This window comes from Azospirillum brasilense, from assembly GCF_003349955.1.
Lineage (GTDB): Bacteria > Pseudomonadota > Alphaproteobacteria > Azospirillales > Azospirillaceae > Azospirillum > Azospirillum brasilense_B.
Genome location: NZ_QLKQ01000025.1, coordinates 13,482 through 71,152 on the forward strand (window position 1 = coordinate 13,482; position 57,671 = coordinate 71,152).

At 71.5% G+C, this 57,671-nt stretch carries 28 protein-coding genes (1 of these 28 only partly in view); 12 read left to right on the forward strand and 16 right to left on the reverse strand.

Annotated features, from left to right (window positions below; translation table 11 throughout):
* The 3 genes from DXK32_RS13250 to DXK32_RS13260 all read right to left on the reverse strand — a co-directional run.
* Positions 1-773: FG-GAP repeat domain-containing protein (locus DXK32_RS13250; RefSeq protein WP_205215710.1), on the reverse strand; the 773-nt coding region annotated here is incomplete at its 3' end.
* A 677-nt stretch (positions 774-1,450) separates the two neighbouring features.
* Entirely contained in the window at positions 1,451-3,403 is a 1,953-nt protein-coding gene (locus DXK32_RS13255; protein ID WP_114858938.1) for a tetratricopeptide repeat protein, read from the reverse strand.
* 316 nt (positions 3,404-3,719) lie between these two features.
* Complete coding sequence (locus DXK32_RS13260) at positions 3,720-4,292, reverse strand: recombinase family protein (RefSeq protein WP_114858966.1); 573 nt, start codon at positions 4,290-4,292, stop codon at positions 3,720-3,722.
* A gap of 275 nt (positions 4,293-4,567) precedes the next feature.
* Here DXK32_RS13260 and DXK32_RS33475 point away from each other — a divergent pair, with 275 nt between their 5' ends.
* The 3 genes from DXK32_RS33475 to DXK32_RS13270 all read left to right on the forward strand — a co-directional run bounded on the left by DXK32_RS33475 (position 4,568) and on the right by DXK32_RS13270 (position 8,071).
* Positions 4,568-4,696, forward strand: coding sequence for a hypothetical protein (locus DXK32_RS33475; protein ID WP_282184584.1), 129 nt, complete (start codon positions 4,568-4,570; stop codon positions 4,694-4,696).
* A gap of 584 nt (positions 4,697-5,280) precedes the next feature.
* The gene (locus tag DXK32_RS13265; protein ID WP_162801165.1) at positions 5,281-5,847 is read left to right on the forward strand and encodes a lytic transglycosylase domain-containing protein; all 567 of its coding nucleotides are present in this window, start codon (positions 5,281-5,283) and stop codon (positions 5,845-5,847) included.
* Between the two features lie 13 nt (positions 5,848-5,860).
* Positions 5,861-8,071: a DNA topoisomerase gene (locus tag DXK32_RS13270; RefSeq protein WP_162801166.1), complete on the forward strand. Its 2,211-nt coding sequence runs from the start codon at positions 5,861-5,863 to the stop codon at positions 8,069-8,071.
* Between the two features lie 5 nt (positions 8,072-8,076).
* Here DXK32_RS13270 and DXK32_RS13275 read toward each other — a convergent pair whose 3' ends face one another.
* Positions 8,077-8,511: a hypothetical protein gene (locus tag DXK32_RS13275; RefSeq protein ID WP_114858941.1), complete on the reverse strand. Its 435-nt coding sequence runs from the start codon at positions 8,509-8,511 to the stop codon at positions 8,077-8,079.
* Positions 8,512-8,591: 80 nt separating this feature from the next.
* Between DXK32_RS13275 and DXK32_RS13280 the strand changes: the two genes are divergently transcribed.
* Genes DXK32_RS13280 through DXK32_RS13300 form a run of 5 tightly spaced genes read left to right on the forward strand, consistent with a single transcriptional unit; the run spans position 8,592 to position 44,756 of the window.
* Positions 8,592-8,855, forward strand: a complete 264-nt coding sequence (locus DXK32_RS13280; RefSeq protein WP_247877126.1) for a hypothetical protein — start codon at positions 8,592-8,594, stop codon at positions 8,853-8,855.
* The gene (locus DXK32_RS13285) at positions 8,852-35,971 is read left to right on the forward strand and encodes an AAA family ATPase (RefSeq protein ID WP_114858942.1); all 27,120 of its coding nucleotides are present in this window, start codon (positions 8,852-8,854) and stop codon (positions 35,969-35,971) included. Before DXK32_RS13280 ends, DXK32_RS13285 begins: the two co-directional genes overlap by 4 nt.
* Position 35,972: 1 nt before the next feature.
* The gene (locus DXK32_RS33080; protein ID WP_247877127.1) at positions 35,973-41,711 is read left to right on the forward strand and encodes a hypothetical protein; all 5,739 of its coding nucleotides are present in this window, start codon (positions 35,973-35,975) and stop codon (positions 41,709-41,711) included.
* Positions 41,712-41,717: 6 nt separating this feature from the next.
* Positions 41,718-42,200 carry a hypothetical protein gene (locus tag DXK32_RS13295; protein ID WP_114858943.1) on the forward strand — a complete coding sequence of 161 codons (483 nt, stop codon included), beginning with the start codon at positions 41,718-41,720 and terminating at the stop codon, positions 42,198-42,200.
* Between the two features lie 48 nt (positions 42,201-42,248).
* On the forward strand, positions 42,249-44,756 hold the full coding sequence (locus tag DXK32_RS13300) for a type IV secretory system conjugative DNA transfer family protein (protein ID WP_114858944.1): 2,508 nt from the start codon (positions 42,249-42,251) through the stop codon (positions 44,754-44,756).
* Between the two features lie 330 nt (positions 44,757-45,086).
* Here DXK32_RS13300 and DXK32_RS13305 read toward each other — a convergent pair whose 3' ends face one another.
* From DXK32_RS13305 to DXK32_RS13335, 7 genes are all read right to left on the reverse strand, one after another.
* Complete coding sequence (locus DXK32_RS13305) at positions 45,087-45,338, reverse strand: toxin-antitoxin system HicB family antitoxin (RefSeq protein ID WP_114858945.1); 252 nt, start codon at positions 45,336-45,338, stop codon at positions 45,087-45,089.
* Entirely contained in the window at positions 45,335-45,757 is a 423-nt protein-coding gene (locus tag DXK32_RS13310) for a putative toxin-antitoxin system toxin component, PIN family (protein ID WP_114858946.1), read from the reverse strand. Before DXK32_RS13310 ends, DXK32_RS13305 begins: the two co-directional genes overlap by 4 nt.
* A 381-nt stretch (positions 45,758-46,138) precedes the next feature.
* The gene (locus DXK32_RS13315) at positions 46,139-46,513 is read right to left on the reverse strand and encodes a hypothetical protein (RefSeq protein WP_162801167.1); all 375 of its coding nucleotides are present in this window, start codon (positions 46,511-46,513) and stop codon (positions 46,139-46,141) included.
* Between the two features lie 129 nt (positions 46,514-46,642).
* On the reverse strand, positions 46,643-47,842 hold the full coding sequence (locus DXK32_RS13320; RefSeq protein WP_114858948.1) for an IS256 family transposase: 1,200 nt from the start codon (positions 47,840-47,842) through the stop codon (positions 46,643-46,645).
* A 453-nt stretch (positions 47,843-48,295) separates the two neighbouring features.
* Positions 48,296-49,459: a hypothetical protein gene (locus DXK32_RS13325; RefSeq protein ID WP_114858949.1), complete on the reverse strand. Its 1,164-nt coding sequence runs from the start codon at positions 49,457-49,459 to the stop codon at positions 48,296-48,298.
* A gap of 28 nt (positions 49,460-49,487) precedes the next feature.
* On the reverse strand, positions 49,488-51,845 hold the full coding sequence (locus DXK32_RS13330; protein ID WP_114858950.1) for a DEAD/DEAH box helicase: 2,358 nt from the start codon (positions 51,843-51,845) through the stop codon (positions 49,488-49,490).
* Between the two features lie 149 nt (positions 51,846-51,994).
* Positions 51,995-52,360 (reverse strand): hypothetical protein, encoded by a 366-nt coding sequence (locus DXK32_RS13335; protein ID WP_162801168.1) that lies wholly within the window; start codon positions 52,358-52,360, stop codon positions 51,995-51,997.
* Between the two features lie 149 nt (positions 52,361-52,509).
* Between DXK32_RS13335 and DXK32_RS13340 the strand changes: the two genes are divergently transcribed.
* Positions 52,510-52,671, forward strand: coding sequence for an Arc family DNA-binding protein (locus DXK32_RS13340; RefSeq protein WP_114858952.1), 162 nt, complete (start codon positions 52,510-52,512; stop codon positions 52,669-52,671).
* 307 nt (positions 52,672-52,978) lie between these two features.
* Here the strand turns inward: DXK32_RS13340 and DXK32_RS13345 are convergent, their stop codons facing one another.
* From DXK32_RS13345 to DXK32_RS13355, 3 genes are all read right to left on the reverse strand, one after another.
* A complete protein-coding gene (locus DXK32_RS13345) occupies positions 52,979-53,674 on the reverse strand; it encodes a DUF3800 domain-containing protein (protein ID WP_162801169.1) in 696 nt (231 codons plus the stop codon).
* Positions 53,675-53,814: 140 nt separating this feature from the next.
* Complete coding sequence (locus DXK32_RS13350; RefSeq protein WP_114858954.1) at positions 53,815-54,207, reverse strand: helix-turn-helix domain-containing protein; 393 nt, start codon at positions 54,205-54,207, stop codon at positions 53,815-53,817.
* 63 nt (positions 54,208-54,270) lie between these two features.
* On the reverse strand, positions 54,271-54,867 hold the full coding sequence (locus DXK32_RS13355) for a GNAT family N-acetyltransferase (RefSeq protein ID WP_114858955.1): 597 nt from the start codon (positions 54,865-54,867) through the stop codon (positions 54,271-54,273).
* Between the two features lie 92 nt (positions 54,868-54,959).
* On the opposite strand from DXK32_RS13355, the gene DXK32_RS13360 reads away from it, so the two are divergent.
* Complete coding sequence (locus DXK32_RS13360; RefSeq protein ID WP_114858956.1) at positions 54,960-55,916, forward strand: LysR family transcriptional regulator; 957 nt, start codon at positions 54,960-54,962, stop codon at positions 55,914-55,916.
* A 3-nt stretch (positions 55,917-55,919) separates the two neighbouring features.
* Here DXK32_RS13360 and DXK32_RS13365 read toward each other — a convergent pair whose 3' ends face one another.
* Positions 55,920-56,303 carry a helix-turn-helix domain-containing protein gene (locus DXK32_RS13365; RefSeq protein ID WP_162801170.1) on the reverse strand — a complete coding sequence of 128 codons (384 nt, stop codon included), beginning with the start codon at positions 56,301-56,303 and terminating at the stop codon, positions 55,920-55,922.
* 85 nt (positions 56,304-56,388) lie between these two features.
* Between DXK32_RS13365 and DXK32_RS13370 the strand changes: the two genes are divergently transcribed.
* Both DXK32_RS13370 and DXK32_RS13375 read left to right on the forward strand, forming a co-directional pair.
* Positions 56,389-56,703 (forward strand): ribbon-helix-helix domain-containing protein, encoded by a 315-nt coding sequence (locus tag DXK32_RS13370; RefSeq protein WP_114858958.1) that lies wholly within the window; start codon positions 56,389-56,391, stop codon positions 56,701-56,703.
* Positions 56,703-57,182: a thermonuclease family protein gene (locus DXK32_RS13375; RefSeq protein ID WP_114858959.1), complete on the forward strand. Its 480-nt coding sequence runs from the start codon at positions 56,703-56,705 to the stop codon at positions 57,180-57,182. The genes DXK32_RS13370 and DXK32_RS13375 overlap by 1 nt, the downstream gene beginning before the upstream one ends.
* A gap of 191 nt (positions 57,183-57,373) precedes the next feature.
* Here DXK32_RS13375 and DXK32_RS13380 read toward each other — a convergent pair whose 3' ends face one another.
* Positions 57,374-57,671, reverse strand: the end of a protein-coding gene (locus DXK32_RS13380) for a RepB family DNA primase (protein ID WP_247877128.1). 677 nt of this gene lie beyond the right edge of the window; the window shows 298 of its 975 coding nt (coding positions 678-975); its start codon lies beyond the right edge, outside the window — the gene reads right to left on this strand; the stop codon is at positions 57,374-57,376.

Below are 57,671 nucleotides of genomic sequence, written 5' to 3' on the forward strand. Positions count from 1 at the left end.
TCGAAGCCAACGAGGTCGGCACGCCCGTCGCCGTTGACGTCGGCGATTTCGCGGGTTGCGTAGTTCTGGGATTTCCAGTTGCTGTCGTAATCGAAAAAGGTGCTGGCCATCGTCGGGGCCGAAGCAAAGGTTCCGTCTGCCTGAGCGAGAGAGACATAGACACCGTAGTAGCCGAAACCAATGATGTCGGCTCGCCCATCGCCATTCACATCAGCGAGCTTTCGCGGATACGTGTCGTTGTTGGTCCATTGCTGGTTGATGCCGTACTGGCCACGCAGCGCCCAGTAGTAGCTGCCGAATGTGCCATCGGCTTGCCCCAGCGCAACCAACACCCCTTGCGCTTCGAAGCCAACGAGGTCGGCACGCCCGTCGCCGTTGACGTCGGCGATTTCGCGGGGACCGATGTTCTGGGACCCCCAGTTGCTGTTGTAGTCGAAGAAGGTGCTGGCCACCTTCGGGATGGCAAAGCTCCCGTCGGCCTGGGCGAGGGCGACGTATACGCCCTCGCGACCGAAGCCGATGATGTCGGCGCGTCCGTCGCCGTTCACATCCGCGAGCTTCCGCGGATACATGTCGTTGTTGGTCCATCCCTGGTTGGGCCCGTAATGGCCAAGCAGACCCCAGTAGTAGCTACCGAATACACCATCAGATAAGCTTGTACTATTTGAATTATTCCCAATTAATGTATCGTTTCCTGATTCTCCTTGCAAAAGATCTGCTTCAAGTGTGCTCGACAATATATCATTTCCGGCAGTTCCAATGAGTTTCGCCATTTATATAACTCCGCATGTGGAATAGATGCCTCTTTATAATTATAACGCATAAATTTCTATAAATAATTGATTATATTGTACGCCCGCGTTCAGAAACGTGCGTCAAAGGAGCGCATAGGCAGGAGTGGATTTCTTCAAGAAATGCCGAGATCATGGCATACTGACTCATAGCCCATTTCGAACGATGGACCAGAGCATTGGGTCCAAGCCTCCATCCCGGTTCGGCGGCAGCTGAGACTGACGCAGGTTGGGAAACTGCACTATCGTCTCCGACAGGAAGTTGTAGTGGTGCGCCACGGCCTGAATGGGGGCATTGCACGAAAGCGCAAACTGGCCGAGATGCGAGAACGAGGGATGAACGTGAGCTCCGCCGCGCTCTTTTATGCGCCTTTTCGCGACAGTAAGTCGCGCCGGCCCGATTGCCCTGCCGGGACAGCCACAACGCGGTGGTGCCGATCCGCTTGATAAACTACAGTTCTCACACTCCGCTACCAGACAAACGGGCGCCGCTCTGTTGGCTGGCGCAGACACTTCAGCAAAGGCCATAGACAGCAGTGGCGGCGAACGGATCAAGTTGTCGCTCGTGCGTATGGCTGGGTCCGCCGAATCTTGACCGAGCAACCTCAATGGCTGGACTAAGCGATGCTCGCACCCGCGCCATCACCATTCTTAACCAATTAATTGTCCAAAAAGAGGAATGAGAATTCCTGCCGCAGCTTTGCCGTGAGATGGTGATCGGGGAACTGTCCTATGGCGGTGCGCCATACCTTTGCCGCCCCCGCTATATCACCGCTGTTCCAATACACGCCGCCGAGGTTGAACATAGCGAGATCATAATTTGGATCAAGCGTCAGCGCCTTGCTGTAAGCGTCGATTGCTGCCGCCGTCCTACCCAATGTCTCGTACGCGACGGCAACCTGAAACCAACTTAACGCATCAGCTTGGATGATCTCGGCTTGTTCCAGCAGGATGGGCAGACTTTCTTCGCATCGGTCTAGGAAGTTCAAGGCGGTGCCCAGACAATAGCCATAATGACCTCCATTGAGTTCGAATGCCTTTCGGAAGCACCGTTCTGCCTCCACCCAATCGCTATCGTTCTGAGCCCAGTGCCCCAGGCGATCCCATAAAAAGGCAGCATCATCGCTATCGAAATGGTCAATGTGCTGTTCAAACTCTGCCCGGAATTCACCGTAGGCCTTCTCGATATCCAGTCCATGTTGGCGAGCATAGAACGCCACCAGCATCAGCTCCCGCCTTGCCACCACGGCATCAGGATGCGCATTGACGAAACGCCTCCAGAAAAAAAGCGCTTGGCGCGCGTTATCTGGTGTCGTCCGACCGAAGATCCCGACTTGTCGGGCGCACCAAGGCCAGATCCATACTTCACTGTCGGCACGATTTAACAGCGCATTTACTTCGCGAAATGCCGCGCGCCCTTCATTCAGGTTAAACAGGACGTTCACCTTCCATCCGGCCACAGCGGAGCTCCGCCCAAGCTGGCTCTCGGCGAAGATAGCGCGGTCGAAATGTTCCAACGCATCTTCATAGCGACCCACGCGGACAAAGTAGTTTCCAAGCGCGTTGTGAGCTTCCGGCAAGTCGGGATTCAGACGGAGCGCTTCGCGGTATTTTACGACGGCCGCTTCCGAGTCACCAAGCCGCTCGATGCTACTACCCAAATTCTTCAACGCTTGCGCAGCTATTCCCGGCTCCGCCATCAAAGCCTCATCGACCAGCGCCTCCTCGTAGGCCGCTTTCGCAGCCTTCTCGTCACCAAGCGCGGAGAGCGCGTTGCCGATCGTGTAATGCAGACTTCCAGGTTGATAGAGACCTCCCTGGAGCTTCGATCGAAAGTAGGTAATTGCTTGCTCGATACGCGCCAGCGACTGGCTACGCCCGTCCATGCCGAGGTTGATCTCCGCCATGTAGCATGGCCCCATCGTGTCATCATCTGTGCCTAGGACTGCCGTGAACCTATCGAAGGCGGCACTGATGACATCATCCATTCCACTCTCGTAGAGGTGCCGTAACAGGTCAACCGCTGCCTTCCGATCCGACGGAACGTGGACTTCCAGGACCGACCGCCTGAGCATCCTCGGCACTTCAGATGCATCCGTCATAATCTGCTTCGCGCGACGATCACGCGCGAATGTCGCTCCGGATCGGACGAGTGCTGCCAGAGACCTGAGTCTCTCGACAGTTAGCTCCTCGCGGAATGATACTGTCAGCGTCTGCTGCGCCGTCCAATTTCTATCGCCGTGATCATATTGGCGCAAAACTTCGTCGACCGAACAAGCGCGTAAGGAATGCGTTGGCAAATGGTAGCAAACGTAGAAGCTGTAAGGCTGCATGAGCAAGTAGTTCAGGTTTGTTCGGCTCACCTCGACACTCACCGAACCGTCCGCATTCAATGCACGCTCGGTGCCTTTGAGCTGGACATGAACCCTAGTGTTCGTTACACGCTCCTCATTGACCACTTCGATCTGACAATCCGTTCCATAATCCTTTCGGTCGATGCTCTGAAGAATGAAAGCTTTGCTTTCGAGCAAGCGCTTCTGAAATGCTGCCGAGGCCTCCTCCTCAACGACATGGTTACGGTTGCGCTTAGGCAGGTCGTCAAAGTAGGTCATATCATTACTCCCTGCGCTGTCATCGACAACCACGCGCGCCCCTTTATTATTCAGTTACACCGCGATCCGATGCACTAGCCGCCCTTTCACGAGTTGTTTCGGGGGCGCTGAGCTAAAGCCGAACCAGCAGAGCTTCTCGCATCAGCGCTAGCATTCGGGTCTCTGAGAGTGCGCCCTGCTGCTGATCCGGCTTTATCACCAGTTACACCACGCACAGTATCTCTGTTCGATTATTTTCCGGAAAGCAAGCCTTCCAGAACCCCAACCGCTACAGCACCAAGAATTGATGACAAGAACTTACCCATCATATGCTCCTTCACAATCTATTAGCTTCGCGTGGTCCAAGCTCGCGATAGAGCGTGCGCCGCGATACCCGAAACTCTTTCACGATGTGGTCCACCGGCACTGTGGGGTCGGCCCACAGCACCCGTACCAGCTTCAGCTTTTCGGCGGTCAGCGCCGACTTGCGACCGGGCTTGGCGCCCCGCGCCCGTGCTGCCGCCAACCCGGCCATAGTCCGCTCGCGGATGAGTCCACGCTCGAATTCCGCGATCGCGCCGAACAGGTGGAACAGCAACCGGCCAGTCGGCGTGGTGGTGTCGAGCGTCTCATGCAGGCTGCGCAGGCCGGCGCCGGACGCCTCGATCCGCCGCACTAAGTCGAGCAGGTCGTGCAGCGACCGGCCGAGACGGTCGAGGCGGTAGACCACGACGACGTCGCCGGGCCGGAGGGACCGCATCAGCTCGTCCAGACCCGGCCGCTCCGCCTTCGCGCCGCTGATTTTGTCGGTGTAGATGCGCTCCGGGTCCACGCCGGCCCCGGTCAGCGCCGCAAGCTGAGCGTCCAGAACCTGATCAGCAGTAGACACCCTGGCGTAGCCGAGCTGCACGTCGTCTCCTGTGCCAAAATCCGTCACCATCCTAACATGGTGGCACGCTTGTTATGGCACTGATTTTGGCACGCGACACTCCGCCACGTCTACGCTTGGCCCCGGGCGCTTAGGACCGCGTGCCAGAACCGTCCGATTGCGGCACAGCATCGCCAAGGGACTCTGGGGGACAGGCGACCTCGCGCGTGTACTGTTCACGCTCCCTCGCCCGCAAGTCTCCGGGAACAGGCCATTGTGCGCCCCGTGGGGGGCGCGGAGCCCCAGGAGAGGGACGCATGCACGTTGTCGAAGCCCTTACCCGCTTGGTCGTGGCGCTCACCGCCCTAATAGCCGCCACCGCGGCCCTCGTCGGAACAGCGGATGCGCTGCTTCAGCGGTTCCAGTCCATCGGGATCTTCGGCTGAGGGCTGGCCGGGGAGGGGAACCCTCCCCGGCGGCCGCCGCGACAGTGAAAGGCTCCTATTCGAGACTGGCCGCAATTTCACCGGCAGGCACCCACCGGCCCGCTGGAGCGTTCCTTTCATCGACCCACCGCTGGGCCGCCTCCCGATCACCCGGCAGCGACCGCCATGTGATCGAGCGGCGCCCGTCAGGATGCTCGTAATACTCCACCCAGAGGCTGCCTTCGCATATACGCACCGTGCTGCCGGGAAGCGGTTCAGCCATCCTCAATCTCCCTTGTTTCCGCGACTGCACGGCGCCGAACCCGAGCGGTTCCGGCACTGGCCGCCTAAGTGACCCCAAGAGGCTCCAGCCGCTACCGCCTCCACCACGCGCCAACGACCGTTAAAGCTTGCCTCTCCAGCCCCTACCGCTCCCAAACGGTGAGGCCTGACGCCCCTCCACCAGCTTAAAATTCCCGCCGATAAAAGCTGTTCGCGGGTGCTCGAACCCCGCACCGCCGTACCTGCATGCTCAAAGCATGAACTCATGGTGCTGGCCGAACAGGAAGAACAGAGCCGGTGAGCGGCGGGCAGCGCGCCCGCGCGTGACGGGGCTGCTTGCCGCCGTTCTCGCCGCAACGGTGTCGTCCGTCACGGAAACGCAAGCCCGCTCCCCGTCCGGCTCCTGCGAAGAGGCGATCGAACGGGTGGAGCGCCTCGTCGGCATTCCGTCCGGGCTGCTGCTGGCGGTCGGGCGCGTCGAGTCCGGCCTCAGCACCGGCGGCGAACCGCGCGTGTGGGCCTGGACCATCAACGCCGCGGGGCGTCCCATGCGCTTCGGCAGCCGGCGCATGGCCGTCCAGACGGTGCGCCGGCTGCTCGCCAGCGGCGTCCGCAGCATCGATGTCGGCTGCGTCCAGATCAACCTGAAGCATCACCCGGACGCCTTCGCCACGCTCGACGACGCCTTCGACCCCGATCTCAACGCCGCCTATGGAGCGCGCTTCCTGCTCTCCCTCTACGCGTCGACCGGAAGCTGGGACGAGGCGATCGGCCGCTACCACGCCGGAAGCGCCGGTCCCGAGCACCGCAAACGGGGCTACGCCTGCTCCGTCTACAAGCATTTCGTCCGCGTGCGCCGGGATGCCGCCCCGCACGCCCCTGGTTGCTGAAGAAGGACCCGTGATGGCCGCTCCCCAATTCGATGTCGGAATCCTCGCCGAGAAGAAGATCCAGGCCGAGCAGTACGCCGCCGCCCTGGGCGGGGGAGCGATGCGCGACGGCTACATCGAGGTCGCCAGGAGCCCGCTCGGGCGGGCGGTGATCATCTGGGGCTGGGGGCATGTCGACCGTCTGGAGGAACCCCGCGACGAAGGCGAGGAGTTCCGCGACTGGCGCTCCAAGGTCTGGCCGCACATCAACGCGCGGCCGCGCGTGCTGCCCTCCGACGATCCCAAGTGCAAGCGCCAGATCGCCGCCGCGAAGAAGCTGCTGCCGCAGTGCGCCATGGTGATCGGCGCCAGCGATCCGGACCGCGAGGGCGAGACGATCTGGCGCCATTTTCTCGAGCTGACCGGCGCCCGACCGCGCGCCGTGAAGAGGATGATCTGCGCGGAATCCAATCCGGGACCGCAGCGCGCCGCCTTCCTCGCCCTCAAGCACCCCGACCAGTATTACGGCCGTTTCGTCGCCGGCCGGGCCCGGTCGGTCATCGACCTGTGGGAGGGCACCAACCACACCGTCGCCTGTTCGGTCTTCCTGCGCCCGGGCGATCTCGGCAAGGGCTACTGGCCGATGGGCCGGGTCAAGGGAGCGGTGCTGGGTATCCTGCACCGCCGGCACGTCGAGATCCGCGACTTCCGCGAGGTCGCCTACTTCGAGATCCTCGCCGAGGTCCGGGTGCGGGCGGGCACCGTCACGTTGCGCCACGCCCCGTCCGCCGAGGAGCGCCTGACCGACCGCGCGGCCGCCCTGGCCCTCGCCGAGGCGGTCCGGGGCATCGCCGAACCGCTGACCGTGGAGCAGAAGCCGGTCGAGACCGCGCCGCCCAAGCTGTTCTCCAAGACCAGCTTTCTGACCAGGGCCGGCGCGCTGTGGGGGTGGTCGGGCGACAAGTCCGCCGAGATCCTGCAGGGGCTCTACCAGGACAAGGGCCTGATCACCTACCCGCGCGCCGAGCTGACGGTGGTCGCCTCCTCCGACGTGGAGAAGGCGCCACGGATCATGGAGCAGCTGCGCGGCCTCGGCGAACCGTTCCGCTCGGCGATCGACCGCCTGGACGGCCGCCTCACGGTGCGGCGCTCCGTGGTCAACGACCGGGAGGTGGCGGAGGCCAGCCACACCGCCATCATCCCCACCGACGTTCCGGCCGACGGCCTGCGCCTGACGGAGGACGAGGCGAAGGCCTACCGGCTGATCGCACAGTGCTACGTGGCGGCCTTCATGCCCTCGGCGCAGGGTCTGCGCACGACGGTCAGCATGGTTCCGCGGTCCGGCCCCTGCCGGGACCGCCTGTTCCGGGCCGCCGGCACCGTCGAGACGGAGCCGGGCTGGCGCGTGCTGTTCGGAGCCGACGACGGCGAGGCGGAGGAGGGCGGCGAGACCGACCGCCTGACGCCGGTGGCCGACGGCGAGACCGGTACCGTGTCGGCCGCCCGGCTTGAGGACAAGCGGACCCGGCCGCCCGTCCCCTACACCGAGACCAGCATCCTGGAGGCGATGCTGGAGGTGCATCGCCTCGTCCCGCCCGACAAGGAGCATCTGCGCGAGATCCTGAAGAGCTCCAAAGGCGTCGGCACCCCGGCGACGCGCGAGACGGTGATCAAGGAGCTGATCGCGTCCCAGCTGGTCGAGCGTGGCCGGGCCCGCGGCAAGGGAACGCCGCCCATCGACCTCTCCGGCCAGGGCATCATGCTCGTGGAGGCCCTCTTGCCCATCGTCCCCGAGCTGGTGCAGCCCGAGACGACGGCGCTTCTCGAGATGGATCTCGACCGCATCGAGCGGGCGCGCGACTCGCGCGGCGCCGACCGGCTGGCCGAACAGGTGCTGGAGGACGCCCGCGAGCGCATCCTGCGCCAGTTCGAGGCGATCCGCGCCAACGGCCGTCCACCCGAACCATCGGGGTCCCGTCCCGCCGCGCCCGGTCAGCGGGCGTTCGTCGCCGCCATCGCGGAGCGTCTCGGCCTAACGCTGTCCCCGGAGCGGCTCGCAGCGATGAGCGCGGGCGAGGCCTCCGCCTTCATCGACGAGCACAAGACGCGCTTCGAGGAATGCGCCGGCCGGGGTGGGAACGGGCGTTCGCGCTCGTCCCGCAGCACGGGGCCGGCTCGCGGCGGGCAGCGGCGGGACGAACCGTCCGTCGGGCGGCGGCGGTCCTCCGGGACCCGCCAGCCGTGAGCGCTTCAGCGGGTGCCGCGAATGCCGGAGCGGAGCGTCGCGTCCGGCTCGTCCTCGTCGATCACGCAGATCCAGGACAGCGCCGCGATTTCCCGGGCCGGCTGAAGAATGCTCGCGATCCGGCACCAGTCGAGCCGGATGTCCGCGGCGGGCTGAAGCGTCCGCGGGGCGAGGCCGCTTTCGCTGCGGCGGCCAGGATTGAGGCCGGGATCGATCCGTCCATGGGCGGCCACCTCCCACGCCGTCTGGGCGCTGACGGCCAAGCCGAGGAAGCAGCGCCGCGGTCCGCCCGGCGTCGCGCGCTCGGTAACCACCGGCCGGGCGCGGGGGCCGGGCCGGTCCTCCAGCAGCAGCGCCATCTCCGCCGGCATGAGCAGCAGGCAGGGGCGCGGGGGATCGGCCGGCGGGCGCTCGGACTCGGTGGGCAGGTAACTGAGCATGGGTCCTTGACACGTCTCTCGGCCAAGCGGGGCCGAACGGCATGAGCAAAAGCATGATACGCGTTGAGGACGCAAGCCGGATGCACGCTTCCGGGGGTTCCCGTCGCAAGCCGGTGCCCGTCGATCCGCTCCTCCACCGTCTGCGCCGTCTCGGCCTGCCCGAGGACGCCCTCGAGGCGGCGGCCGACGCTTACGCCGACAGCCTCGCCGCCGCCCTGGCCGCCGGGGCCGATCCCGCTGCGGCGCTGGAGCGCGCCGCCTTCGAAGCCGCCGGACCGACGCCCGGCGATGCCCCCCATTCCGACGACCCCACGAACGCCTTCGCGGCGGGAGAAGACCGATGAGCGACGTTTCGATGACCGTTTCCGGCGACTCGGAGGACACCACGTTCGCGCTTCGCCGCCCGCCGCACCGCACGCCGGCGGAGGATTACGCGCTGTCCATGACGTCGGAATCTTCGGCCTGGGCGCGCTGCGAGGATGCCCGGCGCGCCGTGTGGCGGGCGGCGAAGCGGGGCCGCGGGAAGGCGGTCGAGGCCGCGCTCGCCGTCCTCGCGGAGGGCGGCCTTCCCAAGGCGCGCCGCCGCGCCCAGAGGGTGCTGGCGCGCGCCGGCGTGCCCCACGACGCCGTCGCCGCCTTCGATGACGCCGCGCACCTCTACCGGGCGGCGAGCGTCGAGGCGACGCACGCCGTGGCCCGTCTCGGCGATCTCGGCGTCCGCGTGCCCGAGGAGGCGGCGCGCGACATCGCCGCCTTCCGCCGGCAACTGCTGCAGGCGGCGCGACGCCTCAACCCGACCATCGGCGTCACGGCGGTCCAGGAGCTGTGGGGAGAAGGCGCCGCCCTGGTGGCCAGCGGTGCGGCGAGCGACGGCCGCATCCGCGTGGCCGGCATGTTCGAGCGCGCGAAGGGGCTGGCGTCCATCTCCATGGACGTTGCCCGGTTCGACCCGCTCGACACCGTCTACCACGAGGGCTGGCACAGCCTGGAGGCGCTGCTCAGCGAGAAGGACCAGCAGGTGCTGGCCGAGGAGTTCCCGGGCACCGAGCAGCTGTCGCACCGCGAACGGGTCGCCTACGCCTTCGGCGCCTGGGCGGCGCGGCGCGACCGCAGCGGCCCGCGTGCCCAGCGGGTGTTCGAGCGGGTCGGACGCTTCTGCGGGCGGCTGGCCAACTGGCTGGACTCCCGCGGCTTCCAGACGGCCGAAGACCTGTTCGAGCGGGCCTACGAGGGCGATTACGGGCGCCGGGCCGCCAAGCTCGCCCGGCGCGACCCGAAGGCCTTGCGGACCCAGCGGCCGCTGATCGGCGACGCCACCGACCCCCGCCAGTACAGCCTCGGCGCGGGGCCTTGGCAGCCCCCCGACCGCTTCGGCTCCGACGACCTGCATTGGCGGGCCGCCGAGGCCCGTCTGGCGGCGGCGGCGGCCGACGGCGACCGCCTCGTCGCCGCCGCCGCGCTCGACGCCGCCCGCCGCCAGGCGGCCGACCCGCTGTGCCGCGACACGCTGGTGCACATGGCCCCCTCGGCGCTGCTCGCCCTCACCGCGGCCCCGCGGCCGGGCCTGGATAATCCGCCGCCGGACCTCGAGCGCCTGCGCGGCGAGATCGCCGACGGCGGCGCCGAAGCGCTTCCCGAACTGACCCTGCGCATGCCCGATGCGGAAGCCCGCGCTCAGGGCTTCTCCGCCGCCCCCGGGCGCTTCAGCCGGCCCGGGGACGCCCCGGCGGGCACCGCCGAGGTCATCGGGTGCCGTGCCATCGGCATCGTCCACCTCGCCCGCGAGATGGGGATCGAGCGCGTGCCGGTCCGCCTCCACCTGCGCGACGACGCCGTGCCGTGGCCGCTCGAGCCGCGCTGGGGGATCATGCCTTGGCGTCCGGCCGCCCTGGCTGGGATGGAGCATCCGGGCGGACGCGCGCGCGTCGCCATGCCGGACACGCCCGCTTGGCCGGCCGAAATGGTGGTCGCGCAGAACCCGCGCACCGAGCTGGTCCCATCCCCGCCTTTGCGGCTCCGCTCGCGGCTCCAGTTCAGCGCCGGCACCGGGGCGGAGGCCGTCCCGTCCGGGGGCGTGCTGTCGGTCGCCCCGGCGGCGCCGCGCAACCACGTCATCGCCGACCCCGCCCGGCTCGGCACCCGCAGCCCCAAGCACCGCGCCGCCGACAACATCGCCGCCATCGAGACGCTGCTTCTCGTCGAGGCCGACGGGCGGCTGCCGACCGACGACGAGCGCCGGCTTCTCGCCGCCTATTCGGGGTTCGGCGGCGTGCCCCAGGTCTTCGAACCGTGGCGGGCCGCCGAGCAGGGCTGGCAGCCCTACGCCGACGCGCTGCAGGCGCTGCTCGACCCGGACGAATACGCGGCGCTCCGCGAAAGCGTGAAGAACGCCCACTACACCGACGGCCGCGTCGCCGCGGCCATGTGGGACGCGCTCGCGGCCGCCGGCGTCACGGCCAGCCCGGATCACCCGGTGCGGGTGCTCGAGCCGGGCTGCGGTCCCGGCTGGTTCATCGGCCTGATGCCGGAGGCCCTGCGCGACGCCGCCGTCACCGGGATCGAGCTCGACAGCGTCAGCGGCCGCATCGCCCGCCTGCTCTATCCCGGCGCCGACATCCGGCTGGAGAACTTCGCCCGGACCGCGATTCCCGACGACTGGTTCGACCTGGCCGTCGGCAACGTCCCCTTCGGAAAGTACCACCTGTTCGACGCGCGCTACGCCGATCTGAAGCCCACCGTCCACAACCATTTTCTGTTGAAGAGCGTGGATCTGCTGCGGCCCGGCGGCGTCGCGGCGCTGATCACCAGCACCTTCACGCTCGACGCCGCCGACACGGGCGTCCGCGAGGCCCTGCGCGACAAGGCGGAGCTGGTCACCGCCGTGCGGCTGCCGGCCAACTGGGCCGGGCAATCCGCCGGCACCGAGGTCGCCGCGGATCTGCTGGTCCTGCGCAAGCGCGCCGAACCGCTGTCGTCCCTGCGCGCCGCCGAGCGCGACGCGGTGATCGCCGCCGAGCCGGACTGGATCGCGGTCCAGACCGTGCGCGACCCGCTCGGCGGCCCGGAGATGAAGGTGAACCGCTGGTTCGCCGACCATCCCGACCGGGTGATCGGACGCCTGGAGCGCTCGGGCACCAACCACGCCGGCGAGCATCCCGACGTCACCGCCCGCCTTCCGCGGTTGAAGCCGTCCAACGTGCCGGAGCGCGCCGCGGCCGAGTTGCGGGACCGTCTCGCGGCACTCCCCACCGACCTGTGGAAGCCCGTGGAGCGCTCTCCGGTCCAGGCCGTGGAGACGGCGCCGGCGACCGCCCGCCAAGGCTCCTACCTGCTCGACTCCGCGGGCGCGCTGCGCGTCGTCGTCGACGGCGCCCTCGCCGTTCCGGCGATCGGCGATCGCCCCTTCACCGCCGCCGAGGAGCGGCTCGTCCGCGACGGGCTGGCGGTCCGCGACGCGCTGCGCCGCGTGTTCGCCGCTCAGCGGGAGGGCCGCCCGCAGGGCGAACGCGACGCCGGGCGCGCCGCGCTGCGCGAAGCCTACGAGGCGTTCGTCGCCGCGCACGGCGCCATGCGCGGCCGCCGGGCGGTCCGCCTGCTGGCGGCCGACCCCGACGGGCCGATGCTGTTCGCCCTCGAGCAGGTGGCTCCGGACGGCGCCATCCACCGGGCGGACGTGTTCGAGCGCGACGTGCTGGCCGCCGTGACGCCGCCCGACCGCGCGGCCACGCTGGACGACGCCCTGGCCATCGTCCTCAACGAGTCCGGAGCGATCGACAGCGCCCGCATGGCCGCTCTGCTCGGCACCGCGCCGGCGGAGGTCGAGAGTCGCCTGGTCGACACCGGTCTGGCCTTCGAGGACCCGGCGACCCGCCGGCTGGTGACGCGGGACGACTACCTGACCGGCGACGTGCGGTCCCGCCTTGAGGTGGCGCGTCTCGCCGCCCAGACGGAGGAGCGCTTCGCCCGCAACGTCCAGGCGCTGGAGGCGGTGCAGCCCGACCCCATCCCCTTCTACCAGATCGCCGCCCGCCTCGGGGCGCCCTGGGTGGCCCCCGCCCACATTCGCCGCTTCGCCGCCGAGCTTTTCCAGATCCCGCCGGAGGCGGTCGAGGTCGGCTACTCGCCGGTGGACGGGCGCTGGGAGTTCCGCGTCACCGGCGGCCACCGGACGGCGCCCGGCGTCGCCACCACCTGGGCGACCGACCGCGCCGACGGCGCCGAGCTGATGCTGGCGGCCCTCTCGGGGCGGCCGCCGGTGATCAAGGACAAGACGAAGGACGGCGGACACGTCATCAACGCCGAGGAGACCCTGGCCGCGCGGATGAAGGTGCGCGAGATCCAAGGGGCGTTCCGCGACTGGATCTGGCGCGACCCCGAGCGGCGCGCCGAGCTGGCCGGCGTCTACAACGAACGCTTCAACCGGTCGGTCGCGCGGGTCTACGACGGCGGCCATCTGACCTTTCCGACCATGGCGCCGGAATGGGCCGCCCGGGCGCGCGCCATCCAGAAGAACGGCGTCTGGCGCGCCCTGCAGGGCTCCACGCTGCTCGGCTGGGAGGCCGGTGCCGGCAAGACCTTCGCCCTGGTGGCGGCCTGCGTCGAGGGCAAGCGCATGGGGCTGCACCGCAAGCCCCTGCTCGCCGTGCAGGCCACCACGCTCTACGGGCCGGACAGCGTCGTCGAGACGGCCCGCGCGATGTATCCCGCGGCCAAGATCCTCGCCTGGCCGGACAAGCAGACCGTGACGCCCGAGGAGCGCCGCCGCTTCTGGGGGCGCGTCGCCACCGGCGACTGGGATCTCGTGGTGGTCCCCCACGACCCCTTCGACATGATCCCGCTCTCCCCGGCCCTGGAGGAACGCTTCCTCCATGAGGAGAAGGCGGCGTACCGCGAGGCTCTGCACGGGCTCGACCCGGACGAGTCGGAGCGCACCGTCAAGCACATGGAAACGCGCATCGCCGAGATCGAGGCGCGCATCGAAGGCCTGCTGAAGGAGGGGCGCCGCGACGACGCGGTGTATTTCGACGATCTCGGCGTGGACCACATCGCGGTCGACGAGGCCCACCGCTACAAGAACCTCTACGTGCCGACCTCGCTGGGCGAGATCCGCGGCCTGCCCTCGCAGGCCAGCCAGCGGGCCGCCCGGATGTTCGCGCGCTGCCGCTGGCTCCAGGACCATGGCAACCGGGTTCTCCTCGGCACCGGCACGCCGCTGAGCAACAGCGTGGCGGAGCTGTACACGCTGCAGCGGTTCCTCCAGTACGAGGATCTGGCGCGGGCCGGCATCGAGCATTTCGACGCCTGGGCCCACACCTTCGCCGACATCGACACCACGCTCGAGATCGATGTGGTCGGCCGCCTGCGCCCGGTGACCCGCCTGGCCGGCTACGACAACCTCCTTGAGCTGCGCCGCCTGTCCGACCGGGTGATGGACGTCGTCTTCGTTGAGGACATCCCCGGCGTGAAGCGGCCGCGCAAGATGGTGCAGGTGGTCTCGGCCCCGCCGAGCCAGGCGCAGCGCGACTTCATCGCCCGCCTGGGCACGCGCGCGGCGAACCTGAAGTCCGCCGATCCGCGCGACGACAACATGCTGAAGATCGCCACCGAGGGCCGGCTCGCCGCGCTCGACATGCGGCTGGTCGATCCCGCAGGACGCGAGTTCGCCCAGTCGAAGATCCACCAGGCCGCCGACAACGTCGCCCGCATCGCGCGCGACAACCCGGGAACCACCCAGCTCGCCTTCTTCGACGTCGGCATCCACCCGACGAAGACCAGCGGCGATTTCACGCTCCGCCAGCTCTTCAAGGACCTGCTGGTCGAGGCGGGCGTGCCCGCCGAAGACATCGCCGACTTCTGGGAGGCCGAAGGGCGCGAGCGCGAACGGCTGAAGGACGCGCTGAAGCGCGGCACGATGCGCGTCGGCATCGGCAGCAGCGAACGCTTGGGCACAGGCGTGAACGTCCAGGACCGCCTCATCGCCGTCCACCAGCTCGACTGCCCCTGGCTGCCGGCCCACGTCAACCAGCGCGACCGCAGGGCCGAGCGCCAGGGCAACCCCCTGCCCGAGGTCCACAGCCTGCGCTACGTGACCGAGGGAACCTTCGACGCCTTCGGCTGGCAGCTCCAGGCGGCCAAGGACCGCTTCATCCGCGAGTTCCTGCGCGGCACGCTGGGGCTGCGGTCGATGCGCGACGAGGACCCGGCGGAGCTGTCGCCCGCCCACATCATGGCCATCGCCACCGGCAACCCGCTGCTGCTGAGGCGCGCCCAGCTCGAGGCGGAGATCGTCGAGGCAGAGGCTGCGCGGCGGGCCGTCGAGCGTGAGCGCGACCGGTTCGACCGCGAGATCGCCCGCCTCGGCCGCACCGTCGCCGACCTCGACGCCCGTCTGCCCGGCGCCCGCGACGCCGCCGAGACGGCGCGCGGGGTGCTCGACGGCCGGCTGCCCATCATCGTCGACGGCGCCGAGCCGGCCGACCGCCGCGCGCTCGGCGAGGCGCTCACCGCCCTGCTCAAGGCGGAGGCCGACCGGCAGCAGGCGTTCCGCGCCGACGTCTCCGTGCCTCCGGCGGGCGAACGCACCGTCGGCACCGCCGGCCCCTGGCCGATCCTGCTCCCCGCCGATCCGGAGCTGCGTCACCGCCAGACCCCGCTGATGGTGCTGGCGACGCCGGACGGGGCCACGGACATCCGTTTGAATCTCCGCACGCCCCTGGGGGCCGCGGGGTCGCTCGAAGCCGCCTTGCGCGGCGTCGTGGAGAGGGCGGAAGGGCTGGAGCGGATGCGGGCGGCGGCGGCGGCCGAGATCGCGCAGTTGCGCGCCGTTCCGTTGCGCAGTCTCGGCGACGCATCGGCCATCGAAGCCATGAAGGCCGAGCTGCGCAAGATCGAACAGATCCTCCAGCTCCCCGATCCCGACCCGCAGCGCGTCGACGCGATCCTGGCCAACCGCATGCTGGATCACGCCGAGGCCGCGCGCCGGCTCGACCTCGCCCTGGTCGGGGCGGAAAACGACCCGGCCACCCGGCGGGAAGCCGCCGCCTGGGCCGCCGCGGTCCGCCGCCTCGACCCGGAGCAGGTCCGGCCCGCGCCGGTGCTGCTGCCGGTCGGCCATGCCCTGCCGCAGCCCGTGCCCGACGGCGCCGAAGCGGGATCGGACGCGGATGTCCCGACGATGGTCCCGCCGGAACCGGCCGGCGCCGAAGGGCCGTACCCCTCCCCCGACCAAGCGGTTGCCGGCCAGCTGCTCGGTCTCGCCCGCGTCGGCCACCGCGCCGACGTCCCGGTGGACGCCGTCGCCGCCGAGATCGACCGTCGCGGCGATGGCTGGGCGGACGCGCTGGGCTGGCCCACCGGCCGCGGCGCGCTTTACCGCGACCGCCTGTCCGGGGAGGAATCCGCGCTCGGCGAGATCCTCGGCGGCGGGGACGCCTGGTCGCGGGTCGCCCTGCGCTGGGAGCCCGCCGTCGGGCCGAACACCGTTCGGCGCGGCTGGCTCGCGGAACGGATCGTCAACGGAGCGCTGTCCGGCCTGCCGGACGCCGACCGGCGCCGCGACTGGGCCACGGCGGTCAAGGAGTTCGAAGCCCGCTTCGGTCCGGTCGACGACGTCCTCGGCGCCGTCGCCGAGCGGGTTCCGGCGGCGGTGTGGAAGACCGCCACCGGGCGCGCGGCGCCCGAAGCGGTGACGCCGGCCGCCGGCGCGGCGGTGGCCTTCAAGGCCGGCGACCGCGTTCCGGACGATGGCGCCCCGCTCAACGACCCGGCCCCGTCCGACGCGTGGCGCGCCGGGACGGTGCGCATCCTGATCGGCTTCCCGCACCAGGTGGACAGCCGCACCCTGTCCGGCGAGGTGCGCGGCAGCTTCGCCGTGCATGAAACCTGGGCTCCTGAGGAGGACCCCCGGCCCGAAACCCCGTCCTGGTCGGTCTCGCACCTGCCGTCCGGCCTGCGGGCCAACCTTCCGCTGCCGACCGTCGAGGCCGCCCGGGCCTGGGCGGACGGCCTGATGGCGCTGCCCTACCGATGGGAGGATGTCCGCGACACGCTCCCCGCCGATGAACGCCTCGACGACGGGCGTCCGATCCGGGAGGTCGCCGGTGTGCTTCATCGCGCGCTGTCCGATGCCCGGACGGTGGAGGACATCGCCGAGGCCCTCCGCCGGTCGGCGGCCGCGACCGCGGCGGCCGGACGCCGTTACGAGGCGCCGGTGGCGGGCACGGCCGCCGCACGCCGCCTCGGCCTGTTCGGCGGCGAGATGGTCGAGCGCGCCCGCGCACCGCGCCGGGGACAGCAGCAGGAGCTGACCGCCGCGGCACCGCCGCCCGCCGTCTACAAGGTCGGCGACGCCGATCCGGAGCGGCCCGACCCGCTCAACGAGTCCGGCCCCGCCGACCGTTGGGAACGCCGGACGATCCGCGTGCCCCTGCAGCGTGTCGAGGCTCCCGCCGAGGTCGCCGCGGAGGTCTGTGGCAGCTTCGGCGTGCATCGGATGATCGTCGGCGAGGGTGAGGAACCGGTGCGCCGGTGGACGGTGACCCATCTGCCGACCGGTTACGCGGCCGGTCCGGTCGATCGGTGGGAAACCCGCCAGGAAGCCCGGGATTGGGCAACCGTCCTCAACGCCCTGGCCTACGACTGGAGCGCCGTCCGCTCCCGCCATCTGGCCGCGGAGATCTTGCCGGACGGGCGCGGCCTGCACGACGTGATGCGTCGTCTGTCCCGGCGGCTTTCCGAGCGCGGCCCCGGCGGGCCGTCCATCGCCGCCGTCATCGAGGAGGAGACCGCCTTGTCCCGGGCCGCCGCCGCCCTTCGCGGGCGTGAGGCGGAGATCGCCGGGCTCGCGGCGGACGCCGCCGCCCGGACGGACGGCGGCACCCCCGGCGTGGCCGTCGTCGACGTCGCCCCTGGCATGGTGGCGGTCGCCGGCGACCGCGACGCGGCGGCCGCGCTGAGCGACGCCGAGCGCTTCGCCGTGGCGATGCCCGGCGGCGGCGAGGTTCTGCTGGTGCGGAACCGCCTCGACCGCGTCGCCGCCGAGCTCCGGGCATCCGTCCGGGGTGTCCTGACCAAGGGCGTCGACGCGGACGCTGTGTGGTCGCCGGCGCCCGAGCGTGCCTGGACCGGCCGGTTCGGCGCCTCGCCGATCCGCGTCCGCTTCACCCCCGCGTCGGAAAACCGCGGCTACCCGCTGTTCCGCGTCGAAGCGGCCGATTCCTCCAGCCCCTTCCCGCTCCATGAGCGCGACCGCTCGGTGATCCTCTCCGGCGACTATGGCGAACGGGTGTCCGATCCCCGCGCACGCTTCGCGGCGCTCGCCGGGGCGCGCGCCATGCTGGTCGCTGGACTGCAGGAACGCTACGCGGCGCGATTGGAGGCCGGGCAGACCTCGGTCGCCGCCGGCCATGTCCCGCATGTCATCGATTCCGGCCTGAACCAGGGGCCGGGGGCCACGCGGGCGTCCTTCCTGCACCACGCCGCCGCGGCCCTGAGCGCCGCCGAGCCCGCCGACCCGCGGATCGCCCTGCTGGAGCGGATGGCGGCCGAGCCCGTCCTGACCGCGCCGCGGACGGCGTTCCTGGAACCGGACCGCGATCCGGTCTCCGGCGCCGACCGGTCGGAGCCGGCCCGCCGCCGGGCCTTGGCCGAGCTGGCCTTCCAGGACGCCCTCCTGGCCGGCGATGCCGACGCCGCGCGCACCCTGGCCGCCGCGCTGTCCGGGCCGGGCCGCGAGGGAGACGGCACCGGCGCGGCTGGCGTCGCCCGGGCTCTCGCGCTGCGCCTCGCCGAGGCCGGCGACGGTGTCCGCGCCGAACTCGTGACCACGACCGACGCCGCGCGCGCCGGAGCCGTCGGCTACGCCGTGCCGTCCGAGGCCGCCCCGCCGCGCCGCCTCGGTTTGTTCGGCGGCGAACCCCTTCCCCGCAACCGCGCGCCCCTCCCTTCCACCGGCGCCGCGAACGAGGTGACCCCCATGCAGAACGACGACGCCCAGTTCTCCGCCGGTCCCGACGCGGCCGGCGACCGCTTCGCCATCGATCTGGCCGGCCGGCTGCTGGCTGCGGGGCTGACCCCGGAGACCATCGCCGAAGGGCCGCTCACCCGGACCTACGGCGCCCCCGACGATCCGGAGGCGAGCGTGGAGGTGACCATCGGCATGGCCGACCGCACCGGCCGGAAGGTGCCGCGCGGCAAGATCGGCGTGGCGATGCCCGTGCGGGACGGCGTCAAGCCCTGGCGCCGGGAATACCCTCTGGCCGGTGGGCCGGAAGGCATTCTGCCGGCCGCCGCCGCGGCCCGTCTCGCCGACGGTCCGGCAAGCAGCGCCGCGCTCGCCCGCGCCGCGGCCGCCGGCGATCGCACCGCCGATGAGGCGGTGACTCTGCGCCTGGCGCGCGCGGCGCGCGCGCTCGTGGCCGGCCACATCGACACCGCGGGGTCCGACGCGGCCACCGCGGAGGCGGTCGCCGAGCTCGCCGGCCGGACCGTCGTCGCGCAGGGGCGGATCTCCGGAATGGCGGGAAACCGTCCCGATCCCGACCTGTGGGTGTCGGTCAACGGCCGCCACCCCGATCGGCCGCGCAAGGTGACGAAGGGCTGGGTCGGCGCGACGCTCCCGGCGCAGAGCCTCGCCGACGGCACCACGGTTCCCGCCCGCCACTACGACGCGACGATCGCCGATGTGGCCCGGGACGCCGCGCGCGACCGTGCCGCCGTCGCGTTCGGCGCCGATCCGGCCACCCCCCTCCCCGATCCGCTCCGCCTCACCGGAGTGCCCGCGGCGCTGATGGCCCACGCCCGCGGCACCTTCCGCGCCGGGTCGCCCCGGCAGACCGACGCCGCCAACGCGACGCTCGACCGCGACGGGCGCCGCGCCGCCGTCGAGGCCCGCTTGACCGGGAATCCGGCCCGTCTCGACCCGCGGGAGCTGGACTCCCGGGCTTGGTTGGACGACGGCGCCACGGCGGCGGAAAAGACCTACGCGCGGCACCTCGCGCGGGAAATCGGCGCCTGGGCGGCCGCCCGGCAGGCGGCGGCGCTGCACCGCCATCCCGGCGACCTGGGTTGGCCTACCGTTGCGTCCTGGCTTGCCCTGCCCGGGACCGGTTTGGGCGGACCGGCGTGGGACACCCTGCGGGAAGCGGACGATCAGCGAGCCGTGCACGCCACGCTCGCGGCGGCGCGCAAGCGTGAGCGCCGGTCCCGCCATCCTCGCCCGACGGACATGACGCTGACGGCCTGGGCCGCCTTCCGCGGCCTGCCCGAGGACGCCGTGCGTTCCGAATGGACCCGCGCCCGTGACCGCGCCGCGACGGCGGCCGGGCCGATCGCGTCCGACGCATTCATTGACGGGAATCCCGAGAACCGGAACACCGACGAAACCACGAAGAACCAAACCACAACCAACGAAATCACTACGAATGACGAAGCGGCGGCGCCGCGCCTGCTCGTCATCACCCAATGCGGCGCCGCCAAGGCGACGGATTCGCCCGACCGGCTGCTGCCGGCCGATTTCCGCTCCGGCGAGGACCATCTGGCGGCCCGGACGGCCGCCCTGTTTGAGCAGGCCATGCCGGCGGAGCGCATGTACGCCGGGCGGCATCACCAGGCGCTGATGGCGGGCGTCGACGCGTTGCGCGCGGCCGGGGCCACGGTCGACGTCCACATCCTGTCCGCCGGCTACGGCCTCCTGCCGGGCGCCCGCCCGATCGTTCCCTACGACGTCGCGCTGCGCGACATGACCCCGCCGGAGCGCACGGCCTGGGCGGTCCGCACCGGAGCGCCGATGCGAGTCAAAGCGCTGCTGAGCGGCGGTGGGTACGACTCCGCCATCATCGCGCTCGGCGCCGATTATCTGGACGCTCTCGACCTGTCGCACCGCGACGCGGCCTGGGCGCAGCCAACCCTGGTCCTGACCAGCCTGGCGAAGGCGCGGGATCTGCACGACCGTGTGCCGGAGCAGGCCCGCCTGTCGCCGGTCGGCGCCGCCGAGGCTCGGGCGTTCAAAGCCCCGCTGACCAGCCTCAAGGGGGTGATCGCCGGGCGCCTGCTCGCCTCCATCGCGGAGGACGTCCGCAACGGCCGCGCCGTTTCCCACGACCTCGGTCTGGTCAAGAGCGGGGCGGCGGACACCGTCTTCGAGGCGGTCCCCTCCGCATCCGCCGCGCTGCCCCGCCTGACCGACGCTCCGCCGACGGACGGCGTGCCGTTGCCGCTCGGCAGCGCGCCCATCACCTGGGAACACGATGTGGACAGCGGGGCCATGCTCGCCGAAACGCAGGGCCTCTCCATCGAGGTGCAGCCCGCCGACGGCGGGTGGATCGCCGTCCGCAACGGTGTCCCGGTCGCGTCGGGCGAGCCCGCGGTGCTTCAGGCCCACGCCGAGGCGCAGTTCTCGCTCGGGCGGTTCGACGCCTTGAGCGCCTGGGTCGAGCCACTGGAGGACCGGCTGGCGCGGTTCGCGGAGAGCGCCGGCTGGATGACCAACGGGGTCGAGATCGGCCCCGACCCCCTCACCGGCTACGCTCCCGACAAGGCGAGCCGCTTCAACGTGACGGTCCGCGACGGCGTTCCGATTTCCGGGGACGGGGACGGGGAGGACTCGCGTGCATTGCCCCGCTACACCGTCGTGGAGACGGTTATCGACGACCTCGGCTACCTCCGGGATCACGTCGTTCTCGAAACCACCAGCCTCGTCCGCGCCGTCGGCGTCGTGCAGGCCCTGACCGGAAGCGCCTTCGCGCAGTACGGGTTCCATCCCGACCCGATGGTCCTCGCCCGTCAGGACGGCGAGCGCCACGCCCGCGAGATGCTGCTCGCCAACAGCATCGACGGCCCCCAGTACAGCCTGTCCTCGGACCCGACGATTCAGGGATGGGTGCGCCCGCTCGGCGACCGGCTCGCCGCCTTCGTCGACGAGGCCGGATGGACCGACGCCGGCCGGCAACGCAACTACGGAGCGGGCCGTCACTTCGCGCCCCCAGACTGCGCGGACCTGGCCATCTCCACGGACGCCGGCGATCCGCTGCCCGGCGACCCGGCGCCGATGCGCGAGAGCAGGCTGCTGCCCCGCTACACCGTGACGCGCTTCGTCGCCGACCCGGACGGCGACCTCGGCGTCACCGTTCTGCACACCACCGACTTGGGGCGCGCGGTCGGCGCGCTTCGCGGCATGCAGGGCACCCCGAAGGCCCTGGCCGCGGCCGTGACCGAGGTTCCGATGGCCTCGGCGATCGACGGCCCGCAATTCAGCGTCGGGGACATCGACCTCGGCCCCCTGGAGCGGATGCTGCACGACGTCGCGACCGCCTCCGCGCCGTTCGGCGTCGCCCCGCCGGCGACGCTCACCGCCCATGACCCGCGCGTCGTCCGCAGCGCCTACACGAACGGGCTGATCGTCAACGACGGCGCGCGCCATGCCGGAGCAGGGGCCGGCGTCCGCCTGACGCCCGCCGGCCGGGAGCGGCTCGCCGCCGTCCTCCACCAGCCCCAGTTCGCCGTGGCGCCGCAACGGCCGATGCCCTGGCAAAACCAGCCGCCGGCAGCCTCGGCGGCGCCGGCCGCCCCACCCTCGCCTTGGGCGCCCCCGCCGAACGTCTTCCCGACCACGCCGGCCGTGCCGCGGCCCGACGCGGCCGCCGAACGCGATGCTGCCGCAAAAAGTGGCGCTGGAAAGGAGGGCCGGACCTTCGCCGGTGCCGGCGACACCGGGCCGCGGCCCATCGACCCGTCGGCCATCGCCGAGCGCATCGCCGACGTGCGCGGCTCCGACGCGCTGCGGTCGGAGCTGCTGGAGGTCGTCGACTTTCTGCGCGACCCCGGCCGCTACACCGCGCTCGGCGCCAAGCCGCCGAAGGGCATCCTGCTGGTCGGCCCCCCCGGCGTCGGCAAGACCCTGTCCGCCCGCGCCCTGGCCGGCGAAGCGCAGGTGCCGTTCTTCGCCGTCACCGCGACCGACCTGATGAGCAGCTACATCAGCGAAAGCGCGAAGAACATCAAGCGCCTCTACGAGACCGTCGGCCACAAGGCCGGCGAGCACGGGGCGGCGATCCTCTTCATCGACGAGATCGACGCGCTGGGCAACCGCGAGACCGCGGAGGGGCCGAACGCCCAGACGGTGACCGAGCGGGTGAACGCTCTGCTCGACGCCATGGACGGCTTCGACGCGGCGCCGGGCGTCCTCACGCTCGCCGCCACCAACCGCGAGCACGACATCGATCCGGCCATCCGCCGGGCCGGGCGCTTCGACCGCACGGTCCGCCTGGAACTGCCCACCATGGACGACCGCCGGGACATTCTGGCCGGTCACACCGCCCGCATCGCCGGCCACGACATCGATGTGGTCCGGCTGGCCGAGGCGACCGCCGGGGCCTCCGGCGCCGACCTCGACGTGCTGGTCAACGAGGCCGCCCTCGCCGCCGCCCGCCGGCAGGCCCGCGTGGTGACCATGGACGACTTCGCCACCGCGCTCGCCCGCCAGGGGTTCGGCGCCGCCACGGCGCTGCCCGACCGGGCCGCCACGCTGGAGCGCATCGCCGTCCTGGCGTCCGGCGGCGCCGAGGACCGGCAGGCGGCGACGCAGCTCGCCCTGAAGGCGGTGCTGGAATGGGGCCACGCCCCGTCGGTCGCGCCGGCCGCCTGGCCGGTCGGGCGCTTCGCCTCCCTGTCGCCGGACAGCAAGCGCGAGGCCGAGCAGGCCGCCCGGGCGCTCGTCGACGAAGCGGTCCGCGCCGCGGCCGATGCGGCCGCAACGCCGGAAGGCTTCCTGAACCGCGCGGTGACCTGGGCGCGCCTGCGCCTGAGCAAGGCAAGCGCCGGCTTCCGCGACGCTCACCTGTCGCCGGCGCCGCAGTTCAGCGTCGGCGACGGCACGGCGCGCATCGACCTCGACACGCTGCTCGGCGATGGTGATGACGGCCGGTCGCGGATCGTTCAACTCCTCCCCGGGGAAGCCCAGCGCCTGTCCGGTCTGGAGCCGCTGACCCCGGAGCAGCTGCAGGCCGCACATGAGTCCGTCCGCCGCAGCGTCAGCGCTCCCCCGGAACCGTCCGCCAGCCTCATCGACGGCGGCGCCGCCTTGCGCCGCAGCTTCGAGCGACGCCTCGACCTCGTGGCGGAAAGCACGGGCTTTTCCGACCGGGAGGTGCTCGCCGACACGCTGTCGATGGGCTACGACGCGATGCGCAACGGCGTCTATTTCGGCCCGAGCGACGCCTGGCGGCGGTCGGAAGAGCGCTACCTGAAGACGCTGGGCCGCTACCGACGGCCCGAGGACCGCATCGCCGTCGCGCAGATGGTCGCCGAAACCCTCGCCGGGGTCCAGGCGACGGGACGGGACTTCCTCACCCCCATCCTGGCGGAACGCGGCGTGGCGCAAGAAGCGCTCACGCCGCCGCCGGTGGCGGAGTTCATGGCCCGGATGATGTTTCCGGATGCCGAAACCGTGCAGAGGATCATCGACGACAAGGGCTACGTCGCCGTCGCCGACCCGTCGGCCGGCGCCGGTGCCGGCGCGCTCGCCGTTGCCGAACGGCTGCGCGAGCTGGGCATCGACGCCCATCAGCACCTTTACGTCGACGCCACGGTCGAGGACCCCACCCTCTACCACGCAACCTACCTGCAGATGGCGGGCGCCGGCGTCCCGGCCACGGTGACGCACGGCAACGCACTGACCGGGGAGGTCCGCGAGCGGGCGATGACCGCGGTCACCACACGGGTCCCCGGCCTTTTCCGCCTGTCGCCCGAGGCGCCGGAGGTCCTGCGCGCCCAGGCGCAGGCGCGCTTCGCCCGCAACCTCGGACTGGTGATCGGAGCCGGGCAGGACCGGGACGTTGCCTCCCGCGCTCAACCCCAGGCGGCCGAAGCCGAGGCGCGGCGTGCGGACGGCAGGGTCCGCCGGCAATACAGCCTGGGAGGACCCGCGCACCTCGACCGGATGATCCTGTCCGCGGCGGAAGACGGAATGGCCGACCTCTCCGCCTACGTCACCCCGGCGCCGCTGAAGGCCGTCTCCGAACTGGCGCCGCCCGGCGTCATCGAGGAGGGCGCCAAGCTCGCCGAGCGGCTGATCGGCGAGGCGGCGCGGGACGGTGTCCTGCCCTTCGGGCTCGCGCTCGGCGATCCGCGCCAGCACAGCGGCGTGGCCGCCGCCTACCGGGCCGCCCACGCCATCGCGTCGGAGCCCGACAACGCCGCCAACCCGCGCCGCGCCGCCCGCGCGTTGCGGCAGCTTCCCTCCTTCTACGCCGGCGACGCCGGTTGCCTCGCCCGCGACCTCGACGCCCTGGCCGCCGGCCTCCCGCACGGCGAGCAGGACCGGGGGCGCCTCCTCCTCCACCAGCTCGCCGTGGCGACGGAGGCGCTGCACGCGTCCCCGGAACTGGTCCATCTCCAGTCCTTCGGCCTCAATGCCCCGGAGCCCGACAGCCTCGACGACGCGCTCCGCCACCCCTACCGACCCGGCCTCAGCCACGCCCTCCAGCTCATCGCCCATCCCGAGGTGGAGACGGCGATGCACGCCCCGATCGCGCTCGGCGCCCTCAACCGCGCGGGCGATCCCCAGGCGATGGTGCGGCAGCGCTGGGAGCTGGGCCGAGCCCTCGTCGCCCATGACCTGCTGACGGAACGCGTGACGGCGATGCGCGACGGCATTCTGGGCGCCGGCGGAAACACCGCGTCGGTGGACGCCGACCTCGCCGACCTGCGCGCCGGCCGGACTAAGGGGGTGATCGACCGTGCGGTCGAACGCGCCCGGCGGGAGGAGGCCGACCTGGAGCGGCATCGGGATCTCATGCAGGTCATGGAGGCCGAGGGCATCGACGCCGCCATGCGGGTTCTCGATGCGGACGAGGGGCGCCGGGCGGCCCGAACCCGCGTTCAATACAGCCTCGGAACCGCCGACACCGGCACCGACGCCGGCGAGCCGCCGACCATGGCCCGCCTGATCCTGCTGGCCAACATGGGCATGGACCGCGCCGCCGTCGCCGACCTGATCGCGCTCGCCTCGCCGGAACACGGCCCGCTTCACCCCGCCCACCGGGCCTGGCTCACCGGCCCGATCGCCGTCCATGATTGCGGCTGGACCAACGCGGAGCTGAAGTCCCCGGACGCGACGGCTCTCAAGGCGATGATCACCGCCGAGCGGATCGAGCGGATCATGGCCGAGCGCGCCGCCGGCGGCGAACCGGGGCCGGCGGCCACGCCGGCGGAAATCGCCCTGGCCATGCGCCCGGCCATCGTCGCCGGCGCCCGCTCGAAGGAGGCCTACGAACTCTACGCCTGGGCGGTGATCAGCGCCGCCGCCGGCGACGCACAGCGCCGGGCGCTTCTGACCGACGGTCGGCCCTTGCCCGTCGACGCCGTGTCGGGCCTGTGGTCGGCGATCGGCGGCGACCGCATCACCGACGCGGAGGTCCAGGACCCGGCGACGCCGCTCGGCACGCTGTGGCGCCACATCGCCCAGCGGGTCCGCTCGGCGAGCCTTGACCGCGGCGCGGCCGAACCCGTCGACGCGGAGAGCCGGCCGGCGCCGGCCGAGGCCGCAGCGGCGTCGCGCCGGCCTTACACCGTCCCGGCCGCGGGACAGCCCATCGTCCGCCTGAACCTGTTCGAGGCCCCCATGTCCGAACGGCAGCGCTCACGGTCGCGGTCCCGTGACGCCGCCCGCACTCAGTTCGCCCTCGGTGCTGACGGCGCCGACCCCCAGCCCCTTCCTGAAGCCGGTCTGCTGGACCGGGCGATGCCGACGCTGCGCGCGATCGGCCTCGTGTCGATGCTCGTGCAGGCGGGGAAGCTGGTCCATGACGGTGCCGTGCTGGCCAGCCCCTACATCGACGCGGGCATCGACGCCGCCGCCGCGATGGCCCACGAGGCGGCCGTCGCGCTCCGCACCGCGATGGAACGGTCCGACCGTTCGCCCGAGGAGCTGGCCGCCGACCTTCACGCGGTTCTCGGCAATCTGCTGCCCGGGACCGGCGCCGATGATCTGCGCCTGTTCGCCCGCACCTTCCTGAACGTCGCCGATCTGCCGTTGGCGGACCGGCTGCGCGAGGGACTGGCCAGCATCGACTGGGCGCGCGGGACCTCCCACGCCGCCGACTTCGACCGCTTGGCCGCCGAAGCCGGCGGCATCCTGCGCGACGGGTTCGACGCCGTGGCCGCCACCGTTCCAAGCGTCGACCTCGACGGCGCCATGACCGCCGGCTCCGAGCTTGTCCACGGAGCCCGGTCGACCGGCGCCGACCTTCTCGATGCCATCGCCGGTGGAATCCGGCCATCGCCGGCGGACTACACCGCAGCCGACCTCCGCGGTCTCCACCATTGGCTCTCCGGCGACCCGGTCGGACAGGCCGCGAATTCCATCGTTGATGTCTCCCTCCAGGCCCGCCAGACCCTGTCCGACGCCCTGGGCGCCGCGGCGGACGCCCTGCGTCCCGGCCTGCTGGAACAGCTGGGCGCCAAGGCCGACGGCCTGATGCGCGAGGGAGAGACCCTGCTGCAGGGGGCGCGGGCGCGGCTGGAGGCGGGGGCCGCCGGGGAGACGGCGAGCGGTCTGTTCGCCCGCCTCGCCGCGTTCGGCCATGACCTTGCCGATTTCGGCCGTCAGGCCGTCGAGCGGGGCACCGACCTGCTCCAGCAGGCCGGTATCGATCCGGCGTCGCTGGCCGACACGGCCGGCCGCATCGCCCAGACCGTGCAGTTCTCCACCGGCCGGCCGGCGTCCCATGAGTCCGTGCCCTTCGGCGGCGACGTCCAAAGGATGGCCGCGGAAGCGGCGCTGATCGCCAACCACGCGCATCTGCTGGACGCCTGGGCCGCGGCGGTCGACGCCGCCGAGCGGGGGCGCCCGGATCTGGCCGGCGATCTCGCGGTCCACGGGCTGTCCGCCGCGGAGATGCTGCTGCGTGCCGCCGGCGAGCCGGGATGGCTCTCGGACACCCGCGGCCGCCTCGACGCGCAACCGGCGGCCCGCCGGGCGCGGGCGGCGGAGCACGTCGCCACCCTGGTCGGACCGTTGCTGCCGCAGCTCGACCCCGCCTCGGCCGCGGCGCTGTCGGGTCCGGCGGGGGTGGGCGCGACGCTGTGGCTCGCCGAGGGCGGGGAAGACGTTCCGCGCGACGGCACGACCGAGCGCCCTCAGTTCAGCATCGGCGACGCGCTCGCCCAATGGACCGGCCGTCTGCCCTTCGCATCGCCCGCTTGGCTTGCCGAAAGCGCGCCCTGGCGTCTGACCCGCGACGAGTTCGTCCAGGAAGCCGGCCGGCGCACCGCCGAGTTCGGTGCCGAGGCGGCCATCGGTGATCTCGCCGCCTTCGCCGACGCTCCCAGGGGCGGCGTGCTCTACGCCGCCGACGGCCGGCTGTCCGTCGGCCTTGATCCGGCCGACCCCGCCCGCGCGGCCGCCCAGATCCATCTCCACGCCGTCGCCGCCCGCCGGGACGCCGGAGGCGCCGTGCCCGCCGCTGTGCTCGCCTCGCTCGGCGCGGATCTCGATCTGCTCCGGAGCGCCCGGCGTGAATTGGCCCTGACGCCGTCGGCGACGGCGGCGCAGGTCGCCGAGTTGGTCGCCCCGCCCGAGCCCGTCCAGTATCGCGTCGCCCCGCCGCGCCTGGCGCTCGGCGCGGCGGAGGCCGCCGCCCTCGACGGCGTGGCCGAGATGGCGGTGGGCCGGGGCGCGCGCGTCCTTCGGCGGCGCGACCCGGACCGCACGGAAAGCGGTGAGCGGCTTCCCAGCGCCGAGCTGCTGCTCGAGCTTCCGGACGGCGCCGCCCTCAAGGCCCTTCTCGACCGCGTCCAGGAGGACCGGCGTTTCGATTGGATCGCCCCCTCCCTGACCATCGACGGCGCCGCCGTGTCGGCACGGGCCGCCTCGACGCCGATGCGCGCCGAGGGCCGCCGCCCATGGCTGGCCCGGATCGAGGGGATGCGTCCCGACGGTTCGCCGCAGCGCCGGTTCGTCGCGCGGGAGCCGGTGACGCCGGACCGCGCCCGCTTCGCGCTCGGCGAGGACGGCGTCTACGAATACCGGCATTTCGGGCGGTCGGGCCGGGAATCCGGCTTCCTGCTGATCGACGGCGGGCTGGCGCTGCCGGTGTCCCGCGAGGAGGCGCTGCGCGCCGTCCCCGCCGTGGCTCCCGAACCGGCGGCGCGCGGCGCGGCGCAGTTCTCGCTGGGATCTCCCGGCGGTGCGGTGGAGCGCGTGCGCACCGGCGCGCTCGCCGGCGCGGAAGCCCGGCAGGCCTATCAGGACGCCTGGCAGCAGCACGCCGAAGCCCTGGCCGCCCTGCCCGCCGACCCCGACTACGCCCTGTACGCCGAGGCCTGCGACATCGTCGCCGGCCACATGTGGAACCGCGGCTTCCAGCGCGGCGACGTCGGCATCGCGACGAGCTACGGCAACATGCGCCTGCCCGGCTTCGTCAAGCCCGGCCTCGGCATCGCCGTCATCCCCTACTGCAGCCTGACCGTTCCGCCGGAGGGCATCACCGGCATGGCCACGGTGGCGCCGGTGGAAGGGCTGCCACCCTTCGGCCCCGAGGACATGACCTGGGGCCTCGTCCACGAGTCCAAGGGATCGGCGATCAGCCTGCGGTCGGGCAGCCTGTCGGGCGACTTCCGCCTGCCCGAGTCCGCGGCGCGGGCGGCGGACGCCATCGCCGGCGTCACCGACTGGCTGCGGCTGGACGCCGACGGCTCCTTTAGCAACGACGCCCTGATGCGCCACCGCATCATGAAGGAGGTGCGCCCGCATTTGGAAGCGGCGGAGACGGAGGACGCCTCCGCCTGGCGCGAGCGCGTGTCTCCGAACGATCCGGCGTTCACCGGATCGGCGCTCGATGCGCTTCATGCCCGCGGCTTTGATACCGCCGACACCTGGTGGGTGGGCGTTTCCGACGGCGAACGGCCGGAGATCGACCTGCACCGGCGCCCCGTCTTCCTTCACGACAACAAGGAGGACGCCGCCGAGCAGAGTCAGGAGGACGTCGCCCCGGTCTATGTCCGCCAGACACGCCCCTTCGCCGATCTCACCGATTGGTCCCGCATACGGCGCGAGCCGGAGGTTCGGGCCGTCCTGCGCGAGTGGTTCGAGCACAACGGCCCGATCGTCGCCGGCGCCATCGCCTCTCGTCATCTGGAGGACAACGACTTCGACGACCTGTTCGAGCGTCTGCCGGGCGAGGACCGGCAGACGCTCGAGGCGACCTGGGGTCCGTTCGGGGAACTGACGGACGATCAGAAAGAGGAAGCGCTGTACAACGCCTACGCCCACGGCTTCGAGTTCGACCAGTGGCTGCACATGGTCGCCGAAGGCGAGTGGGTGGACATGCACCACGAATATTCCGGCGACGCGGTCGACAGCGTCGTCGGATCGTTCGAGGCGGCCGGCTTCGGCGGCGTCATCTACACCGACTGCTACTGGCGCGACAACCCGACCATGCTGGCGGTGTTCGACCCGGGCAATCTCGCCTTCGCGCCGGACCAGCTTCCGGAGACCATGGAGCAGGCGCTGTACGGCGCCCAGGAGGCGGCGGAGCGCGAGCAGGCGTGGTTCGCCGCCCGCTCGCAGGCCGAGGTGGCCGAGCTGACCGCCCGGCGCGACGCCGAGATCGCCGCCTTCAACGTCACCGAGCTGCGCCGCCAGGGCTTCGACGTCGCCCGCCCGCTGTGGGTCGCCGTGCCCAACCCCGACCTGCCCGAGCTGCGCGACCTCGCCGACGCCGACCGGCGCATCACCCTCTACACCGAGCGCGCCGACTGCTTGGCCTTCGCGCCGGGCGCCGCCGACGGGCTGACCGCACCGGTCGCCGTCTACCTCGACGCCGGTCGCCGGGCCGATCTCACCGCCGCCGAATGGCCGCAGGATCTTCGCGAGGCCGTCTCGGTCTGGCTCGACGCCCGGCCGATGTCGCCGAACCCGTCGAACCACCCGACCAACGGCGACCTGCTGCGCGCGCGGGGCGTCGCGGACCTCCAGGCCCTGGTGACCGCCGCCCGCGACGGGTCCTGGCACCGCATCCCCGACGGCCGCGACCTCGCCGACCGCTTCCTGGACGGCCTGCAGCACGCCGGCTTCGACAGCGTCGTCATGCACGACCGTCCCGAGGCGGGCACCGTCGTGGTGCGCTTCGCCCAGGACAACGCGGCCAAGGCGCTGCGCGTCGCCTGGGACCGGCCGGACGGCGTCGGGCCCCACCGGCGCAGTTTCGGACGGGATGCGGAGGGCCAGGCCCTCGCCACCGACGCCAACGGCACGCTGTCGCTCGGCCTCGCCAAGCGCGCCCACGAGGCGGGCGTCGACCTCGGACTGGCCGCCCTCGCCGGGACGGAGCCGCGGCGCGGCCTCGGCTTCCGCGGCGAGGTCGCCGACGCCGTCACGCCCCAGCTCGACGATCGTCTGGGCATCCGCCTGGAGCAGCCGGACGTTCCGCCGCTGAACAGCCCTCTCGACCGTGCAGAGGAGGTGGTGGCCGGCGTGCAACGTTGGCTCGGCGGGGACGCCGTCATCTTCTGGCAGATCCCGTCGGCGGGCTTCGTCGCTCCCGGAGCGGCGCCGGCGACGATCCTGCGGGCCTTCGACGACGACGCGCGGCGGGCGCACGACGCTGTGCCGTCGCTGCCCGGCTTCTCCGAAATGGAGCAGAACGGCAGTTCCTTCGCGGAAATGACCTTGGAGCTGAAGGAGGCTCTCGCCGCCGCCCGTTCGTTGACGGCGGCCGGCGTTCCGGTCGTCGTCGCCACGCTGGAGGAGAACGCCACCGACATCCAGCTGCGCGGTTGGGACCGCGTCGGCACCGGCGCGGTGCATGTTCTGTACGCCTCGATGACCGCCGATGAGCTGTTCGGTCCGGAGGCCGGAACGCCGGCCGCCGCGCCGTCCGCGGCGTCGCCGCGCCCCGTCGCCGACCGCTACCGGGCGGTCGCCATGGGCGCGCGGCGCGGCGAGATGCCCGCCCTGGCCGAAGCCGGCGGCTACGTCATCGCCGGGACCAACGCCGAACGCGCCGCCGCCGCCTCGCCGCTGCTGGCCGAGCGGCTGGTCGGAACCGGCGTTTCGGCGACGGTGGCCTTCGCGGCGGAGGAAGGCCCCGCCGTCGCCCGCGACCTCGCCGCCGCGCAGACCCGTCTCGCTCTCGCCGAGACCCCGGACCGCCGGCAATGGCGCTTCGTCGCCGTGGACGGCGCGGCGCCGCCGGCCGGCCGGGCAGCCGACCAGGCGGTGGAAAGCCGTCCTGTGCCGGCGGCGCCCGCCTCCGCTGCGGCGCCCGGCTCCAGGGCTCCCGCCGCGCCGCAGGCCGCCCCGCAGGTATCCGCCCGGCAGGCCGCCCCCCAGCCGGCCGCCGACCTGGAGGTGGACGGCGAGCAGATCGTGCTCTACGGCCGTCTGGCCGAACGGGCCGCCGACGCCGTGGACTGGCTGCGCCCCCGCCTCGGCGAAGGCCCGAGCGGGCGCGGCGAGACCTGGTTCACGCGGGCCGACGCCGCGTCGGTGGCCGGCGCCGTGCCGGACGTCGCGGCGGCGTTGCGGCAGCATGGCTTTCTCGCCGCCGATCCCGCCCAGACGTCCCTCCCGCTGGACCCGCCGCAGCCCGCGCGCCCGGTCGAGCGGAACCACGCCGCCGCAGCGGCGACGCCCCTCGATTGGCCGGCCGGAACCCATCCGGAGATTCGCCGCCTGCTCGACGATCTCCTGCTCGTGGAGACCGATCTGCGCGGACGGCCGCGCGACGCCGCGCTGCGCGATCTGGCGCCGCTGGTCCAGCAGGGGCCGGACGCCGTCAGCCGCCGGCACGAGGCGGCCGCGGTCGACCTGGCCGCAGGCCTCCGGCACGCCGGGGCCCCGTGGAACGATGTCGCCGACGAGCACGGTCTGCTGGCCGTCGCCGACCTTGCCAGCATCGCCCGCGGCCATGGCGGCGCCTCGGTGCTGTCGGCCCACACCCTGGCCACCGCGCGGAGCCGGCTCGCCGGCGATCTCGGGGCCGCCCTCCAGGCCGTCGGGGAACCGGCGGCGTCCGTGGCCCGGATGACCGGGGTGACGCCGCGGGTCGACCGGCTCATCGCCCTTCAGGCCATGCCGCCCACCCCGGAGCGGCTGGAGGCGCTTCAGCGCCGTTCCGATCCGCTGGTCCGGACGCCGGAGAGCGGCGCGGCCGCTGCCCGCCCGGTCACGGCCGCGGCGCCCGCACGCCCGCCCGCCCCGGCGGCGTCCGGTCCGGCGCCGGTCGTCATTACGCCGGGCGCGCCCTCCGCGGCGCGCAGCCCCGCCGCGGCCCCGCCGGCGCCAGCCGTCGTCCGTCCCGACCGCGGACCGGTCCGGCCGCCCCCAACCCCGCCACAGACGGACGCGCACATGATCCGGGAAGAAGTCCAGTCGCTGCTCGCGCGCATCAACACGACCCCCGGAGACGCCGAGGTCGCCCGCACCGAGACCCGTCAGGCGGGCATGCTCAACGAACATCTGGCTTTGGAGCTGGGGTCCTCCTTCGGCACCGTGGTGCCGCTGCAGAACGGCTACGTCCTCTACCGCGACCCGACTCTGGACGGCCGCTACCGCGGCGCGCCGATCGCCAACTTCCTCCAGACCGCGGGGCCGGACGGGGCACTGGCCGGCATCGTTCCGCCCTCCGCCCTCGATCTGCTCGCCGACTACACCGGCGAGCACGTCCGCGGCATGGACGAAACCTTCCCCGCCGCCCTGCGCCAGGTCCGGGCGGAGCTGGTGCGGATCGCCCGGCAGGTCAACCCGCACGCGGAAATCCGCGTCGTCGACCGGCTGTACGGCTCCGACGACGTGTCGATCGGGGGCATCGCCGATGCCGGACGGCGGCCCCTCCTCGGCCTGTGGTTCGAGACCCACAAGGTCTGCGCCATCAGCCAGGACATCCGGCTCGGCGACCCCGTCGAGACCGGCTACCACGAGATCTACCATTCCATCGAAGGTCTGCTGAAGCCGGAGGAGAAGCGGGTGGTCGAGGCCGCCTTCGGCCGCCCGCAGGAGCACGGCTACAACGACCGGGCGGCCGAGGCCTTCGCCAAATGGGCGGCCAAACGGTACTTCGCCGGAAAGGCCGGCCAGAAGCCGCCCGCCGGCATGAGCGGGCTTGCCCGCTTCGCCGACCGCATGCGCAACGCCTTCGAGGGCAACGGCTTCCAGAGCTGGGAGGACATCTACAAGCGGACCGTGGAGGGCCGCGTCGCCGAGCGGGCGCGCGTCTTCGACGTGACGGCGAAGATCCCCGTCCGCGAGGCGGCGAAGATCGCCCGCAGCGCCGGGCTGGAGAAGCTGGCCGATACCTACGAGGCCTACGCGACCTTCACCGGCCGCTGGCAGAACGGCCTCGCGAACGCCGCACGCTCGGCGATGAACACGGTGCTCGGCCGCCGGCGCAAGGAGGCGCGGGACGACGGCCCGCCGCTGACCGGCGAACAGCTCTACCGGGCTCTGCGGCGCTACGCCTCGGACCGTGACATCCGCGCGGCGGTGGAAGGCGCGGGGTATCACTCCATCCGCGACGGCGCCCGCCTCACCGGGTTGCTCGTCGACCGCGACCGCCAGCTTCAGGCGGATCTGACCACCGCCTCCCAGGCCACGCCGGTGGCCGTCGAAGGCACGCAGCCGGCGGTGGCGCGCGGCGCCGACGGACCGGTGCGCCTCGGTGCCGGCGGGCGGACCGGGGAGCGCCCGGCCTGGGAAAAGACCCTCGTCGAGTTCTGCGCGAGCGAACCGCTCGCCCGCTACGCCCGCGCCGACACCAACCGTCATGGGTACCAGAACCAGATCGAGGTGTTCGGCTGGCCGGCGGACGCGCCGCAATGGGAGGTCCGGGTTGACGACACCGCGGTGCGTGGCGACGCGGGCGCCGCGGCGCGGGTGCTGCACCACCAGGTGCTCCGCCAAGCCCTGGACGCCGGCCACGCCGTTCCGCCCCGCGTCGCCGAGGCGCACCCGGACCTGTTGCCGCGGGCGCTCGCCGCGGCGGACGCGGCCATCGACACGGCCTCCCGCCTCGGCGCTCCGGAGCCCTACAGTCCGGCGGTGCCCGGCGCGGCCCGGCGCCCCGGCGGCGACCGCGTGGCCGCGCGCACGCCGGACGGCCGCTCCCTGGCGGCGTCGACACCCGAAGCCGATCCGCTGTGGCGGCCCGCGGACCGGCCGACGGCGGACCGCCCGTCCTACGCGGCCCCGGCGCCGCACAGCCTGACACCGCACAGCCCGACACCGCACGGACCGGCGCCGGCGGTCGCCGTCATGGAGCGCGACGCCGCGCCGAGGGTCCAGGCCATGCCGCCGCTCGACCCGCGCTCCACCCCCCTGAGCGGTGCGGACCGGCGGAACCAGGGTCAGCCGCCCGATGCCCTGATGCAGCGCATCGCCAACGCCCAGGCGGCGATCCAGCCCCGCGCCTTCCTCGACGTCGAGGCCGGACAGCGGCAACAGGCCGTGACCATGGGCGGCCGTATCGACCCCCGCACCGGCATGGTCTACGTGCCCCAGGACCTGTCCTCCGACCGGGCCGCCATGCTTCACGCGCGGTTCGATCTGTACGAGGAAGCGCTCGCCCGCCGGCAATGGCTGGCCGTGCCGCCGCACGAGGCCCGCGAGGCGCGGGCCGCCGGCGCGCTCCACGATCCCGTGGTGGACGGCTGGTACGTCGACCCACGCCTGGATGAGCGGGCGATCGAGCGGCTGGAGCGGCGCTTCCCGGCCACCGGACGCCTGGACTCCGCGGCGGCCGCTCAGGCTCTGGACGAGCGCCGCGGCGCGGTCCTCTATTCCCTCGGGCGCCGGGAAGAGGAGCGGACGGAACCGCGACGCGGGGCGCCGCGCCGCGAGCCAGCGTCCGCGGAAACGGGGGGAGCCCCGGCTTTGCCGGACCGCGCCGTGGTCGAGGTGCGGTTCGACCCGGTCAAGGTCACGGCGGCGGGGGCGGACGGCCTCCCGTCGAGCCGCCCGAACGCCGATTTCGTGTCGCAGGCCGAAGCGGTCGGGGTGCCGGTCGCCTCCGTCGTCACGACCGACCCGACCCGGTCCACCGTGACGATCCACGCCGCGGACGAGGGACAGGCCCGGGCGGTGGCCGACGCGCTGCGGGAGAACCAGGCGACCATGGGGGCGACCACGGCATCGGCCGCGGCGGCTCCACCCCCACCGCCGGCTCCGGCGCCGGTCCGCGCCGCCGCCCAGCCCTTCTACGCCCCGGCGCCGGACGGGCCGGACCAGGAGGTGCGGACCAAGGCGATCCAGCGGGCGCGTGGCCTGCCGGCGGATCAGCTCGCGGCGCGCATCGCCGTCAACGAGGCGATGCTTCTGGCCCTACCCGGCGGGTCGGGCGGCGCCGGCGATCCGGGCCGCGCCCGGCAACGCGCCGAACTGCGCGCCGGTCTCGACGTCCTGACCGCCGAAACGGCACGGCGCGAACGGGCCGCCCGTGGGCGGGCGCTCGGCCAGGGGATGGGCTGACATGGAGACCAGGACGGCGCCGGGCGCCGCGGCGGCGCGGTGGCGGCTGGCGCTGGCGGTCCGCTTCACCACGCCGGAGGGGCGCACCGAGGAGGCCGCCGGCATGGTGATGGAGGGCACCCCCCTGGCCGTCGCCCGACGGGCCGGGCTGAAGCGCAACGGCGTCCCTCTCGATCCCTGGATGGTGACGGCCGGGGGACGCGTCGTCGGCCGGCAGAAGACCCGGCAGGCCGCCCGCCTCTTCGCGGAGCGCGCGGCTCCGCTGGCCGACTGGACGTCGCTGCCGGACAGCCCGCCCGACCGCCTGTGGCTGGCCCGCGACGGGCAGCCGCTCGACCGTCTGCTGGCCCGCCTGTCCGTCGCCGTCGCGGCCGGCGACCTCGCCGCCTTCGACGCGGACCAGCAGGAGCTGCGGGAAGCGCTGGAGCTCGCCGCCGCTCTCCCCCCTGTGGATGAGGACGCCCCATGGGCGAGACTCGTGGAGATTTCCGGCCCCCGCTGGCTCCTGGTCGGCCGCGACGTCGAGCGGCTCGACCGGGCTCTCGGCCTGCCGGACGGCGGCGGGCGCGGGGTGTGGCTCGCCGGCCGCCATGGGGACCTCGCCTTTCTCGGCGGCGACCGGGTTCCGGCGCTGGTCATGGACCGGTTCGGCGCGGCGGCGGCCTACGCCGCCCTCCGCAACAGCGGGGCAGCGGTGCGGCGCCTGCGCTGGAGTCACGGCGACCTGACTCCAGTCTTCCCCGCCGAGCGGCGCGCCGTCATCAATGTCGCCGGGAACCGGCTGACCGCCGTCCTCGATGCCGAGCACCGCACGGTGACCCTGCGGGCCGATCCCGACCGGCCCTCCCCCCTCTGCGACCCGCTGGCCCCGGACTGCCGCCGCGACGATTGGACCGTCGGCGGCCTCGCGGTGCCCGACCGGCCGGAGACCGGGCGCGACGCGGCGCAGGCCGCGCTGAGCGCGCCACTGCGCTTCCCGATCACGGTCACCATCGGTGGCCGGCCACAGGAATTGATCGCCCGCATCGCCAGTTCCGATCCACCGCCGGCGGCCCGCCTGTGTTCGCCGCTCGACGAGCTGCGCCTCGAACGGCCCGACGGCCGGCCCTTCGAACGCGGCACGGAGTTCCGCCGGCTGTCCTCCGGCATCCGCTACCACCCCGACCCGCTGGCGCGGCTGGCCGAGGTCGCCCGCGCCCGCGCCCAGGACGTGCTCGACGAGCGCTGGAGGCGGTCGCAGAGGGTGCTGAAGCGCATCGACAAGGCGGCAGGGTCGCGCAGCGCCTTTGCGCGGGCTCTGTCCCGCGCCCTCGGCGCCCGGACCGTCCTGGAACTGCGCAACGAGGCGGTCAGCCTCGCCGGCTTCTGGGGCGGGGAGACGTCCTCCGGCGCCGATCTCGCCAAGGCGGCCGGGCGGATGCAGAAGCGCATCGACGCGGCGGGGATCGCCGACACGCGGCTGGAGGAGGCGCGCGGGGCCGCCGCCCGCGCCGTCGCAAGGCGACCGCCGCTCGCGGAGAGGCCGGAGATCCGCGCGCTCTTCCATCCGGAGATGCCCGCCTACCCGGACCCGGACCGGGTGAACCGTGCCGTCGAGGCCCTGCGCCCGGTGATCGCGAAGCGCCGTCCGGAACGGCGGCAGGACGTCGGGACGGATGACCCTCAGTACAGTCTCGGATGGAGGAGTGCGCGGATCTCCGGGCCGTCAGTCGCCTTCAGTCTGGGCGCCGTTCCACGCATTCCGCCCGAACTCGTCTCCTACCGCCGCCAACCCGAACCGCCCATTCCAGATCGCATCCCCGTTCCTGGTGAGATTGTTTTCGTCGAGGGAGCCGGCCAGAAGTGGCTTTACCGTGCGGTGACGCCAGGAGCGGCCATCGGATCATGGGTCAATCCCGACGCGGCGTACCAAGCGCAGCAAAATCTCCTGGCCACCGCGCTGCGTCCGTTGGCGTCATCCTGCCTACCGACCGATCTTGCCGAAGGGCGTGTCCATGTGGCCGGGGCGATCGTCGCCAAGGTCGGCGGTGCCGGCGGGCCGATCGAGCCGCTTTCCGGGCTCACCGCGCCGTTGCGATCCGGCGACGGTTCGGTCCATCATCACGCGTTCGTCGCGATGACGGACGCCAACCCCGCAAACGCCCTCTTTCATGAGTCCGTCCATGTCAACCTCCGGGAAGGCCGCCTCTCCGCCGACGAATTCCTTCCGTTCTGCGATCCCGAATCTTGCCGCCTTGGAGCGGAGCGATTCGGATTCGCCGGATACCCCGTTCGAAGATTCGCTGAGGAACTTGCCGCACACGCGCATGCTGAAGCCGCAGCAGGGCCCGCTGGCCGCACCCCCGTTGCCTGGCGGTCCGCGGGTGACGACGTCCGTGGTGTCCGGGGAGCTGCCCTACGTGATCACCTTGTAGCGGATCTCGCTCTTCCGGACCGGACTTCCGCCGTTCTCCAGGCCCTGGCCGACGGGACCTTCGGTGCCCGCCCGGCGGTTCCGGAGGTCCGGGATCTCTGGCTGCGCGAGATGGGACGGCGCGGGGGTGCGGCCGACCCAGCGATTCTCAGTGCCGATGAGGTGATCGGACCACCGCCTGCCCTCAGGCAATACAGCGTTGCCGGCGGCCGGGACGCGCCCCTGTCCCCCGCCGACCGCGACGCCCTCCAGGCGCTCTCTCGTCACCTCTCAGGTGCCGGCATGTCCTGGGGTTTCGCCCTCCCCGGCGCCGACCCCCGCGGCCGCCGCATCTTCACCGATAAAACCTACAGCGCCGCGGTCGGAGAAGTGCGGCTCCGGCCCACACCGGACGGCGCCTACGCGGCGGAGGCTCTACCCTGGACCGCGCCGGCCGGCCGTCTTGAGCAGGGCAAGCCCGGCAAACGCCCCGCGCACCCGGCCATGGAGAAAGCCGTGGCGGCCGCCGCATCCTTCGCCGGCGGCACTGCGATGCCGCCGGTCCGCGTGCTCGATGAAGGAGACGCGCTCGGCGACGTTCCGCCCTGGCGGCTGTCCAGGGCCGAATACGTCGCCCGCCGGATGCCGGAACTGGCGGATCTCGATCTCCAGGCCATCGACCCGCGGTTGGTCAAGCCGCTCGCCCGCCGCCACGCCGCCGCCGTGTTCGACGCCGTCGCCCGGGGCGAGCCGGTTCCGGACCGCGTGCTCGCCGGGCACCCGGTGCTCGTGCAGATGGACGCCGCGGCGCGCGCGGTGGCCCCGGACGACCGCGCGCGGCCGGTCAACGAGCCGGAGCCCGGTGAGGACTGGACGGCCCGGCCCGCGGTCCTGGCGGTGTCCGGTCCGGACGGATGGGAGAAGGTGACCCTGACGGTCGAGACCCGGGGCCCCTTCGCGGTCCATCGCCCCGTCGACCTCCGCATCGTCGGTTGGAGCCTGGCCAGCGGACCGGACCTGGACGCCGCCGCCTTGCGGAACGCCGCCGCGGCCGCCCGCGGACGGTCGGATGCGGTGGACGGCGCCATGCGCCGCTACGAGGCCACGGCGCTCGCCGAGGCCCTGGACCGCATCGCCGCGGACATGGATGGGGGAACGGCTTATCGGTCCGCCGCCGCCCGGGAAATCGCCCGCGCGCGCGGTGCGATGCCGCGCGCCGACCTCGCGGCGGCGCTCGGCGGCCGTGCGGCGCCGCTGACCGAAACGCGGACGTCGGGCCGCGGCTGGGTGGTGTCCCATTTGCCGACCGGCCTGCCCCTCGTCACGGCCGCTCACGCCGTTCCGACGAAGAACGAATGCCGGAGGGTCGTGGACGCCATCGGAACGGGCTGGCCCTGGGCGGAGGTCACCTTCGGCCGCCTGCCCGATCTGCTGCGCAGCCCCGCCTACCGCGCCGCCGCCGACCGCTGGGGCGAGGCCGGTGCGGCGATCCACGCCGTCGGGCAGGCCCGCAAAGCCGTGCGGCAGGCCCGGGCCGCCGTGATCAAGGCGCAGACCATCCTGGTCCAAGTTCAGGACAAGGAAACCGCCGCTATCGAGAAGCGGAACGGCATCCTGGGCTATGCCCCATCTGCCGACATTCCTGCTGCGGGACTTCGTCAATATGCTATGAGATCGGATGCTATGGACGCGCAAAGCGGTCCGGTGCGTGCTATCCGGCAGGAACAGGCCTGTGGTAAATTGCTGTCTGTCCGGGACCGAGACACGGGCGCCGGACTTGCCTTGGAGACTCATCGGATGTCCACACTGACCGCCGCCACCGTCGCGGAACCCTCGCCTTTGCCCGAGCCCTTGTCCGGCAAGAGCTTTCCCCTCTCCGATCCGGCCCTGCGCGCCGCCTACGCCGACGCGGCCCAGACGGCGGCTGATGGCGATGAAGGAGCGCTGACCGTCGCCCGTTTCGCGCAGGGCGACGACGTCGCATTGTTCGCCGCCGGGGTCGCGGCGGACGAACTGCGCGCCCTTGCGCGGATCGCCAACCTTCCCCTGGCCGATCATGGGCCCGAGGGCGTCGCCGTCCCGGTCTCTGCCCTGCCCGTCCTGCGCGGGTTCAGCGCGGTCCCGATCGTCGAGGCCGATCTGACCGCCACCGCGGAGTCGCGGAACTGGTCGCGCGCCGCGCTTGCCGGCGCCGGTGCCGCCGTTGGAGTGGCGGCCGCGGCCGGAGCCGTCCACCTCGCCGGCCGCGACGATGTTCCGGCGCCGCTCGCCGCGGCCGAAGCCGTCGATGAACCGATCCGGAACGCGCGCGAGCTGGCCGAAGCCACGCTCGCCGATGCCGGCCAGATCGCCGAACGGCTGACCCGGAACGCGGCCGACGTCGGCGCGTCCCTCGCCGAAACCCGCCGGATGATCGAGGAGGCGTTGGCCGGCACCGCGCCATCCGCTGCGGTCGGCCTGCCCGCCGTCACCGCTGAATCGCCTAAGGTCGATCCATCTGACTTGTCCAAAACAAGCGAGGCCGAGGCCGCAATCCGGGATGGCGGCGTCGGCGCGTTGCTGACCCCGGCCGACCCCGCTGAACCGCAGGCCGTCACGGACATATTGGCCCGAATCGACGCGGCACGGGCGGGGATGGCCGCCTCCGTCCCGGACGTCCCCGTTCCCGCCGAAGCGGACGCCAAGGCCACCGAGACGATCCGCGCCACGCTTGAGGCGGACGGCGGCAAGACGTGGTACGAGGGCGCCCTTGACGCCGCGCGCGCCGTCGCGGACGGCATCGGCGGTCTGCAGTTCTCGACCGGTGCCGGGAAGTCGTCCGCCTCCATTCCTGCCCCTGCGGCGATCCAGCCCTTCTACGCCCGCAACGACGAGCAAGGCCTTGCCGAGGCCCGCGTCCGCGCGCAGGGCATCCCGTCGGACGACCTTGCGAACCGGGCCGCCGTGACCGCGGCCCTGCTGGTCCGCCGCGAGGCCGACCCGGCCGCCAACCCGGCAACGCTGGAGGCGCTGCGCGCCGGCAAGGCGGTGCTCAAGGAAGAGGTCCGGCGCCGCGAGGCGGGACTTCAGGCGATCCAGCCCTTCTTCGTCGCCGAGGGCGAGGCCGGCCGCAACGAAGCGGTTCTGCGCGCCAGCCGAATCCCGGCTCCCGATCTGGTGAACCGGCTGGCCATGACCAAGGCCATGCTGGCCGCCAAACTGCCGGAGGCGGGGGGCTCGGCCGGTGTGCGCGGCTCGCTGGAGCGCGGCGTGGCGGTCCTTGAAGGCGAGACGTCGCGCCGGGCCGCTCTCGACCGGCCTCAGGACATCACCAGGAAGCCGACGAGGCGTGGGGGGATGGAAAGATGATGCGTCATGCGACCTGACCAGCGATCCGGCGGCGGCCCGCCGCCTGCGGTCGACGCGAACGCGCTGCTGGAGCGGATGCGCCTCGAGGCTCCCTTCACCTACGGGTCCGGGCTCATCCACGCCTACACCGCCATCCGCAACCGCGGCGAGGACCCCTATCCGGTCCGTGAACGCCTCGCGGCGCATGTGCGCCAGTTGGAGGAGGAAGGCAAGATCCGCCCGAAGGGCGGCCGCCAGGACCCCACGCCGCTGGAGCAATACGCCGACACCGTCGACGCGATGCGCGCCCACGTCGATGCCATGGCGCGCCTTCCCAAAGGCTCCCAGGCCTACATCGACGAGGGCAAGCTGTTCCGGGCGGCGGAGATCAACCTGAAGCGCGTCCACATGACGATGCTCGAGGAGGCCAACCGGCGCGAAACCCCTGTTCAGGGGGCTGCGCCGGCGGCGCGGCAGAGGCGCTCGGCGCGCGGCGGCGCCGAGCGCTGAGAACGCCGGTGCTCGATTTCCCGACCATGCCGCCGTCACACTGGCGGCATGGTCGAAGAAATCGAACGTCAGAAAGCGATCGCCTGGTTCGTCATGAGCGCCCTGATCGGCCTTCTGGCCGCGACGGCGCTTCTGACCTGCGCCTTCCCGCTCTACAAGCTGTTCAACGGGCTCGACTTCTCCCGGTCGACAGCAACTTGGCCGGCGCTGGGCGCGCTGCACGATCCGGGCTGGCGGCCCGGCTTTTCGCTCCGCTGGCTGCGCGACACCGGGGCCTACTACGCCATCGGGCTCTGGCAATATCCGACCCTCTGGGCCAAGCCCCTGTGGGTGCTGCTCGTGCAGGCGCCCCTGGAAGTCTGGGGCATGCCGCACTGGAGCGTGATGGTGTCCCTGGCCGTTGGGCTCTTTGTGGCGCTGCGCGTGGCGGAGCGTTGCCCCTACGAGCTGCAGCGCAAGAGTCACGGCAGCGCCCGTTTCGCCACCGACCGCGACATCCGGAAGGCCGCCTGGGATGCCAAGGACCGCTACGTCAAGAAGCGCGGGCTCTACTCGCCGACGGGCATCGTGCTGGGACGGGCGCCCAACGGCCGCCTGCTGCGGATGCCGGAGACGCTGTCGGCGATCCTCATCGCGCCGCCCGGCTCCGGCAAATCCGCCGGCATCATCCTCCCCAACCTGCTGGCCGACTGGCCCGAATACCAGCCGATCCTGGGCTTCGAGACCTTCGGCTGGGCGCTGGGGCGCAAGACCTACTGCCCGAAGCCCACCTTCGTGGTCAACGATCCTAAGGGGGAACTGTACGCCAAGGCCCTCAAATGGCTGATCAAGGCCGGCTACAAGGTCATCAAGCTGAGCCTCGGATCGATGGACGGCGACCGCTGGAACCCGCTGGGGTTCGACAGCCTGCCCGGCGGCCGCGAGGTGCCGCGGACCCGCACCCGCATCCTCGACGCCCTGGGGCGGGTCTACGCCGATCCCATCCGCGCCCTGGAGATCCTGATGGTCGAGGTCCGCGACCGGACGGACTGGGTCGCCGCTCTGGGAGCCGACCCGACGCTCGGCGGCCGCCTGGTGATCCGCGATGAGGTGATCGCGCTCGAAGCCAACGCCCTTGCCACCTGGACGTCGCCGGCCCGCGCCACTCTGAAGGACGTGCTGGGCGACATCATGAAGCTGTTCACCTGGCAGGCGCAGCGCGAGCAGTACGTCAAGCGTCTGGCGACCATGGCCATCGACGAGAAGATCGAGCCGCATTGGCGCGACAAGGGCCGGGCGGCCCTCCAGGGCTTCTCGCTGTTCACCATCTACCGCTGCGAGGCCGATCCCCAGCTCGGCGAGCCGTCCTTCGGTCGCCTCATCGACTTCATGACGGAGGCGACGAAGAACTTCCAACCCGATCCCACCGCCGGCGAGGACCAGGACGCGGTCGCCTCCATGCTCCAGGCCTGGATCGCCGAGGCCGAGCAGCGGGGCTACCCGGCGCGCGTCATCACCGAGCTGGCCTCGCTGTCCCGCACGCCGTCGAAGGAGCGCGGGTCCGTTTTGTCGACCATGGAAGGCGGCATCGACATCTTCAAGGTGGCCACCGTGCGCAGCCGCACCTCGGCCTCCGATTTCGGGCTGGACGAGCTGCGCTTCTCCAAGAAGCCCGTGGCCCTGTTCATCGTGACGCCGCTGGAAGACGCCGTGGCGCTCGGCAAGATCACCGGCATGTTCTTCGAGAGCAGTGCTGCGCGTTTCATCAGTCAGGACGAGAAGGACATCAAAACCAAGGGTCGCCCGATCATCTACCTCGCCGACGAGTTCTGGACCCTGCCCACCGGTATGGAGAGTTTCCTACAGATCCCGGCGCTCGGTCGCGGCCAGTGGGTGCAGCTCCTGCTGGTCGGCCAGAGCTACGGCCAGATCGCGCTCAAGATCAACAAGGAGGCCGTCGGCATCCTCAAATCGGCGGTCGGCGCGCAGATCCTCCTGCAGCAGAACGACAGCGAGACCGCGGAAGCCGTCAGCAAGGCGGTCGGCAACTACACGGCGATCACCGCCAACGTCAGCCAGACGGAGGGCGCCGGCAAGGAGGTCAAGATGTTCCAGTGGAACACCTCGCGGTCGGCCACCGGCCTTCCGCTCCTGCCCGCGCAGCGGCTGCTCACCATGCGCAAGCTGGAAGAGCAGTACGTCCTCTATCAGGGCATGATGAGCCGGCCGATCGAATGTTCGTCGCCGGCGTGGTTCAACGACCCGGTGATGACCGAGCGGCTTACCGGCGAGCGGCCCGGCGGCCTCGCCCGGTTCGGCCGGTTCGTCGCGGCTATGCTGCCGCGCACCGCCTCTCCGGCCCCGCTGGTCGGCGCCGCGCGCACCGACGACGAGTTCGAGCGCGCCGCCGCCGCGGCGATCGCGGCCGCGGTGGCCGCCCAGGAGCAGAAGGTGGCCAACCAGAACGCCGTCCTGGGCCAGGCTCCGGCCGGCGCCGCGCCACCCTCGCAGGGCTCGGCCTTCCAGCCCGCGAGCGGCGCCGACTTCATCGGCGACGATCAGAGCAGGGCCGCGTGACCCTGCTCATCCGCGTCGCCGGAGGGCAACTCTGCGTGCCGCCTGGGCACGCGCTCACGCGTGACATGCTCGATGCTTCACAGAGCGACGCCGAGCGTACGGGGACCGCCGTCTGCATCGATCGCTTTGCCATGCTCAAAGCCGCTGGTGTCGCAGCCGCCTATGCACCGTCGGTAAACGCGGTGATGCTGGACCCCACGCCCGCCAGTCGCCCTGCTCGTCGAACCCGCCGAGCGCGGCCGCTCCGCTCCCCTCGCCGGTCTGGTCCGAAACGGCACGGGCGGTTCCCGTCCCTTGTGGGCTGAAGCTGTCCTTTTCTGGACAGGTTGGTCACGCGTCCAATTCGTCGCCCGGAGCGGGCGGCGCGTTGGGCACCCGGTCCAGGAAGGACCGCAAGCCCGCACCAGTCGCATCACCGGCGCGGTCCTTCAGGAAGGCGGCGGCCGTCTCGACGGCACCGACCTTCTCCGCGACCGCGGCAGCGATCCACTGGTTGAGCGAAACGCCGTCCTCGCGAGCCAACCGGGCTGCGGCGGCCTTGACGGACGCGGGCAGCTTCAGGGGATAAGTCGCCTTGCTCATGTCGTACCTCCTCGCAGGAACTCCGCAGGGCGGAGCACCGGAACGCCGAACCGCGCCGCCGCGGCGAAGTCCCGCACATTGTGGGTCACCAGCGCATCCGCCCGCCCGTTGACGGCTGCCTCCAGCACCAGCTCGTCGGCTGGATCGGAAAGCTGTGGGCGCCAAGTGAAGCGCACCTCCACCGGTTCCAGGATCGCGGCCAACTCGCCCAGCAGCCCGTCGATGCCGTCGAGGTCGAGCCCATGCACCGCCCGCTGTTCCGGCCGCTTCAGCACCGCCTCGTACTCCAGAAACAGCGCGGTGGTCACCAACGCTGAGAACTGTCTGTCGGCGAGACGGCTCAGCACGGCGAACGAGGCACCCTGCCGGCTGCGCAGGCCAGCGGTCAGAATGCAGGTGTCGAGGACGGCTCTCTTCATGCGCGAGATCGTACCCGGTTGCCTCCCGCCTCACAATGCACGAGATATCCCATGGGATGTTTTGCAGGTCGGCGACCGGTCGGAGAGGTGATCCTGCTGCCGGTCGGCGCCAACGGCGCGCAGGATCTGCAGGCGGTGCCGAGATCCACGCTCACCGCCGGTCGACCATTTGGACCGGTGGCTCCTTGCTGCTGGCGGGCACCAGAATACTCGCCCAACGCGGCACGATTACAGATCAGCAACAAGGCGAATTATGGACGACGGCGCCTGGGGACAAAGGAAGGAGCCGCCGTCCAATTCGCTCCGGCAGGCTACGGGTGAGTGCCTGAGCGGAGGTAAAACTTACTCGGAACGAGTGTGTTTGCAACTGCTTGCGTGAACTCAACCCCGATCATCGCCCGGCGGCGAAGCGTCATCGTTGTCGCCCGCATTCCTGATGCCGAGTTCGTCCAAGACGTGCTGATACTCAGTCGGAGGTAGCGCTCTCTGGTCTTCGGCCATCGCTCGAAGGGCTTCGATGCCAGCCGCAGTAAAACGCGCCCTTAGCCAATGACCTCCGTCGTCGGGCAACTCCATCAGGCCGCGGTCGAGCAGCCCTTGGATCGTCAGGCTCGGCTTGGGTTTGCCCTTGTTCGGACCAGTGACCCAGCGCTTCACCAGAACGCCGTCCGCAAGTTTGGGAGGGGGACCGAAACGGGTCATGAACTCGTTGCGGATCAGGGCCCGCTCCTTGGCCGTAAAAGTGTTGCTGCTCATCCGCTCCGCCCCGATATAGAGTAAAACCATTGACTAACCAACCACATCCTGATCGCACCGATCGTGCCCCGAGGCGTGGTGTAGGAACTGGGTCACTCATCAGGTTCTCCGGCTTGTCTGGCCGGATGGTCAGGCGGCCACGGCGGGCAGACTGACGATGGGATCATCGCCGAGCGGGGCGATGGTTTCCAGCGTCATGTATCGCGCCCGCTGAACGGCCCATTCATCGTTTTGCTCCAGCAATATCGCACCGATGAGGCGTGTAATCGCGTCCTCGTTGGGAAATATACCCACCACCTCGGTGCGCCGCTTGATCTCGCCGTTGAGACGTTCAATCGGGTTTGTCGAGTGGAGCTTGGCCCGATGCTCCCTGGGAAAGGTCATGTAGGCCAGGACGTCTTCTTCCGCCTCGTCCATCAGGGTGGCCAGCTTCGGCAGCTTGGCCCGGACCTGATCGGCCACTTGCCGCCACTGCGTTCGGGCGGAGGCCGCATCGTCCTGCGCGAAGGCGGTGGCGATGAAGGCGGCCACGACGCGGCGCCCACTCTTGCCGGCATGGGCAAGCGCGGTCCTGGAGAAATGCACCCGGCAGCGTTGCCACGTCGCCTGGAAAACACGGGTGACCGCCGCCTTGATGCCGCCATGGGCGTCGGAGATCACCAGCTTGACGCCGTTCAGCCCCCGGCGTTTCAGCTTGCGCAGAAACTCGATCCAGAAGGTTTCCGCCTCGGACGGGCCGATGTCCATGCCCAGCACCTCGCGCCGGCCGTCGGTGTTGACCGCCACGGCGATGGTCACGGCGACCGAAACGATGCGTCCGTTCTGGCGCACCTTCACGTAGGTGGCATCCAGCCACAGGTAGGGCCAGTCGCCCTCGATGGGACGGCCGAGAAAGGTCTTCACCCGCTCGTCGATCTCGGCGCACAGCCGGCTGACCTGGCTCTTGGAGATGCCCGACATCCCCATCGCCTGGACCAGATCGTCCACCGAGCGCGTCGAGATGCCCTGGATGTAGGCCTCCTGGATCACTGCCGTCAGTGCCTTCTCAGCCATCCGCCGCGGCTCCAGAAAGCCGGGGAAGTAGGAACCCTTGCGCAGTTTGGGAATGCGCAGCTCGACGGTGCCGGCTCGGGTTTCCCAGTCGCGATCGCGATAGCCGTTGCGCTGGACCAGTCGCTCGGCCGAGCGTTCGCCATGACCGGCGCCGGTCAGGCCCTGCACCTCCAACTCCATCAGCCGCTCGGCAGCAAAGCCGATCATCTCGCGCAGAACATCGGCATCCGCGCCCTTCTCAAGCATCGCGCGAAGCGCCATCATCTCGTCGGTCATCGTGGTCACCCTTCGGTCGGGTTGAGGTGTGGTAACCAGACTCTACCGAAGAACCACGATGACTGCCCCGCTGTGGATAACCGGCCCGCCTACGCCAGCCAGAGGTGGGCGCTGCGGCGGGCCGGTTCCCCACAGCTCCTACACCACCTCGTGGGGCACGACCGATCGCACCTCTCTTCGCGCCCCTACAACCCTCAAAGAGGCGAACGGACGAACTGAACCGCGCCGGGTTTCCCGTAGGCCCTTTTCGGCTGGGTCATAATGCCCTGGCAACGGTTCCGGTTCGAGCATGAGCGCTCGCCGCGGAGCGGCGTCGACCGACGCCCGTGCCCGCAAGGTCCAAGGTGACCATACGGCCCATCATCACACCGTGCACGTCAGCATCCGCCGAGCGCCCCCGCGGGGAGCGGCGCTTCTGTTCTCCTTCGGCTGTGCAACGGTCTCCGACCTCCGTCATACCGCCAAGCTTCCGAACATCGCGTCGTCTTCGGCCTGGGCAGAATGGCCGCATTTCGGGCAGGCCTGCGGGTGACAGGCGCGGCAGAAGGGCTTGCCGCAGGACACACACGGCCCCTGCGCCGCAGCGTCGGTCAGGTGCAGCCGCTCGTCGCAGACCAGACGCGCCCGCTCCAGCCCAGCCCCGGCCTCCACCGGTGGCGGGTCGAGCTGGCGCAGCAGCGGGTTCCAGTCCAGGCTCACCACCCGCTCCCCCTTGCGTCGGCGGATCAGCACCGACAGGCGATGCACCGGCAGGATTAGGTCCAGCGCCTGCACCCGCTCCACGGTCAGCGCCAGCGCGTAGTTGTGGCGCAGGTCGTCCAGCTTGCCGGTGTATTCGCGGGCGATGGCCTCCAGGCGCGCCGTTTCCCGCTGGCGCTCCGCGTCGTCGCGGGCGGTGGCGAGGCGCTTGGCGGCTTCCCGGTGCAGGTCCTGGTGGTACTCGTGCAGGCGGTCCCGGTCGCGGTCGAGCCGCCGGCGCAGGCTGCGCAGGAAAGGCGCCAGATGGGCCGACAGGCGCGGCGGCAGCGCCGCGCGCACCAGGGCGTCCACGCGCTCCGCCGGCCAGGGCGACGGGGCCGCGCGCAGCGCTTCGGGCGTCGGCGTCCGCCAGTCGGGGTCGGCGGCTAGGCGGTCCCACAGTACCGCCTGTTCCCCATCCAGAAGCGCCCCGGTCGCCATGTTGAGACCCAGCCGCAGCACGCCCTCGCGCTTCTCATCGGACAGCGCGGTGTAGCGGAAACTCAGCAGCCGATAGCGCGTCCAGGCCGGCGCCGCCCCCTTCAGGCGCCAAACGGCGTTCGGCAGCTCCAGCGCGTGCCCGAGCAGTCGTTCCGGGTCGGCGGGCGGTGCCACCTCCGGCACCACCATCCGCACCGCCCGCCGGCCCCTTTCACCGAGCAGCGCCCCGACCCGTTCCAGCCAGTCGCCGTCCAGTCCGACCGGCACGGCCCCGGCCGGACGCTCCGCCCCGAAGGCCAGCAGCGCCATCTCCGGCAAGCCCAGACGCTCGCGCAGGGGCGGCGGCGCCAGCACCTCCAGCAGGTCGGGGCCGGCGGGGTCCACCGCCGCACCCTCGCGCTCCAGCAGGTCGGCCATGAAATCGCGCAGATCGGCCATGGTCCGGCGTCCTCCTTCGATCCGCCCGTCAGGACTCGAACGCTTCGCCGAACAGGGCGTCGTCCAGCACCTTCACATCCTCGTACTGGCGCCGCGCCTTGGTGACGCGGTCGCCCAGAGCGTCGAAGCCTTCCCCGGCCTTGCCCGCGCCGGTCTCCGTGGTCGCCAGCCAGGCGTCCAGAACCAACTCGGCGAAGTCGCGCTCCTCCTCCAGCTCGCCCAGGATCGCCCCGACCTCGCCGACCACCAGCTCGAACATGTTGATCTTCTCGTCGAGGATGCGCAGCACGGAATCCTCCAGCGTGCCGGCGGTCGCCAGATTGAAGATGAACACCTCGCGCTCCTGCCCGATGCGGTCGATGCGGCCGATGCGCTGCTCGATGGCCATGGGGTTCCAGGGAATGTCGAAGTTGATCAGCGTGTTGCAGAATTGCAGGTTGCGCCCCTCACCGCCGGATTCCGTGCACAGCAGCACCGGCACCCGGTCGCGGAAGGCGGCCACCGCGGCGTCCTTGTCCGGCCCGGACAGGTCCCCGGCGAAGCGGGCGAAGGGAATGCGCGCCGCCTCCAGCAGTTCCGCGACGTGGGCGAGGCTTTCGCGGTGGTGGATGAACACCAGTTTCTTCTCGTCGGGGTTCCGGCGCAGCAGGTCGAGCAGCGCCGTTTCCTTGGCGCCCCGCGCCACGCCGTCCCAGCGCTCCGCCAGATCGGTCCAGGCGGCATCCGGGTGGCGGGCGGCGTTGCGCCGGGCGGCTGCCGCGGCCGCGGCGGGCGATGACCCCGCGGCTTCCAGCAGGTGGCGCACCGCCAGCCGGTGGCGTCCCCCGCCCTCCCCTTCGGCCAGCCAGCGGGCCATCGCCTCGGTCGCCGTGTAGGCGGCGCGCTCGGCCTCCGTCCCCTCCACGCGCAGCGTGGCGGCCTGCCGGCGCGGCAGGCGCAGCGCCACCACGGCGCGGGTGTTGCGGATCATCACGTCGCGCATCAGCGCGCGCAGCCGGTCCGGGTTGGCCGGCTGGCGCGGCTTGCCGGCGGCCATGTAAGCGGCGCGGAACTCCTTCTGCGTCTTGACGATGCCGGGCTTCAGCAGGGTCAGCAGGTTGTACAGCTCGATCAGGCTGTTCTGCACGGGCGTCGCCGACAGCAGCAGCAGGAAGCGCTTGTTCAGCGCGTCCACCAGCTTGTGGCTCTGGCTGGCGCGGTCGCGCAGGTGGTGCGCCTCGTCGACGATGACGAGGTCGTAGGCCAGGGCCTTCAGCCGCTCGGCATGCTCGCGCCGCCGGGCCACGGCAAGCGAGGCGATGATGCGCGGCTGCGCCCAGAAGCGCTCCGGGTCCTCGCGCAGCAGCGGGTCGTGGGTGGTGGCGCAGGCGATGGCGAACTTGCTCTCCAGTTCCTCCCGCCACTGCCCGACCAGCGAGGCGGGGACGAGGATCAGCACGCGCTCGGCCATGGCGCGCAGCAGATACTCCTTCAGCACCATGCAGGCCTCGATGGTCTTGCCCAGCCCAACCTCGTCGGCGAGCAGGACGCGGCCCCGGAAGCGCTTCAGCACCTTGCGCACCGTCTCGACCTGATACCAGTGGGTCTGCACGCCGGTCAGGTGGGGCAGGCAGAGCAGCTCGTCGAAGCCCTGGGCCAGCCCGAGATGGACGAAACTCTCGCGCAGGCGAAACCAGCCGCCGTCAGCCTCGTCCGCGCCGGTCTGGTCGGTGTCCCCCGCCGCGTCGAACGTCAGGCTGATCGGGATCGAGACCTCCAGCCGGGGAAGCCCGACGGGCGCCGGGGCCGGTGGCGGGGCCGATGGCGGAGTGGTGGCCGCCGGCGCCGGCTTGGCCTTCGCGGGCTTGCCCGGGGCGCCCTTGTGGGCCGGGTGGGCCGGGTGGGCCGGTGCCGCCTTGCCCTTTGCCGCCGTTCCCCCCTTGCCGGAAGCGCCGGAAGCCGCGGCGGCCTTCTTCCGTCCAGGCCGCGGGTCGCCGCGGATGGTCAACAGCCACTCGTTCAGCCACGGCCCGAGCGCCCCGCCACCGGGGAAGTACTGCATCGCGTCGGAATAGCGCAGCAGCCCGTACCGTTCGAGCAGCCGGCGCGCCCCCGTCAGGTTGCCCTTCTGGGCCAGGGCGAGGCCGTGCAGAAGGTGATGGGGTCCGGTGTCCTCATAGCGCTTCGACAGCCGCTTCAGGAACACCAGCGCGCGGTCGGGCTTCGCCTCGACCAGGGCCGCCGTGGCGGCCAGACTGAGGACGACGTAATCGCCGGGGCATGCGCGCAGGGCCTCCTCCGCCAGGGCGAGCGGATGGGGATCGCGCCGGTCGAAGGCTGTGTAGAGGGCCTCTTCCCACTCGTCGGCCGACCGCGGGCCGTTCTCCCCGGCGCCTTCCATGCTCATGAGGCTGCGTTTCTCCATGACTCCCGTCCCGGCATCGTGGATTCGCCCGGTTGCGTCGGTCCGGGCATCATGACGATCCTCCTCGTCAAGTCCAGCCGGCATTCCGACGCGGCCCTTTCACCGCGCCGGTCGTCGATGCGGGATGCCGGTCAGGCGTGCGCCAGCAGCCGCTCGGTGTCCTGGAGGACGCCCCAGATCAGCAGGGCTTCGGCGGAGGCGTCCTCCGGCTTGGGGCCGGTGAACAGGATGCTCAACTCGCTGCGGTACAGGCTCCAGAGCGCCCACAGGCGGACCCGGATGCCGGGCAAGGTGTGGGCGGGGAGGCGGGCGATGCGGTTTTCCAGCTCCAGCAGACGGGCGGTGATCGCGTCCATCGCCACATCGGGCGCGTCTTCCACGAACAGGTCCTCCGACGCGGCGTAGACCCGCATCAGCGCCATGTGCCGCCGGCCCAGGCGCAGCAGTTCGGCGTCCCTGTTTTCAGGCAAAGGTGTGGTAGTCTCGGAATCAGCCATGATCCGCAGCTCCGTATCAGCTTGGGTTGTGGTTAGGCCGGGCAAGGTGTTACCAGCACCTTGTTCGGCCGCCTTGCATTCTCACACAAGGTATGAAACTTTCTCACGCCATAGCTGCACAGTCAATTGCGTTTGTGTGAGAATGTGAGATGCCCAAGGACGCAGCTCTTTCGTTCCGTGTCCCCATTGAACTCAAGGAAGCGCTGGAACGCGCCGCGAAGAGCGATGAACGTTCCGTATCATCGACGGTCGAGCGCATTCTCAGAAACTGGCTGATCGAGAAGGGCTACCTGCAAAAGCCCGAAAATTGAACCCGGCTATTCGCCTCGTTGACGCTTTGGTGTCCCCATACCCGCCCCGCCTCGCCCACCGCCAACAGCCCGAGCGGAATGCCCCTTCATCCCCGCCACTGAATTTCGGAAATGGCGAAATGGCATTGACCAACGTAGGGGGAAATGCCCATAATTAGATCGTGTCGAGGTCAGCGCCGAAAGGCCGCGCTCGCTGCCCGTCCAGGAGGGGCTTGGGTTCGCCCGGCACCGTCAGTCACTTGGGACGTGGGGAAAGGCGAGTCGCCGACACCTTCAGCAAAGCCGCCTTCGGGCGGCTTTCGCTTTTTCAGCCCTCCTGCATGGCCAAAATCTGGCCGATCCATTCCGGACGGCGCTCGACCAGTTCCAGAAGCCGCACCGTCACTTGGCCGCGCGCTTGCGCCTCCTCCAGCAACTGCCGGCAGCGAGGGGCCTCCGGGACGTTCTGCCGGGATCGCCACACCGTGTTGGAAATCACATCGGCGATTTGAACGCCCGGACTGCGCTGACTGTCAGCCCAGCTGACCGGGACCGGGGGAAGCCCGGTACGGCGGGCGATGTCCACGGCGATCCGCGCCTGGATCACCTCGCAGACGCTCGCCTTGTAGCGGGGCCTGTCCGGGACGATGATGCGCACGCGCGCGTCGTACAGCGGCAGGCAGCTTTCCGTCACCATCTCACCCCACAGATCCGGCTCCTCCAACGCGCCCATAGCGAAGCCGCCCACCAGATCCTCACGCCCGCACGCAACCGACACCGCGAGGGCTTCCGGGTGGTTCCCCAGCACGCCGAAGATGCGCTCGATCTGCCACATCTCCAGTTGGAAGCCATGCATCTCGCCATTGATCCTGGCCGCCCGCTTCATCTTCTTGACCGCCCGCACGATCTCCCCGGCATCGCCGCGGACGGCCGATACGATGAAGCTGTTCTTCTCCTTGCCGCCGCTCTCGTCGCAACAGATCTGCATCCCGAACCGCCGTCGCCCTGAAATCAACCGCACCACGGAAGCGCCGAGGCGATAGGGCCTCCACACACCGTGATCCGGGCAGCCAGTATGACGGAGACGGACGCTGCGGTCGTCCCCCTTGTCGCTCGGTTCGGGCGATCCGGTTCAAGTTTGGGGATGCCAAGCGGCCGGCGCGTTTACCGCCCGCCCCTCTGCTGGGAACGCAGCACACTATCCAACAGGTCGGCGGCGAGGCGCAGGCCCTCTTCGTCCAGCACGTTCAGGCTGGCGCGAATGCGCTCCCGTTCGGCGGTGTCCCGGTCGACCGGGGTGCCCTCGTCAACGCCGGGCCTGTCCTCGCCGGCTGTGTCCACGCCGGGCATCGGCGCCAGCCCGAAGGCTTGGTCGGGGGTGACGGTCAGCACCCGGCACAGCCGCAAGAACAGCTCCGGGTGCGGGCTCTGCTTGGCGGCGCCCGAGACGTAGCGGCTCAACTCGTCGTAGTCCATGCCGACGCGCGCCGCCGTCTCGTCGACGCCGAGACGCAGGAAGGTCATGCGGCGGCGGAGCCGTTTGCCGGGCGCGGTCATGGCCACACCATGGCCGCGCTGGACTTTTTCCGGCGATTGGATAAGTTCAGATTTGTATTCTGACTATAACCCACTACCGGTGACCGGCACCCCGGCCGCCGCCCGGTCGTGGACGCCCGGCCGGTCCCACTGCCCCTCCGGCCGCATCAGCAGGAGGTGCCCGGAATGCACGGTCAACGCATCCGACGGCCGCTGGCGCACGCCGGCGATCGCCACGCACTCGTAGTCCCCGATGCGGAACACCCCGTCCGCCAGCGGCGCCGCCCCGAACAGCTCCCAGAAGGGCAGCACGTCCCTCAGCGAGCGCCCGTAGAAGGCGGTAAAGCCCTTGCGCCCGAGGAAGCGGAAGGTGTAGCGGGCCAGCTTCAGCGCCACGTTGCCGGCGAAGGCCGGGGCGCGGAACTTGGGCAGCACGGCCAGCCGCTCCGGCATCGCGAAGTCACCGAAGTAGCGGATGCGCATGGCCCCGGCGGGCTCGCCGTCCACGGTGGCCAGCACGTGGGTGCCGGACAGGTCGTTGCCGTCGAACTCGCGCTCGTAGGGCGTGGCGTGCTCGCCCATGAACACGGCGGCCCGCACCGCCAGCGCCTGCTGCAACCCGTCGAACCCAGTCACCGCCGTGACCGCGACCGCCCTCCCCTGCCCGCTCCGTCCGCCCATCGCCCTGCCCTCCTTGCCGTGCGCCGGGACTGTAGGCCGCGGGCGGGGCGAGGCGCCTCGGCCAATTCCGTTCTCGTGCCATTCAGAATCGCATGAGTACGCTCGACCCGGCGGACTGGACCCACCTGCCCTACTTCCTGGAGGCGGCGCGCTGCGGCAGCTTCACCGCGGCGGCGCAGCGGCTGAACAGCAGCCAGCCCACGGTGGGCCGCCACGTCGAGGCGCTGGAGAGCCGGCTCGGCACGCCGCTGTTCCGCCGGGTGGCGCACGGCGTGGTGCTGACCCCGGCCGGCGCGCAGGTGCTGGGGGTGGCCGAGGAGATCGAGCGGCTGGTCCGGCTGGCCCGCAGCCGGGGCACCGCGGAGCTGGGCCTGTCGGGGACGATCCGGCTGTGGACCTCCGACGGGGTGGGCGGCTACTGGCTGACGCCCAAGCTGGCCGGCTTCCGGCGCGCCTACCCCGGCATCACGCTGGAGGTGCTGTGCTCGCACGCCGTGCCCGACGTGGCGCGGCTGGAGGCGGACGTGGTGGTGAGCTACCACGAGCCGACGCATCCCGACGTGGTGCCGATCGCCAGCGCCCGCATGGTCTTCCGGCCGACCGCCGCGCAGAGCTACCTGCGCGAGGCCGGCACGCCGCGCCGGCTGGCCGACCTCGCCGGCCATGCGATCTGCGACCACCTGCACTACCCCCGGGACGGCGCCTGGGCGCCGTGGGCGGAGGTGGTGGCCGGGCATCCCTCGGTGGTGCTGCGGACCAACTCGTCGCTGACGCTGGGGATGGTGACGCTGCTCGGGCATGGGATCAGCATGCAACCGCTGACCATCGCCCGGCGGGAATCGACGCTGAGCGTGCTGGACCTGGAGGGCTACAGCGCCCCGGTGGCCTTCTGGCTGGTCTGCCACCGCGAGACCAAGGCCATCCCGCGCGTGCGCGCGCTGATCGACTATCTGCGCAGCGCCCTGTTCCGCCAGGGTGGGCTGCTGAACCTGGACAGCGACGCCCCGGCCTTCGGCGACACGCCGCTGGCCGACTTCATCGCGGAGTGACGGTCACGCCTCGGCGTCCGCGGGCAGCCGCCGGCCGAGGCCGACGCGGTGATGGGCCAGCCGGTCGAGCAGGTCGGCGACCAGCGCCAGGTTCTCCGGCGTCAGTTCGCCCGTGCGGCCGAGCAGCCGCTCCACCTCCGGGGCCAGCGGATCGGGGGACACCGGGTCGGCGCCGTCCATCGGCTCCAGCCCCAGCGCTTGGTTGGGCGTGATCGCCAGCACCTCGCACAGGCGCTGGAACTGGTCGGGGTGCAGGCCGTGCTCCAGCGCACCGGCGAGGAAGCGGGTCAGCGTCTTGTGGTCGATGCGGACGTGGCGGATCACCGCCGCCTTGGTCAGCCCCTGTTGCGCCATACGGTCGCGCAGCCGCGTCGTCCACCCGTTCATGGCGGCGATCCTCTTCGCACTGGACGGCGCTCGCCTATGGGATAAAATCAGATTGGCTTTCTTATAATGAACAGACGCACTCACCATGCCCACCCTTTCCCGCAAGCACCCCTCCCCCCGGCCGGTGTGCCGGAACCTCGTGGTGTCCGGCCGGCGCACCAGCATGGCGCTGGAGCCGGCCTACTGGGCCGACCTCCGGGCCATCGGCGACCGCGAGGGCCTGACCCTCAACGAACTGTGCACCATCATCGACCGGCGGCGGCGCAGCGCCTCGCTCACCGCGTCGGTACGGGTGTTCGTGGTCTCCTACCTGCGCACCGCCACGCCGCCGGCCCCGGCGACCCCGCACACCGACCAGCCGTCCCCGCTGGTGCGCGCGGCGATGCAGGACGTCGGCTGATGCGGCGGTTCGGGGCCACCGCCGTCCTGCTCCTGCTCGCCGGCCCGGCCCACGGACAGGCGGTGATCCGCGGTCCCGTGGAGGCGGTGCCCGACGGCGGCACCCTGGTCGTCGCCGGCACGCACGTTCGACTCTGGGGCATCCGCCCTCTGGCGCTGGAACAGGAGTGTGCCGACGTCCGGGGCCATCGCTATCCCTGCGGGAAGCTGGCGGCGCTGCTGCTGGACCTGCGGACCCGCGGTCTCACCGTGGAATGCCGGCTTGCCCGGGCCGGCTCGGAGGAGCACCCGATGGCGCAGTGCCTGGCGGGGTCGATGGACCCCGCCCGCCTGCAGGTGCTCGCCGGCCTCGCCATCGACCATCCGGCGGAAAGCGGCGGTCACTACCAGCCCGACCAGACCACCGCCGGCCGGCGGCGAACCGGCCTATGGCTCAACCCTCAGCCCTGGCCCTTCGGCGCCCCCGTCTCCGCCGATTGAGCCCCCTCCGGGTAGGAACTGGCCTTCCGGCGGCTGGGCCGGTGCCAGAAACTGGAGGAGGTGGGCTTGGTCCCCGCCCCGGATCGCCCGCGCGAGGTCATCCAGGCTGACGCCCGCCTGCTCCCATGGAACTGGAAGCCGGCTGTCAATTCCTGATCCGGTACGATCACACTCCTCTTACGCCTTTCCCGTCAGGGCGCCTTCTGTTCCGCTTGGATCAGCAGGGACGCCTGCACCGAGGTGAGCTTGGTGTTGATCAGCGACGACAGTTTGCCGTACCGCTGCAGCTGCTGCTCAATGTGCCGGCGCACCTCCGGGGAGGCGAGCGCATCGGCCACCAGCGAGGCCAGATACGGCTTCACGGCCCGATGCCGCCGGACGAGGTCGGGAGACCCGGCCCGGATGATCGCGCGCACGCGGTCCGGATCGGCTCCGGCCTTCAGCGCCGCGACGGCGACGACGCGGTCGACGGCGTCCGGATCGGTCAGA

Excerpts from the sequence above, each read along its gene's own strand:
- DXK32_RS13255 (WP_114858938.1), bottom strand. The coding sequence starts at position 3,403 with ATGACCTACTTTGACGACCTGCCTAAGCGCAACCGTAACCATGTCGTT.
- DXK32_RS33475 (WP_282184584.1), top strand. The coding sequence starts at position 4,568 with ATGCACGTTGTCGAAGCCCTTACCCGCTTGGTCGTGGCGCTCACCGCC.
- DXK32_RS13270 (WP_162801166.1), top strand. The coding sequence starts at position 5,861 with ATGGCCGCTCCCCAATTCGATGTCGGAATCCTCGCCGAGAAGAAGATC.
- DXK32_RS13275 (WP_114858941.1), bottom strand. The coding sequence starts at position 8,511 with ATGCTCAGTTACCTGCCCACCGAGTCCGAGCGCCCGCCGGCCGATCCC.
- DXK32_RS13280 (WP_247877126.1), top strand. The coding sequence starts at position 8,592 with ATGCACGCTTCCGGGGGTTCCCGTCGCAAGCCGGTGCCCGTCGATCCG.
- DXK32_RS13285 (WP_114858942.1), top strand. The coding sequence starts at position 8,852 with ATGAGCGACGTTTCGATGACCGTTTCCGGCGACTCGGAGGACACCACG.
- DXK32_RS33080 (WP_247877127.1), top strand. The coding sequence starts at position 35,973 with ATGGAGACCAGGACGGCGCCGGGCGCCGCGGCGGCGCGGTGGCGGCTG.
- DXK32_RS13295 (WP_114858943.1), top strand. The coding sequence starts at position 41,718 with ATGCGACCTGACCAGCGATCCGGCGGCGGCCCGCCGCCTGCGGTCGAC.
- DXK32_RS13300 (WP_114858944.1), top strand. The coding sequence starts at position 42,249 with ATGGTCGAAGAAATCGAACGTCAGAAAGCGATCGCCTGGTTCGTCATG.
- DXK32_RS13305 (WP_114858945.1), bottom strand. The coding sequence starts at position 45,338 with ATGAGCAAGGCGACTTATCCCCTGAAGCTGCCCGCGTCCGTCAAGGCC.
- DXK32_RS13310 (WP_114858946.1), bottom strand. The coding sequence starts at position 45,757 with ATGAAGAGAGCCGTCCTCGACACCTGCATTCTGACCGCTGGCCTGCGC.
- DXK32_RS13315 (WP_162801167.1), bottom strand. The coding sequence starts at position 46,513 with ATGAGCAGCAACACTTTTACGGCCAAGGAGCGGGCCCTGATCCGCAAC.
- DXK32_RS13320 (WP_114858948.1), bottom strand. The coding sequence starts at position 47,842 with ATGACCGACGAGATGATGGCGCTTCGCGCGATGCTTGAGAAGGGCGCG.
- DXK32_RS13325 (WP_114858949.1), bottom strand. The coding sequence starts at position 49,459 with ATGGCCGATCTGCGCGATTTCATGGCCGACCTGCTGGAGCGCGAGGGT.
- DXK32_RS13330 (WP_114858950.1), bottom strand. The coding sequence starts at position 51,845 with ATGAGCATGGAAGGCGCCGGGGAGAACGGCCCGCGGTCGGCCGACGAG.
- DXK32_RS13335 (WP_162801168.1), bottom strand. The coding sequence starts at position 52,360 with ATGGCTGATTCCGAGACTACCACACCTTTGCCTGAAAACAGGGACGCC.
- DXK32_RS13340 (WP_114858952.1), top strand. The coding sequence starts at position 52,510 with ATGCCCAAGGACGCAGCTCTTTCGTTCCGTGTCCCCATTGAACTCAAG.
- DXK32_RS13350 (WP_114858954.1), bottom strand. The coding sequence starts at position 54,207 with ATGACCGCGCCCGGCAAACGGCTCCGCCGCCGCATGACCTTCCTGCGT.
- DXK32_RS13355 (WP_114858955.1), bottom strand. The coding sequence starts at position 54,867 with ATGGGCGGACGGAGCGGGCAGGGGAGGGCGGTCGCGGTCACGGCGGTG.
- DXK32_RS13360 (WP_114858956.1), top strand. The coding sequence starts at position 54,960 with ATGAGTACGCTCGACCCGGCGGACTGGACCCACCTGCCCTACTTCCTG.
- DXK32_RS13365 (WP_162801170.1), bottom strand. The coding sequence starts at position 56,303 with ATGAACGGGTGGACGACGCGGCTGCGCGACCGTATGGCGCAACAGGGG.
- DXK32_RS13370 (WP_114858958.1), top strand. The coding sequence starts at position 56,389 with ATGCCCACCCTTTCCCGCAAGCACCCCTCCCCCCGGCCGGTGTGCCGG.
- DXK32_RS13375 (WP_114858959.1), top strand. The coding sequence starts at position 56,703 with ATGCGGCGGTTCGGGGCCACCGCCGTCCTGCTCCTGCTCGCCGGCCCG.